This window comes from Polyangium mundeleinium (genome assembly GCF_028369105.1).
Lineage (GTDB): Bacteria > Myxococcota_A > Polyangia > Polyangiales > Polyangiaceae > Polyangium > Polyangium mundeleinium.
Genome location: NZ_JAQNDO010000001.1, coordinates 2592516 through 2650186, shown reverse-complemented (window position 1 = coordinate 2650186; position 57671 = coordinate 2592516). Strand labels below are relative to the sequence as shown.

50 protein-coding genes (2 of these 50 cut by a window edge) are annotated in these 57671 nt (G+C 69.7%); 32 read left to right on the top strand and 18 right to left on the bottom strand.

Annotated features, from left to right (window positions below):
- Positions 1-1088: the 5' portion of a transcription termination/antitermination protein NusG gene (locus tag POL67_RS10725; protein ID WP_271917154.1), read on the bottom strand. The gene continues 322 nt to the left of window position 1, outside the view; 1088 of the gene's 1410 nt are visible here — the first part of the coding sequence; it begins with the start codon at positions 1086-1088; the stop codon falls past the left edge of the window.
- Between the two features lie 366 nt (positions 1089-1454).
- On the opposite strand from POL67_RS10725, the gene POL67_RS10720 reads away from it, so the two are divergent.
- Positions 1455-2000, top strand: coding sequence for a CxxC-x17-CxxC domain-containing protein (locus tag POL67_RS10720; RefSeq protein ID WP_271917153.1), 546 nt, complete (start codon positions 1455-1457; stop codon positions 1998-2000).
- 367 nt (positions 2001-2367) lie between these two features.
- Here the strand turns inward: POL67_RS10720 and POL67_RS10715 are convergent, their stop codons facing one another.
- The 3 genes from POL67_RS10715 to POL67_RS10705 form a co-directional block, all read right to left on the bottom strand.
- A complete protein-coding gene (locus tag POL67_RS10715) occupies positions 2368-4266 on the bottom strand; it encodes a serine/threonine-protein kinase (protein ID WP_271917151.1) in 1899 nt (632 codons plus the stop codon).
- A 268-nt stretch (positions 4267-4534) separates the two neighbouring features.
- Positions 4535-5374 carry an HAD-IIB family hydrolase gene (locus POL67_RS10710; RefSeq protein ID WP_271917149.1) on the bottom strand — a complete coding sequence of 280 codons (840 nt, stop codon included), beginning with the start codon at positions 5372-5374 and terminating at the stop codon, positions 4535-4537.
- The gene (locus tag POL67_RS10705) at positions 5371-6648 is read right to left on the bottom strand and encodes a class I SAM-dependent rRNA methyltransferase (protein WP_271917148.1); all 1278 of its coding nucleotides are present in this window, start codon (positions 6646-6648) and stop codon (positions 5371-5373) included. Before POL67_RS10705 ends, POL67_RS10710 begins: the two co-directional genes overlap by 4 nt.
- Positions 6649-6907: 259 nt before the next feature.
- Between POL67_RS10705 and POL67_RS10700 the strand changes: the two genes are divergently transcribed.
- Together POL67_RS10700 and lnt are read left to right on the top strand one after the other, a co-directional pair.
- Positions 6908-7969, top strand: a complete 1062-nt coding sequence (locus POL67_RS10700; RefSeq protein WP_271917147.1) for an outer membrane beta-barrel protein — start codon at positions 6908-6910, stop codon at positions 7967-7969.
- 96 nt (positions 7970-8065) lie between these two features.
- A complete protein-coding gene (lnt, locus tag POL67_RS10695; RefSeq protein WP_271917146.1) occupies positions 8066-9718 on the top strand; it encodes an apolipoprotein N-acyltransferase in 1653 nt (550 codons plus the stop codon).
- A 13-nt stretch (positions 9719-9731) separates the two neighbouring features.
- Here the strand turns inward: lnt and POL67_RS10690 are convergent, their stop codons facing one another.
- From POL67_RS10690 to fsa, 3 genes are all read right to left on the bottom strand, one after another.
- Entirely contained in the window at positions 9732-10046 is a 315-nt protein-coding gene (locus tag POL67_RS10690; RefSeq protein WP_271917145.1) for an HU family DNA-binding protein, read from the bottom strand.
- Between the two features lie 136 nt (positions 10047-10182).
- Entirely contained in the window at positions 10183-10731 is a 549-nt protein-coding gene (gene ybeY, locus POL67_RS10685) for an rRNA maturation RNase YbeY (RefSeq protein WP_271917144.1), read from the bottom strand.
- A gap of 2 nt (positions 10732-10733) precedes the next feature.
- Positions 10734-11381, bottom strand: coding sequence for a fructose-6-phosphate aldolase (fsa, locus tag POL67_RS10680; protein ID WP_271917143.1), 648 nt, complete (start codon positions 11379-11381; stop codon positions 10734-10736).
- Positions 11382-11659: 278 nt separating this feature from the next.
- Here fsa and POL67_RS10675 point away from each other — a divergent pair, with 278 nt between their 5' ends.
- On the top strand, positions 11660-14218 hold the full coding sequence (locus POL67_RS10675; protein ID WP_271917142.1) for a thrombospondin type 3 repeat-containing protein: 2559 nt from the start codon (positions 11660-11662) through the stop codon (positions 14216-14218).
- Between the two features lie 66 nt (positions 14219-14284).
- On the opposite strand, the gene POL67_RS10670 is transcribed toward POL67_RS10675, so the two are convergent.
- From POL67_RS10670 to POL67_RS10660, 3 genes are read right to left on the bottom strand one after another with little or no spacing between them, the layout of a single operon-like run.
- Entirely contained in the window at positions 14285-15634 is a 1350-nt protein-coding gene (locus tag POL67_RS10670; protein ID WP_271917141.1) for a hypothetical protein, read from the bottom strand.
- Positions 15635-15636: 2 nt separating this feature from the next.
- Entirely contained in the window at positions 15637-16671 is a 1035-nt protein-coding gene (locus POL67_RS10665; protein ID WP_271917140.1) for a PEGA domain-containing protein, read from the bottom strand.
- Positions 16661-18292, bottom strand: a complete 1632-nt coding sequence (locus POL67_RS10660) for a serine/threonine protein kinase (protein WP_271917139.1) — start codon at positions 18290-18292, stop codon at positions 16661-16663. The genes POL67_RS10665 and POL67_RS10660 overlap by 11 nt, the downstream gene beginning before the upstream one ends.
- 216 nt (positions 18293-18508) lie before the next feature.
- On the opposite strand from POL67_RS10660, the gene POL67_RS10655 reads away from it, so the two are divergent.
- Positions 18509-19627 (top strand): alpha/beta hydrolase, encoded by a 1119-nt coding sequence (locus POL67_RS10655; RefSeq protein ID WP_271917138.1) that lies wholly within the window; start codon positions 18509-18511, stop codon positions 19625-19627.
- 9 nt (positions 19628-19636) lie between these two features.
- On the opposite strand, the gene POL67_RS10650 is transcribed toward POL67_RS10655, so the two are convergent.
- Positions 19637-21331, bottom strand: coding sequence for a flavin monoamine oxidase family protein (locus POL67_RS10650; RefSeq protein WP_271917137.1), 1695 nt, complete (start codon positions 21329-21331; stop codon positions 19637-19639).
- 137 nt (positions 21332-21468) lie between these two features.
- On the opposite strand from POL67_RS10650, the gene hemL reads away from it, so the two are divergent.
- Entirely contained in the window at positions 21469-22743 is a 1275-nt protein-coding gene (gene hemL, locus POL67_RS10645) for a glutamate-1-semialdehyde 2,1-aminomutase (protein ID WP_271917136.1), read from the top strand.
- A 14-nt stretch (positions 22744-22757) separates the two neighbouring features.
- On the opposite strand, the gene POL67_RS10640 is transcribed toward hemL, so the two are convergent.
- Complete coding sequence (locus tag POL67_RS10640) at positions 22758-23534, bottom strand: SCE4755 family polysaccharide monooxygenase-like protein (protein WP_271917135.1); 777 nt, start codon at positions 23532-23534, stop codon at positions 22758-22760.
- Positions 23535-23675: 141 nt separating this feature from the next.
- Positions 23676-24578: a DUF2726 domain-containing protein gene (locus tag POL67_RS10635; protein ID WP_271917134.1), complete on the bottom strand. Its 903-nt coding sequence runs from the start codon at positions 24576-24578 to the stop codon at positions 23676-23678.
- 174 nt (positions 24579-24752) lie between these two features.
- Here POL67_RS10635 and POL67_RS10630 point away from each other — a divergent pair, with 174 nt between their 5' ends.
- Positions 24753-25376 (top strand): hypothetical protein, encoded by a 624-nt coding sequence (locus POL67_RS10630; protein ID WP_271917133.1) that lies wholly within the window; start codon positions 24753-24755, stop codon positions 25374-25376.
- Here the strand turns inward: POL67_RS10630 and POL67_RS10625 are convergent.
- Positions 25328-25879 (bottom strand): hypothetical protein, encoded by a 552-nt coding sequence (locus tag POL67_RS10625; protein WP_271917132.1) that lies wholly within the window; start codon positions 25877-25879, stop codon positions 25328-25330. The two genes, POL67_RS10630 and POL67_RS10625, sit on opposite strands and share 49 nt — an antisense overlap.
- A 108-nt stretch (positions 25880-25987) precedes the next feature.
- Here POL67_RS10625 and POL67_RS10620 point away from each other — a divergent pair, with 108 nt between their 5' ends.
- The 14 genes from POL67_RS10620 (at position 25988) to POL67_RS10555 (ending at position 40762) form a co-directional block, all read left to right on the top strand.
- A complete protein-coding gene (locus POL67_RS10620) occupies positions 25988-27019 on the top strand; it encodes a tetraacyldisaccharide 4'-kinase (RefSeq protein WP_271917131.1) in 1032 nt (343 codons plus the stop codon).
- Positions 27016-27591: a hypothetical protein gene (locus POL67_RS10615; protein WP_271917129.1), complete on the top strand. Its 576-nt coding sequence runs from the start codon at positions 27016-27018 to the stop codon at positions 27589-27591. Before POL67_RS10620 ends, POL67_RS10615 begins: the two co-directional genes overlap by 4 nt.
- Positions 27592-27634: 43 nt before the next feature.
- On the top strand, positions 27635-29134 hold the full coding sequence (gcvPB, locus tag POL67_RS10610) for an aminomethyl-transferring glycine dehydrogenase subunit GcvPB (RefSeq protein ID WP_271917128.1): 1500 nt from the start codon (positions 27635-27637) through the stop codon (positions 29132-29134).
- Between the two features lie 130 nt (positions 29135-29264).
- Positions 29265-29582: a p24 family protein gene (locus POL67_RS10605; RefSeq protein WP_136929413.1), complete on the top strand. Its 318-nt coding sequence runs from the start codon at positions 29265-29267 to the stop codon at positions 29580-29582.
- Between the two features lie 167 nt (positions 29583-29749).
- Positions 29750-30736: an AAA family ATPase gene (locus tag POL67_RS10600; protein ID WP_271917127.1), complete on the top strand. Its 987-nt coding sequence runs from the start codon at positions 29750-29752 to the stop codon at positions 30734-30736.
- Positions 30733-31746, top strand: coding sequence for a DUF58 domain-containing protein (locus POL67_RS10595; protein WP_271917126.1), 1014 nt, complete (start codon positions 30733-30735; stop codon positions 31744-31746). The genes POL67_RS10600 and POL67_RS10595 overlap by 4 nt, the downstream gene beginning before the upstream one ends.
- Positions 31743-32852, top strand: a complete 1110-nt coding sequence (locus POL67_RS10590) for a hypothetical protein (protein WP_271917125.1) — start codon at positions 31743-31745, stop codon at positions 32850-32852. Before POL67_RS10595 ends, POL67_RS10590 begins: the two co-directional genes overlap by 4 nt.
- Positions 32849-33985 carry a vWA domain-containing protein gene (locus POL67_RS10585; protein WP_271917124.1) on the top strand — a complete coding sequence of 379 codons (1137 nt, stop codon included), beginning with the start codon at positions 32849-32851 and terminating at the stop codon, positions 33983-33985. Before POL67_RS10590 ends, POL67_RS10585 begins: the two co-directional genes overlap by 4 nt.
- Positions 33982-35082, top strand: a complete 1101-nt coding sequence (locus POL67_RS10580) for a vWA domain-containing protein (protein ID WP_271917123.1) — start codon at positions 33982-33984, stop codon at positions 35080-35082. The genes POL67_RS10585 and POL67_RS10580 overlap by 4 nt, the downstream gene beginning before the upstream one ends.
- Positions 35069-36181 (top strand): tetratricopeptide repeat protein, encoded by a 1113-nt coding sequence (locus POL67_RS10575; protein WP_271917122.1) that lies wholly within the window; start codon positions 35069-35071, stop codon positions 36179-36181. The genes POL67_RS10580 and POL67_RS10575 overlap by 14 nt, the downstream gene beginning before the upstream one ends.
- Positions 36178-38094, top strand: a complete 1917-nt coding sequence (locus tag POL67_RS10570) for a BatD family protein (protein ID WP_271917120.1) — start codon at positions 36178-36180, stop codon at positions 38092-38094. Before POL67_RS10575 ends, POL67_RS10570 begins: the two co-directional genes overlap by 4 nt.
- A complete protein-coding gene (locus tag POL67_RS10565; protein ID WP_271917119.1) occupies positions 38091-38888 on the top strand; it encodes an outer membrane protein assembly factor BamD in 798 nt (265 codons plus the stop codon). Before POL67_RS10570 ends, POL67_RS10565 begins: the two co-directional genes overlap by 4 nt.
- A gap of 65 nt (positions 38889-38953) precedes the next feature.
- Entirely contained in the window at positions 38954-39538 is a 585-nt protein-coding gene (locus tag POL67_RS10560) for a hypothetical protein (protein ID WP_136929406.1), read from the top strand.
- A gap of 63 nt (positions 39539-39601) precedes the next feature.
- On the top strand, positions 39602-40762 hold the full coding sequence (locus POL67_RS10555; RefSeq protein WP_271917117.1) for an alpha/beta fold hydrolase: 1161 nt from the start codon (positions 39602-39604) through the stop codon (positions 40760-40762).
- A 45-nt stretch (positions 40763-40807) separates the two neighbouring features.
- Here POL67_RS10555 and POL67_RS10550 read toward each other — a convergent pair whose 3' ends face one another.
- Positions 40808-41248, bottom strand: a complete 441-nt coding sequence (locus POL67_RS10550; protein ID WP_271917115.1) for a universal stress protein — start codon at positions 41246-41248, stop codon at positions 40808-40810.
- A 113-nt stretch (positions 41249-41361) separates the two neighbouring features.
- On the opposite strand from POL67_RS10550, the gene POL67_RS10545 reads away from it, so the two are divergent.
- The 8 genes from POL67_RS10545 to tssD all read left to right on the top strand — a co-directional run bounded on the left by POL67_RS10545 (position 41362) and on the right by tssD (position 49084).
- A complete protein-coding gene (locus POL67_RS10545; RefSeq protein WP_271917113.1) occupies positions 41362-42141 on the top strand; it encodes a GGDEF domain-containing protein in 780 nt (259 codons plus the stop codon).
- A gap of 35 nt (positions 42142-42176) precedes the next feature.
- Positions 42177-43397, top strand: coding sequence for a cardiolipin synthase ClsB (gene clsB / locus POL67_RS10540; RefSeq protein ID WP_271917112.1), 1221 nt, complete (start codon positions 42177-42179; stop codon positions 43395-43397).
- A 19-nt stretch (positions 43398-43416) separates the two neighbouring features.
- A complete protein-coding gene (locus POL67_RS10535; RefSeq protein WP_271917111.1) occupies positions 43417-43839 on the top strand; it encodes a hypothetical protein in 423 nt (140 codons plus the stop codon).
- A 2-nt stretch (positions 43840-43841) separates the two neighbouring features.
- Positions 43842-45500, top strand: coding sequence for a protoglobin domain-containing protein (locus POL67_RS10530; RefSeq protein ID WP_271917110.1), 1659 nt, complete (start codon positions 43842-43844; stop codon positions 45498-45500).
- A gap of 7 nt (positions 45501-45507) precedes the next feature.
- On the top strand, positions 45508-46911 hold the full coding sequence (locus tag POL67_RS10525) for a sigma-54-dependent transcriptional regulator (RefSeq protein WP_271917108.1): 1404 nt from the start codon (positions 45508-45510) through the stop codon (positions 46909-46911).
- A 29-nt stretch (positions 46912-46940) separates the two neighbouring features.
- The gene (locus POL67_RS10520) at positions 46941-47321 is read left to right on the top strand and encodes a response regulator (protein ID WP_271917107.1); all 381 of its coding nucleotides are present in this window, start codon (positions 46941-46943) and stop codon (positions 47319-47321) included.
- Between the two features lie 69 nt (positions 47322-47390).
- Positions 47391-48230 carry an AAA family ATPase gene (locus tag POL67_RS10515; RefSeq protein WP_271917106.1) on the top strand — a complete coding sequence of 280 codons (840 nt, stop codon included), beginning with the start codon at positions 47391-47393 and terminating at the stop codon, positions 48228-48230.
- A gap of 350 nt (positions 48231-48580) precedes the next feature.
- A complete protein-coding gene (gene tssD / locus POL67_RS10510; RefSeq protein ID WP_271917105.1) occupies positions 48581-49084 on the top strand; it encodes a type VI secretion system tube protein TssD in 504 nt (167 codons plus the stop codon).
- A gap of 123 nt (positions 49085-49207) precedes the next feature.
- Here tssD and POL67_RS10505 read toward each other — a convergent pair whose 3' ends face one another.
- Positions 49208-51310 carry an MXAN_6577-like cysteine-rich protein gene (locus POL67_RS10505; RefSeq protein WP_271917103.1) on the bottom strand — a complete coding sequence of 701 codons (2103 nt, stop codon included), beginning with the start codon at positions 51308-51310 and terminating at the stop codon, positions 49208-49210.
- Between the two features lie 133 nt (positions 51311-51443).
- Between POL67_RS10505 and POL67_RS10500 the strand changes: the two genes are divergently transcribed.
- The 3 genes from POL67_RS10500 to POL67_RS10490 are packed head-to-tail and all read left to right on the top strand — an operon-like array spanning position 51444 to position 55051.
- Complete coding sequence (locus POL67_RS10500) at positions 51444-52331, top strand: glycosyltransferase family 2 protein (protein WP_271917102.1); 888 nt, start codon at positions 51444-51446, stop codon at positions 52329-52331.
- A 32-nt stretch (positions 52332-52363) separates the two neighbouring features.
- Complete coding sequence (gene glmM, locus POL67_RS10495) at positions 52364-53791, top strand: phosphoglucosamine mutase (protein WP_308789520.1); 1428 nt, start codon at positions 52364-52366, stop codon at positions 53789-53791.
- A 9-nt stretch (positions 53792-53800) separates the two neighbouring features.
- Positions 53801-55051 carry a tetratricopeptide repeat protein gene (locus POL67_RS10490; protein WP_271917101.1) on the top strand — a complete coding sequence of 417 codons (1251 nt, stop codon included), beginning with the start codon at positions 53801-53803 and terminating at the stop codon, positions 55049-55051.
- Positions 55052-55073: 22 nt separating this feature from the next.
- Here the strand turns inward: POL67_RS10490 and POL67_RS10485 are convergent, their stop codons facing one another.
- Positions 55074-57206, bottom strand: coding sequence for a tetratricopeptide repeat protein (locus tag POL67_RS10485; RefSeq protein WP_271917100.1), 2133 nt, complete (start codon positions 57204-57206; stop codon positions 55074-55076).
- Positions 57203-57671: the 3' end of a tetratricopeptide repeat protein gene (locus tag POL67_RS10480; RefSeq protein ID WP_271917099.1), read on the bottom strand. It continues 707 nt past the right edge of the window; 469 of the gene's 1176 nt are visible here — the last part of the coding sequence; the start codon falls outside the window, past its right edge — the gene reads right to left on this strand; the stop codon is at positions 57203-57205. The genes POL67_RS10485 and POL67_RS10480 overlap by 4 nt, the downstream gene beginning before the upstream one ends.

Sequence of the window (57671 nt, the reverse complement as noted above, 5' to 3'; positions counted from 1 at the left end):
TCACGCTCCCGCGGCGCAGCCGGTGCTTGGGGTGCTCTCGCTTCTTGCGGCTTTCCGCCGCGCCGATCGCGCTCGCCTTCAGCCTTCTGGCTCGGCTTGAACAACGTATCGAGCGACGGCCTGCGCGGCGCGCCATGCCCCGCACGCGCGCCAAACCCAAACGGGAGCGCCGACACGCGTGGCCCCTCGGCCTCACCACGCGCCTTCGCCTCAGCGAGGGATCGCTCCCGCGCGGCCGCCTGCTCGGCTTGCCACTTCTCGGTCTGCGCTGAAGCCTCCGCATGCGTCCGGGCGCGCTCGCGCTCGATGCCTTCGAGGCGTCGATCGAGCGCGATGTGATCGTTCTGCCGCGACCAAGCGACGAGCGTGTAAATCGGCGCGAGCGCGAGCAGCGCGTCTTCGAGCTGCTCGTCGAGGATCTCCGCGTGCTCCAGCGCGACCTCGCGCGGCACGGCCCATCCAATCCAGAGCGGCACCTGCCCCTCGGCCGCGCGCTCCAGCATCGCCTCGATCGCCTCCGGCGTCGCAGCACTCGCAGCCACGCGATCCGCGCCGACGCCCACGGCAAACTGCTCGGGAAGGGCACGCAGCGCAGCCGTGAGCTCGGCGGCGAGCGCCGTCGGTCCGGTCCCTTCCGCCGCATCCTTCGCCGCGAGCCGCGCGCGCAGGTTGTCGATGTCGACCTTCGCCTCGGGGTGCACGGCGAAGCAAACCTCGACGCCATGCGAGGCGATCTGGAGCGCGAGGAACGCGTGCCGACCGTACGGGCTCGGATCATCGATCGCAGCCGAGATCGATCGTCCCGCGTCGAGCAGCCGCTCGAGCTCCTCACGCGCCGCCGCGTCGCGCCAGAAGAACACCCACTGGCACTCGACACGTTTCTTGTTGCGCAGGGTCGGGTGTTCGTCCGAGCCGTGCACGTCGACCGTGATCCCGAGCTCCGCGAGGCGCGTGATCACGCCGCGCGCCCAGGCAAGCGCGCGCTGCTTCACTTCGAGGCGCGGGCGCGAGTAGGCGTTCGACGTCGACTTCTCCGGGGCATAGGCGTCGAAGTCGCTGTCCGTCAGATGCAAGGGGGCGTGGGTCATCACTCTGCTCGAAGGGCGCTCTTCACAACGTCACGAGGTGCACGCAAACAAGCGGCGCGCGCCGTGCATAGCGAAGGCGGGATGGCGTCGTGGCTCCCCTTGTAGCACTGGCCAAAACGCGGTGATATCCCCTCGCGTCTTCGCAGGTCGCGCACAGCCGAGGCGGACCGCGGACAGCGCGTGAAGGCGAGGAACGAGCGCCTTGACCCCGAGGGGCTCCATGTCACCTTGCTCTCCACGATCTCCGAGCGCTCGTCCTGCAAAGGGCGGGCGTTTTTGCCGTGAAATCAGGGGCGTGCCGAGCACACCACGCGGGCACGCGGGTCCAAGCACCCGCGCCCTTTGCGAAGAGTTTCCGGAGTGTCCATGGAGCAGCATCGAGACGAGCAGATCAACTGCGCGAGCTGCGGCTCGTCGTTCCTCTTTTCCGCCGACGACGCGGCCGCACGCGCCGAGCGAGGGCTTTCGTCCCCGCCAACGCTCTGCAAACCCTGCTGGCGCGAGAAGCGTTCGAAGAGCACAAGCCGCAGCGAGGGCCCAAGCCGCGGCACTCCGCGCGGACGCGAAGGTCGAAGGCACGACTCTCCCGCGCGCCCCGGCCGATACACGGGCGACGTGAACGAATACCGGAGCCCGATGCCCGATCCACACTTCGCCATGTACCCGTCGTACGGCCGCCCCGCCGCGCCCGCCCCCCGCAGCAACTTCTCTCCGCGAGGCCAGGGCCCACGAGACAGCAGCCAGGATCACGCGCAGGGTCCGCGCACCTCGTCCGGCCCGCGTGGCCCGCGCGGCCGTGGTTTCCCGATCACATGCGCAGCCTGCGGCGTCGCTTCAACGGTCCCGTTCAAGCCGGCCGAAGGCCAGAAGGTCTACTGCCGAGCTTGTTTCCAGGCCGAAAAGCCGTCCTGACGCTCTCTTTGCGGAGGCGCGGAGCCGGGGCGCTGCCCCGGTCCCCGCGGGGGCTGTTCGCCCCTCGACCCGAACCAGGCACGGCCTGGACCGGGGATGGAAGAACTGCGCTCCGCGCAGTTCTTCCATCGGGCCGGTGGCAAGACCACAGAGGTGGGTTCCAAGCAGGCGACGTGCACGTTGCTGGTTGAACCTGCAGCGCTGTGGCCTTGGTTGGCAGGGTCGTTGGCGGTCTTGACTAGCGGCTGTTCGATGAACTGCGCGGAGCGCAGTTCATCGACCCCGAGTCCAGCGCTTGCGCTGGTCCGGGTCGAGGGGCGGACAGCCCCCGTGGGGCCTGGGGCAAAGCCCCAGCGCAACGCCTCCGTTAAGCGATCTCGCAGGTCAGCTCGGGCGTGAACCCGACCTCGCCTGCGGTGATGGCCACGCGCACGTCGAAGCTTGCGGCGCGGCGTGCCGTCTCTTCGACCATGCCTACGACCCAGAGGCGCAGCGCGAGCGAGGCTGGCTCGAACTCTGCGATCTGCAGGACCACCTTGCCGCTCTGGCTCGCGCCCACCTTCCAGGCGCCGAAGCTGAAGAGCCGCGACCAGATCGAGATGCCGCGACGGATCGCGATCTGAAGATCTGGCGCGGGTCGGAGCACGCTGCGCACCGTGTTGTGGAGCTCGCCTCCGATGGCGAGACGGCCGAGCGCGCGCCATCGGGAGGGCTCGTGCAGCGAGATCGCGGTCGCGATCTCCATGTATGCGTCGAGCGCTTCGAGGTCGTATGCGACGAGCGCGTTGATCGAGTCGTTGAGGAAATCTTCGGCGTAGCGCTGCGGGAGCTGTGCCACGACCTGCTCGCGCACGCGCGGACCTGCGTCTTCGGTGAGGGCCTTGTCCACGGCGCGCAGCACGGCGCCGCGCACCTGGTACATCCCGGGGAACCGCGACGCTGCGCGCGGCTGGACGTACCGCGACGGCGGACCTGCGTTCGAAGAGCTTGCCGACGTGCTCGACGAGCTCGCCGAGGAAGCCGTGCTCCGCGCCACGCCGAGCGGCTTCGGCATGGCCGGAGGCACGAGCGGCTCGACGTTGCGCGACGATGCGATGTAGTCGCCGCGGGGCGGGGGCCCGGGATCACTCGAGCGGCTCGGGCTCCCCATGCTCGGCACGACACGTGTTGGCGCGTAGGGCATCGACGAGGCGCCGGAATCGGTGAAGCTCGTCCGTACGCTGGGCCGGATCGGCGCTGGCACGGCAGGCGGCTCGCGGAGCGGCGTGTTCATGCGATCCGGCTCCGGCAGGATCGTGGCTGGCGGCGGGGGTGGAGGCCCGCCTTGCGCTTGCGCCACGCTCGCGTGCGCGACGCGTCGATGCAGGTTGATGATCCGGCCGAGCGCCGTCGAGCGCTTCATCGGATCCGACGAGAACCGATCGAGCTCGCGTGCCACCTCGCCTGCGGTGGCGTAGCGCTTCATCGGATCCTTCTGCAGGAGCTTCGCGACCACGGCTTCGAGCCGCGGATCCACGTGCACGCCTGCCGCGGCGAGTGTGGGCGCCTCGGCGTGCACCACGCGGAATGCCGTCGCCACGGCCGTCGGCGCGCGGAAGGGCCGCGTGCCCGTCAGCAGCTCGTAGAGCAGCACGCCCACGGCGAAGAGATCACTTCGGCCGTCGATCGGCGCGTCGCCTGTGGCCTGCTCGGGCGAGAGATAATCGGGCGTCCCGAAGACCACGCCGGTGCGCGTGCGTGGCGAGGGCCCGCTCGAATCGAGCACCTTTGCGATGCCGAAATCCAGAAGCCTTACGACGGCTTGACCTCGCGACACGTCGAACGCCACGAAGACGTTCTCGGGCTTCAGATCCCGATGGATGATGCCCACGCGGTGGGCGGCGTCGAGGGCTTCGAGGACGGGGATGCACGTCGCGACCGAGGCGTCGACGTCGAAGCGCCCGAGGCGCTGCAGCGCGGAGCCCACGCCCTCGCCTTCGAGGTGCTCCATCACGATGTAGGGGCCCATCTCGCCTACGCCCGCGTCGATCACGTCGACGATGTTCGGGTGGCGGATGCGGTTGACCGCCTGGGCCTCCTGGAAGAAGCGCTGCGCGAGCTCGGTGTTCTCCGACAGCTCGGGGTGGAGGAACTTGATCGCGACCGCGCGGCCGGCGAGCACGTTCTCCGCACGAAAGACGTGGCCCATCCCGCCACCGCCGATGCGTTCTGCAAGGCGGTACTTGTTGTCGACGATCGCGCCGGGGGCGGGAGTTCGAGAAGCCATTCAGCCGGTGGACATGCTCGGATCCAGGGGGACTCGCCTCGGGGTTCGGCCCAAGGCCCCGCCACGAGGGAGAGCCGCTACGATACCCGTCTCCCAGGGCGAAGAGCCACTTCGGATGGTGCCAAGATAGCGAATCTCGGAGAGAGTGGGGGTCTCTTCGTTCCGCCACCTCGTCCTTGTGCGCCGTTGCTGATCCATCCCACGTTCCATCGTTCCATCCAGCAGGATCGCGTGACAAACTTCACATTGAAGCGTTGCCGTCCCGCCTTCAACCGGGAGGAACGCGGAGATCCACGAGGGTTGTCGCGAGCTCTGCGAAACCTCGGCCCATGGCAGCCTGGGTCACATACTTCGGCGGAACGGGCAGCATGGGCAAGTAGGCGCGCACGTTGGCCACGCCGATCGTGGTCGTGAACGCCGCGAAGGCCGCCGCGTCGTTGCCGCTGTCACCCATGAATGCGTGGGTCAGCCGCGCGCGGGTCGGGTCCTCCCCGAACGCCGCTTCGAGGAGGCGGAGCGTTCCCGTGGCCTTGTCGGCCGGATCCAACGAGAGGTGCAGGTGCACGCTCGACGCGAGCGTGTGAACGCCGCGCCGCGAGGCCTCCGCCCGCATGGCCGCGACGTCCTCGGCCGGGGCGCGGCAGTGCTCGCCGATGTCGAGGGTCACGTCCGTGAAGCGGGCGTTGTTGTCGTCCGCGAGCGACACGGTCGGAAAACGCCGACAGAGCTCCTCGGCGAGGGCCCGAAGCTCCGCGCGCCTCGCCCCCGCCGCCGCGAGATCCGCCGGGAACACGAGGCGCAAGCGGGGCGCGCCGAACGGGCGCCGCTCCTTGATGAAGGCCACGGCGCCGTTCTCGGCGATCGCCGCGTCGAGCGGCCACTGCCGCACGAGCACCTCGGCCCACCCGGCGGGCCGCCCCGTGCACGCGACGAGCCGGAGCCCCGCCTCCCGCAGCCTGAAGAGCGACGCATACGCGGCCTCCGTGAGCTCGCCGTGATCGAGCAGCGTGTCGTCCAGATCGAACACGAGCCCGGAGAGGCCGCGCGCCTCCTCCGGGCGCATCGCGGCGAGCGCGCGCGGCGCGGCCGAGGGCGACACGCCCGTCATAACACCTCGAGCCGCGCGATCACGCTCTTCAGGTAGAGCCCCTCTGGGAACGCCGCGCTCACCGGGTGATCCGCTCCCTGGAAGTGCCGATCGAAGATGACCGCGTGCATCCGCGCCTCCCGCGCGCCGAGGGCGAGCGCGCGCGTGAGGTCGTCGATCGAGATCGCGCTCGAGCACGAGCTGAGCACGAGGATCCCGCCCGCCTTCGTGGCCCGGCAGCCCGCCGACGCGAGCGCCTTGTACACGCCGAGCGCGCCTTCCTTCGCGCCACGCGTGGGCGAGAGCTTCGGCGGATCGCAGAGCACGATGTCGAAGCCGCCCTCGGCCGAGGCCCGCGACAGCGCCTGACGCGCGTCGTCACGCTGGAAGTGGATCCGCCCGAGCAGCCCGTTCTTGCGCGCGCACTCCGCGCCGACCTCGATCGCGAGCGCGCTCTCGTCGACCGCGACGACCTCCTTCGCGCCTCCACGCGCCGCGGCCATCGCGAACGTCCCCACGAAGGAGAACGCGTCGAGCACGCGGCGCCCGTGCGCGAGTTGCTCGACCCGCGCCCGGAGCGTGCGCTGATCCAGATAGAACCCCGTCTTCTGCCCGAGCGCGAGCGGGATCTCGTAGGCGAGCCCGCGCTCCACGAACGAGAACCGGTCGACGCTCGTATCTCCGCGGACCACCCCCGCAGATGCCTCGAAGCCCTCCTTTTTCGCGAGCTCGACCGAGGTGCGGTCGACGATCGCGCGCGGCGAGAGCAGCTCGGACAGCGCGTCGAACACGATCCCCTCGCGCCGCTTCACGCCAATCGTGCCAATCTGCACCACGGCCACATCCCCGAGGACGTCGACGACGAGCCCGGGCAGCCCGTCGCCCTCGGCGTGGATCAGCCGATAGGCCGTGGTCTCGTGGCCTGCGGCGTGGTTCGGCAGGCCGAGATCACGCCGGTGCTGGATCGCTCGTTCGATGCGGCGGCGGAAAAGCGCGCCGTCGACGGGCGCGTCGTCGCGGGTGTAAATGCGGACGGGGATGGCCGACCGGGGGGTGTAGAGGCCGTGACCCAGGGTCGCGCCGTGGGGGTCGACGACCTTGACCTCGTCGCCGGGGAGGGCGCCGCCTTCGATGCGGGCGATGGCCTGCGCGAAGACCCAGGGGTGTCCGGTCCAGACGGGCCTCACGTGGCCCGGCTTGAGGGTGACGACGGGGATGGGGGACCCTGGCCTACGCCCCTCGGGGCGCGCAGGACTCGGGTCGGGGGCATGGGCGGATCTCGCGCGCGCGTTCATGGGCGTCCCGCTCCCGGGGCGTGTCCGGTCGGAAGAACGAATGCTGAAGCCCCCCTCGGAAGGCATACCGATGGGCGGCCGGCTGGGGTATTGTTTTCTCTAGGCAGGCGCTTGGCCACCGTGTGAACCTTTCATCACAGCCCGCCGTGGCGGACCATGCACGCGAGTGCACCGAGATCTCGCGTGAACCGTCTACCGCAGCGTGCTGGCCGATGGCACTCCGGTTGCTAGGCTGCAAGCACAAACGAGGAGTCGTCCCATGCGCCGCTTGACCCCTGCTTTGATCGTGGCTGCCGCTGCTCTGAGCCAACCCGCCGTCGCGTTGGCGGACTGCCCGCCGGGCTCGTGGTTCTGCGAAACGGAAGCGGGCCCGGACAACGTGCAAGTCGCTCCCTCCCAGGCCGAAGCGCTCCCGCCTCCCCCGCCCGCCGTCGAGGTGGTCGAAGAAGAAGAGGCGCTTCCGCCGCCGCCGCCCGCGCGGTCCGCGCCCCACGTTCGTCGTTCCCAACCGCCGGTCGTGATTTATCAACCCGCGCCGCAGCAGCCGCACGTGCAGCAGCAGCCGGCGCAAACGCAGATCATCATCGTCGCGCCGGGTGCCCGGACGCACGTGGTTCGTCGGCACCATCCGGCGGTTCGCGTCACGCCGCCGCCGGCGCCTCCGCCGCCGGCCCGCGTGATGGCCGCGCCCGCGCGTCTGCGCACGCCGCTCGTCGCGCCTGCGCAGCGCCGCTGGCAGCCCGAGTGGGGCCTCAACCTGCGCCTGCAGGGCCTCTCGATCGGCAGCACGGATCGTCGTCGCGACAACGGCGAGCCGAGCGCGCATCCCGACGCCGGGATGGGTGGCTTCGGGCTCGGCCTGCGCTACCGGCCCGTGCCCGCGTTTGCCATCGAGGGCTCGTTCGACATCCTCGGCGGGACTGACTACAACGGCTTCGATCGCGTCGAGACCCCGTTCTCGTTGAACGGCATTCTCTACGTGAACCCGCGCAGCCGCGCGCAGTTTTACCTGACCGGCGGCGTGCACTGGTCGAGCGCGACGGTGCAATCGGAGGACGCGGATCCGCGTTTGTCGCCGACCCGCGACGGCAACAACTTCTCCGCCGAGTACAGCTACTTCGGCGGGCAGGGCGGCATCGGCCTCGAGTTCCGCGTCTCGCGCAGGCTCGCGCTCAACCTCGACGCGCTCGCGTTCGTCCGCCACCGGACGGACGACAACGCCGAGACGGGCCCGGCCGAGTTCATCGATACGAACTCGGGGCGAACGACGAACACCTCCGGCGGCGGCCTCTTCCGCGGCGGCCTGACGTTCTGGTGGTGATACCCGCGCCGGGCCTCCCAGCGCGCGGCCCCCACCGCTGCTAGATCCTGCTCTCGCGGCCCGGCTCTCTCTCTCCCGCCGGGCCGCTTCCCCACCATGCAACGACTGCGGCGCCACAAGGCCCTCCTCCTGGCCATCGCCGGGGGGATCCTCTTCGCCCTCACCTCGCCCCCGACCGACCTCTATCCCGCGGTGTTCCTCGGCCTCGCGCTGCTCGCGTGGTCCCTCGAGGACGCGCCGACGACGTGGCGCGCATTCGGGCGCGGCGCGGCGTGGGCGACGGCCGCGGGCATCGTGGGCCTCCGCTTCGTGCCGAGCGTGGTCCAGCGCTTCACGCCGCTCGGCTCGGCGGCTGCGTACCTCGCGCTCGTCCTCCTCGCCGCCGGGCAATCGCTCATCTGGGCGATCGGCGCGGCCGCGACGCACCTCGTCCATCGCCGCGCGCGCGCGCCGTTCGTCCTCGCGTTTGCCATCGGCGTGTTCGTCGCGGTCTCGCTCCCCTCGGTCTTCGCGTGGACGCCGGCCGGCCTCGTGAGCCCATGGCCGGCGCTCGTGCAGCTCGCGGATCTCGTCGGTGAGCGGGGCGTGTCCGTGATCTTCGCCGTCTCCGCCGCGTTCCTCGCGCGCGCGCTCCAGGCGATGTTCGCAAAGGATGCGACCTCCACGAAGGCGCGCTTCGGCGCGAAGACCACGATCCCGCTCGTGATCGCCGCGGCCATCCCCGCGCTGCTCGTGATCCACGGCGCGCTCCGCATTCGCTTTCTCGCCACGCAGCCCTCGGTGGTGCGCACGATCCGCGTCGCGCTCCTCAACCAGGCCGTTGGTCCGACGGAGCGCTGGGACGCGAAAAACCACGCGGGGATCCTGCGCGATCTGCGGCGGCTCACGAAGGACGCCGAGGCGGGTGGCGTGGACCTGACGGTCTGGCCCGAGGCAGCCTACCCCTACCCGCTCATGCACGGCACGACGCAAGCGCCGCGTGGGCCACGCGCCGTGCACGGGGACGGCGCGCGCGGGCCGATCCTGTTCGGGCTCATCATGCTGGAGAAGCCGACCGCCACGAGCCCCGGCGTCGTGGAGACGAACAGCCGCAACTCCGCGACCCTCGTCCTGCCCGATGGCTCGCTCCAGCCCTCGTACGACAAGCTCGAGTTGCTCTGGTTCGGCGAGACCGTCCCGCTCGGCGGCTACATCCCTTGGCTACGTCGCATCTTCCAGGCGAGCGGCGGCCTCGTGCCGGGCACCGAGCCGACGGCGCTCGTGCTTCCCCACGCGGACGGCCCCGTGCGCATGGGTGTGCTCAATTGCTACGAGGACACGCTCGCCGGTGTCGGCCTGCGGATCACGCGCGCGCTCCAGCCGAACTTGCTCGTCAACGTCACGAACGACGCGTGGTTCGTGGGGACCGCGGAGCCCGAACTCCACGCGCGGCTCGCGGCGATGCGCGCGATCGAGCATCGCCTGGATCTCGTGCGCGCCGTGAACCTCGGCGTGCTCTCGTGGATCGACGCGCGTGGCGTCGTCGTCGCGCGGGATGCCTCCACGTCACCCTCCACGCTCGTCGCGACGCCCACGCTGCGCGACGGCTCGCTCACGGTCTACGGCCGTTTCGGGGACAAGCCGCTCCGCTTCATCTTCGTGGCCGCGATCGCCGCGTTCGCCTGGCGATCCCGTCGTGAGGCGCGTTCGAAAAACGAAACCGGCACGAGCGATGAGGCCCGCGCCGGTTCCGGCGAAACGGAAACGTAAACCGAAGATTCGGTTACGCGCCCACCTGATCCTTGAGGCCCTTGACCGGCGTCGCGCGGACCTTGCGGCTCGCGGGCTTGCCCTTGATGGTCATGGGCTCCTTCGTGAACGGATTGACACCCTGCCGATCGGCCGTGGCAGGCGTCGCCTTCGCCTTGAGCTTGACGAGCCCCGGGATCGTGATTTCGCCCGGACCATCCGATCCGAGTTGCTTGGCCACGAGCGCCGAGAGCGCGTCGAGGACGCCACCCACGGCCTTCTTGTCGAGGCCGGTGCTCTCGGCGAGAGCGGTCGTGATCTGGGCTTTCGTCAGCTTGCTAAGAGGCATCCTGCCCTCCTCTTGGATCGCCGCCCGATATCGGTGACGACCCCATGAAATGGCTCTGTCCGAGCACGTCCTGGACGCGAGCGGGCGACCGTTTAACAGGCGAAGAGTGGCCTCGCAAGGCAAAATCTCGGGAAAGTCACCGGGGGGCGCCTGCCGTCCGCGCGCTCGCCGCTGCCTCGAGCTCCCGTGTCCGCGCCGTCATCTCGCGATCCTCCGCCGCCGTCCGGTGATCGTACCCGACGAGGTGCAAGAGGCCGTGCGCGAGGAGCATCGTGAGCTCCGCGAGCAGCGGACGGCCTTGCTCCGCGGCCTGTCGCCGCGCCGTGTCGATCGAGAGGATCACATCCCCGAGTGGCCCTGCATGCGGCCATCCCGCACCGATCTCCGCGCCCTTCGCCCCCTTCGGCTTCCACCCGGGCGGGCGCTCGTGCAGCGGAAAAGAAAGGACGTCCGTGGGTTTGTCCTTGTGCCGGTACGAACGGTTCAGCTCGTGGATCGTCGTGTCGTCGACGAGCGCGATGCTGAGCTCGACCGCCGCGAGGCCGAGGTGTTCGAGCATCTTGCCGGCGCGACGACGGATCACCACGGGCGAGGCGCCTTCGAACGGCCCGCCCCGCGTCGCGACCTCCACCACGTTCGGCGCAGGCGCGGGCGGGGCGGGTTTGCCCTTCTTCGTCGTCGCCACGGCTACGACTGCGGGATCTTCTTCGCGTCCGCGAGGAACTGCGCGAGCCCGAGGTCGGTGAGCGGGTGCTTGAGGAGCTGCTTGATCACCTTGAGCGGCAGCGTCGCCACGTGCGCGCCGATCATCGCCGCCTGCACGAAATGCACGGGGTGGCGCACGCTCGCGGTGAGGACCTCGGTCTTGAACTCGTAGTTCCGGTAGATCTGCACGATCTGCTGGATGAGGTCCATGCCATCGCCCGAGATGTCGTCGACGCGACCGACGAACGGCGAGATGTACGTCGCGCCCGCCTTCGCCGCGAGCAGCGCCTGCGAGGCGGAGAAGCAGAGCGTCACGTTCGTCTTGATCCCCTCGGCCGCGAAGACGCGGACCGCCTTCAGGCCCTCGTCGATGAGCGGAACCTTGACGACGACGTTCTTGTGAATCCGCGCGAGCTCCCGGCCTTCGCGCAGGATCTCCTGGGCCTCGACGCCGACAACCTCAGCCGAAATGGGGCCGTCGACCACCTCGCAGATCTCCGCGATGGCCACCTTCGTGGGCTTGCCCCCCTTCGCGAGGAGCGAGGGGTTGGTCGTCACCCCGTCGATGACGCCCATCGCCTGCGCCTCTTTGATCTCCGCGATGTCACCCGAGTCGATGAAGATCTTCATGCACGCTCTCCGGCGAGGTGCTTAGCGCGCGCGGCGCGGCGCGTCGATAGTGGAGCGAGGGTCCCGAGCCGCCCACGACGGCTGCGTCGATCGGGCGTGACGAACGCGTGACGCTGTTCGTCAGGACGCGCGGACGAGCAGCCGGGCCGCCCGTCTTCGCGTAAGATGCGAGCATGAGACCGCCCCGCTTCACCCGTCCCTCGCTCTTCCTTTGCACGATGGCCCTGACGCTCCCACTCGCCGCAATCGCGGCGGGGTGTGCGGAAGGGGGCACCAGTATGACCACGACGAGCAGCAGCAGCGCGGGCCCGGGCGGGGCCGGCGGGCAGGGCGGCGTCGGCGGACAAGGGGGACAGGGCGGCGTCGCGGGCGAGGGCGGACAGGGCGGCGCAGGGGGGCAAGGCGGTCAGGGCGGCGCAGGAGGCAGCGGAGGCGCGCCGAGCGGCGTCGTGATCGAGTGTCCGGGCGCTCCGCTCACGCCGCCGGCCTCGGGCACGTGCGCGGTCGTGAAGCAGGGAACCTCGGGCACGATCTTCCGCGGCACCGTGCTCGCGCCCGATCAGACGTTCCACCGCGGCGAGCTCGCGCTCGACACGACGGGCAGCATCGCCTGCGTCGACTGCGATTGCAGCGCCTCGCCCGCCGCGGCCGATCCCACGATCATCGAGTGCGCGGACGGCGTCATCTCGCCGGGGCTCATCAACGCGCACGATCACATCGGCTTCGCGAACAACCCGCCGAAGACGCACGACGGCGTCCGCTACACGCACCGCCATCAGTGGCGAAAGGGCGCGCCGGGGCTGCCGAAGATCTCGGTGAACGGCGGCGCGAGCGGCGACGTGGTGCGGTTCGCGGAGCTGCGCTTCGTGATGAGCGGCGCGACGTCGACGCTCGGCGCGGGCGGCCAGGCCGGCCTGCTCCGCAACCTCGACGTGCAGGGCCGGATGGAAGGCCTCCCGATCAAGCCCGCCGACTCCGACACGTTCCCGCTCGGCGACAGCGGCGGCCTCATGCTCGAATCGGGCTGCAACTACCCCTCGCCCACGGCCGCCACGGCCATCGCCGACATCGAAGCGTACGTGCCGCACGTCAGCGAGGGCATCGACAAGGCCGCGCACAACGAGATCACCTGCCAGATCTCGGGCGCGAACGACATCGTCCAGCCGCAGACGGCCATCGTGCACGCAATCGGCTTCCTCGCCGACGACTTCGCCGAGATGCGCAAGGACTTCAGCACCGTCGTCTGGTCGCCGCGCTCGAACGTCGATCTCTACGGCAACACCGCGAGCGTCACGCTGCTCGACACGCTCGGCGTGCCGATCGCGCTCGGCACCGACTGGGTGGCCTCGGGCTCGATGAACCTGCTGCGCGAGCTGCGCTGCGCGGACGAGCTCAACACGCTCCACTACAACGGCCATTTCTCCGACCTGGAGCTCTGGCGCATGGTCACCACGAACGCCGCGCTCGCCGCGGGCGCGGGAGACATCGTCGGCATGCTGAAGCCCGGCTACGCCGCGGATGTCACGATCTTCGACGGCAAGGAGCGCAAGGATCACCGCGCCGTGATCGGCGCCGGGGTCGAGGACGTCGTGCTCGTCCTGCGCGGCGGCAAGGTGCTCTACGGCGACGACAAGCTCGTGATCGAGCCGGCCTTCGGGGGCTCGAACTGCGAGTCCTTGCCCGTCTGCGGGAGGGACAAGCGCGCGTGCGTCGCGAAGGACCTGAACGGCGTCACGCTGAACCAGATCCGCACGGCCGGCGAGGCGTTCTACCCGCTCTTCTTCTGCAATGACCAGACGCCCAACATCGAACCGAGCTGCGTCCCCTGGCGCACCGAGTACGCGAACGGCATCACGGCCGAGGACGACGACGGCGACGGCATCGCGAACGACGTCGACAACTGCCCCAAGGTCTTCAACCCGATCCGGCCGCTCGATCAGGGCGCGCAGGCCGACATCGACGGCGACAAGATCGGCGACGTCTGCGACGCGTGCCCCTTCGACGCGAACGACGCCTGCACGCCGCTCGACGCGAACGACATCGACGCCGACGGCGTGCCGAACGGCAGCGACAACTGCCCCGAGGCGGCGAACGCCGACCAGGCCGACGCGGACGCGGACGGGCACGGCGACACGTGCGATCCGTGCGCCGAGCCGAACTTCGGCACGCCGATCTGCCCGCCCAAGCCCATGCTCATCGAGGTGATCCGCAACCCGGCGCACCCCGAGCACCCGGCCGCGGGCTCGTCCGTCTCGATCAAGGACGTCTACGTCACGGCCATCCGCCCGAACACGGGCAACAGCCGCGGCTTCTACGTGCAGGATGCGTCGCTGAAGCCCTTCAGCGGCATCTTCGTCTTCACGGGCAGCACGGCGCCGCAGGTCCAGGTCGGCAACCGCGTCAGCGTCACGGGCGAGTACGAGGAGTACTTCGGCCTCGCCGAGATCACGACCCCGATCGTGACCGTCGACGAACCGAGCACGACGCTGCCCTTTGGCCCGATCGACGTCGCGGACCCCGCCACCATCGCGACGAACGGCATGTTCGCCGAGGGCTACGAGTCGATGCTCGTGCGCGTGGTGAACGTGGCAATCACGGTCGTGAACTCGGACGGCCCGGCCGGCGACTACGACGAGTTCACGGTCACCGGCAACCTGCGCATCGACGACCAGATCACCGACGCAGCGCTGAACATGGGCCTGAACAACACGTGCGCGGTGGGATCGAAGTTCACCTCGATCACCGGGGTCCACGGCTACTCGTTCAACCACTTCAAGCTCATGCCGCGCAGCAAGAGCGACATCGTGTTCGTCGACTGTGATCCGTTCGTCCCCTGAACGGACCGCTGCCGCGAGGGGGATGCGCGCTGCATCCCCCTCCCCTTCCCCCCTCGGTTCAGCAGCTCAAAGGTTCGTCGCGATCGCCACGCCGACGAGGTTCGTCCCGCCGACGACCACGGGCGTCGTGAACGCGCCGTTCTGCAGGCGCGCATGTTGCGCCTTGCCGGTCGTGTCCACGTAGACGAGCTCGGCCTCGGCGTCCCCCGCGCCGAGCGCGAGCGCGGGCCGGCCCATCGCCTTGAGCGCGAGATTCTCCACGGCCGAGAAGGCCACGCCGTCGAAGCGCGCCCAGTGCAGGTTGCCCGTGGCGACCTCGCGGTAGGTGAGCAACGCCCCGCCCGAAGGCAACGCAAGCAGCGCGAGATCCGTGGACTTCGCGCCGGAGATCTCGACCGGCGTCGTGCTCCACGTCCCGCCCTTGCGCGTGAGGAACACGAGCTGCTTGTCGTTCGCGCGCGTGAAGACGAGGACGAGCTCGGGGCCTTGTGCATCCGTGAGCGCCGCGAACGCGGGCGTGGTGTCGCCGACGTCGAACCCCGCGATGTGCTGGGTCGCCGCTTCCCACACGCCTGCCGCACGGCGCTGCGTGTACAGGTTCGGATCGCTCCACCCGTCGTTCGTGATCACGGGATCCATGCCGAGCACGGTGATCGCCGCGGCCGCATCTCCCACGCTGTACGTGCCGGCTCCGACCTTCACCTCTTCGTTCGTCGTGGTGAACCCGCTGGCCAGCGTGTACGCCGCGTACCAGTAGCGATTGTTGCTCACGTCCTGGTAGACGATGTGCGCCGCGGCGCTCGACGCCGCGATCCCGGGCGTGGCCCGTGTGGTCACGTTCGCCCCCACGTTCGTCACGAGCCCGAAGCCGCCCGCCTCGGTCCACTTCGACGCGCGGATCCGATCCTTCGTCACGCCTTCGCTGCTGCGCAGAAGCGCGACGCCGGCCTTCTGGCCGGGGAGGATCACGAACGCCGGCGGATCGTCGCTCTTCTCGCGTACGGGCGTCTCCATCGTCCAGCCGTCCTTCGACTGGAACTGCTTCGTGAGGCCGCCCTGGGTCCCGGTCGCGAACATCACGAGCGCCGGGCACGCGGGGCAACCGGCCACGTCGCAGCTCCCGGGCAAGCCGGGTTCCACGGGACAACCGCCGCCCATGCCGCCGCTTCCGCCTGCGCCGCCGATCCCGCCCGCGCCACCACTTCCGCCGCCGGCGCCGCCGACCCCGCCTGTGCCGCCTCCGCCGACACCTCCGACCCCGCCTGCGCCGCCGCTTCCCGAGCTCGACGACGTCGTCATGCCGCCGCTGCTGCTCGACGATCCCGCCTCGCCGACCTGCGCGTCGTCGATCGGACAGCCGGAGAGCACGACGCCCAGCAGCGCGAGCGTGAGCCCTTGAGAGTGCCCTTTCGCCATCGTCAGAACGCTCCCTGGAGCACGAGCCCGCCGTCGCCGCGCCCGATGTAGGGCACGACGTGCAGGCTCTGCGCCTGTGGCTTCTTCTGCGAGAGCCCGCGCGCGATGCCGACCACCGCCGCCCCGATCCCCACCGCGCCGACCGCCGTCAGGCCCACGAAGAGGTAGAAGCTTCGGTCCTTGCGCGTGTTGTCGTCGTCGGGTCGGTACTCTTTCGTGGGATCACAAACGGGCGGCGTACCCGGGCAGTTCGCCTGGATCCTCTCCTCGGCCGCCATCTGATCGAAGCGGAAGTACACGCCGGCGCCGACCGCCACGAGCCCGAACCCGCCCGCGACGAACGCCCAGGCCGGCACGCCGCCCGAGGTCGGGGGCGGGTTGGGTTTGCCCGGGGGCGGCGGGGCCGGCTTCTTCACGGCCGCCGCGGCGGGCACGAGCGCGAGCTCCACCGTCGCCTTCTGGCCTTCCGCCAGCTCGATGTTTTTTTCGATCGTCTCGAAGCCCGGGGCGCTCGCCTCGAACATGTGTTTGCCCGGGTCGAGCGGGATCGTCTCGCCGAGCGCCGCGAGCGGCAGGCGGATCCCGTCGCGCGCGACCTCGAGCCCCTCGGGCCGCGCGTTCACCACGAGCTCCACGCGCGCGAGGCGCGGCTCGATCTCCGCGATCCCGTCCTTCGCCACCTGTTCGAGCTGCTTCTTGCGCTCCTCGCCGAGCGTGTCCTGGTTGAGCTGCACCGCGCGGCGGTAGTCGACGAGCGCCTGCGTCAGCTTGCCCTCGTGCTCGCGGCATTTCGCGATGTTGATCAGCGTGCTCGCCGCGGGGTTCAGCTCCATGCTCGCCTCGAACTTCGCGCAGCCCTCGGCCCAGTTGCCGTCGGTCACGAGCTTGCGCCCGCTCAGGTAGAGCGCCTCGGCCGCCGCAGGATCCCGAGGCTGTTCCTCACCGAGCGCGCGCCTGGGGCACACCGAGACGATCACCAGCGCGGAGACGGCGAACACTCGCGTGAGCGACGCCGGGAGCGGACATTCAATATTCATCGAGCGGGTTTTTCCCCTTGGGTGGGGTCTTCGACGTGCCGGTGCCCGCGGGCTTGCCGCGGTTCCACCCGCTGGTCGAGGGGAGCGGAGAGACGGGTTTGTCCGAGGACGCGGCCGACGCGACGGGCGTGGCCGACGACGACGAGGGCAGAGGCTCCCCGGCGGGCGCGGCCGACGCGGAGGCCGGAGGCTCCGGGCTCGTGGTCGGCTCGGCGCTGGCGTGCGCGGCGGGGACGACGGCCGCGGGCGCCGGGGACGAGGCCGTCGGCCCGGACCTCGGCGTCGGCGCCATGGTGGGCGAGGACAAGGGCAAGGTCCCGAGCGGCCCGCCCTTGGGCCAGAACGCGAACGCGGCGCCGACCGCGCCCACGCCCGCGAAGAGCAGCACGAGCGCGAAGAGGGGCGTGACCGACGAGCGCCGCCTGGACCGCGGCTCCGCCGGAGAGCTCAGCGGCTCGCCGCTCGAACGGGTCAGCGCCGGCGCCGAAGGGTCCGCGCCGGGCGATGTCGACTCGGGGGGCGGCTCCAGCGACGAAGGCAGGGGGGAGGGCCCGCTCGCCTCAATGGCCGCGACGTGCGCGGGGATGGGCGGCGCGGTCGCGGTGATGACGCCGTCGGCCGGCGGCGGCAGGGAGAGCGGTAGTTCACGCGCCGGTTCGAGCACGATCGAAGGCAGCACCGCGCGCGTGCCGGGCGGCGGGGCCGAGGCCGCGGGGGGTTTGACCTCGAAGGCGTCCGCGAGCGCAGCGACCATGGTCACCGAGCCGTCGAAACGCGTGCTCGTGTCGAGCGCGGTGGCCCGGGAGAACCAGCCGTCGAACGCGGGGGGTAAGCTCACGCCGAGCTCCTTCGCGCGCTCGCTCGCCGGCACCTGCGCGCCACGCGCCACCAGCATCAGGTAGGGATAAAGCCCCTGGGCGGACTTGCGTTCACGCGCCCAGTACGGTTTTCCGACGAGCATCGTGAACGCGATGTGGGCGAGCGAATACCGATCGACGTGGGGCCCGATGGCCTCCCCGGCAATTTGCTCGGGGGCCATGTAGAGCGGCGAACCGACGCTCTTCGTCGTGTTCGAGCTTCCTGTTCCGTCGGCCACGATTTTCGCCACGCCGAAATCCAGGATCTTGAGGCGCGGCGATCCATCGTCCCGGCGCGTCAGGAACAGGTTTTCCGGCTTGAGATCGCGGTGGATGATGCCGGCGGCGTGCGTGCGATCAAGCGCGAGCGCGGCCTGGTGCAGGAGCGTGACGACCTCCTCGGGCGGCAGGCGCTTGCGCACCTTGAGCAGGGCGCCGATCTCCTCGCCCTTGAGGAGTTCCATCACGATGAACGGCATGCCGGTCGCTTCGTCCACGCCGGCGTCGAGCGTCTCGACGATGTGCTCGCTCTCGATCCCGGCCGCGATCTTGGCTTCGAGCTCGAAGCGGGCGCGCATCTCGGGGTCGCTCACGAGGCTCGGCAGCATCACCTTCAACGCGCGGCGTCGCTCGGTGTTCTTCTGCAAAACCTCGTACACCGCGCCCATGCCGCCGGCCTTGATGCAGCGCACGACCTCGTAGGCGCCGTGAAAGAGGGCGCCCGTCGCGAGGACGGCGATGTCCGCATCTCGATCCCCGGCCATGGCCCCCCGAGGGTAGCAAACCGTCCCTCCTTTGGGCTCCTTTCCGACGACAAGAGCAAGATCCAACCCGATTGCTGCGTCGCAACAAATTTCGAGCGAAGCCTATGATCGTGATGCCAAACACTTATAGAACGAAGTGGCACGCGCGTTTTCCAGGAGCCGTGACCAAGGCTATCGTCGTGGGCGTCGCGGGTGCTGGCTCGCGAAAGGAGAAATATGTCGCGCGTGCGGCCGCTCGTGGATCTGCGGACGATGATCGAGCTCGGGCGCTGGCTCGGTCCCTGGACGGACGGGCAGGCAGCGCCCCATGACGTCACGCGCGAAGAGCTCTCTCTCGAAGGTCGCCGCGCCGTGGATCGCGCGTTTTCAGCCTTCGTGTATCGATCCCGGCGTCACGCGCCGGTGGGCTCGCTGCTGCTCGTGCCGGGCCTCCATTACCTCGGCCCGCTCGATCCGCGGATGGACCGCTTCGCGCGGATCCTCGCGAACGCAGGCCTCACGGTGCTCGCGCCGCGTTTGCCCGATTTCACGTCGCTCGTGCTCGGCGAAGGTGTCTTCGACGACCTTTCGCGGGCATTTTCAGCGCTGCTCGCGCTCCCGGGCCGCCCGCCGGGTCGGCCGGGCGTCTTCAGCATTTCGTTCGGCTCACTCCCCTCGCTCTGGCTCGCGGCGCGCTCGGGCCTCGCCTCCGAGGTGGGAACCTTGATCGTCTTCGGCGGATATGCCGATTTCGGGGACACGCTTCGATTCTGCATCCACGGCCGCCCCGGCGCCGCGCACGACCCGCTGAACCGCCCCGTCGTGTTCATGAACCTCCTGCCCTGGCTCGACGACAAACCCGACGATCCCGCGCCGCTCGTCGCCGCGCTGCGGAAATACGTGGAGGCGACGTGGGGGCGGCCCGAAATGAAGGTCGACGGGAAATGGCAAGCCATTGCGCGAGCGGTCGCAGACGAACTCGCGCCGGCGCATCGGCCCTTGTTTTTCGCCGCGACGGGCGTCTCGGGTGACACGAAGGCGCTCGTCGACGCGGCGCTCGGCCGATCGGGCGACGCATTCACGTGGCTCGATCCCGGCCCGCTGCTCGGGGACATCCGCTGCCCCGTTCATTTCATCCACGGCGCGGACGACGACGTGATCCCGTACGAGCAAGCGTTCGCCCTGGCCAAACGCCTGCCCGCGGGCGGTTGTCAGGGCATTTACGTGACGGGGCTGTACGGGCATACGCACAAGGCGGACGCGGGGACGACGCTGCGCGACGTGCCCGCGCTCGTGCGGGAAGGGGCGACGCTTTTGAAGATGCTGTCGGCGGTGGCGCGTTGTGGGGGTGGGTGACGAATCGAATCAGCGCGCCCGACGCCGGGCCGTCTTCCACCGTCGATGCGTGCGCGCCGCCCGCGCCCGCGAGAGAATGCGGTCACCCGGCAGCCACAACGATCGCGGCCGCTCCTCCTGCCCGCGCAAGAGCTTTTGCGTCGAGATCCCGAGATCCCCAGCGATCTCGTCCGCGACGATGGCCCCCGAGAGCGCGCCTCCCTCCATGTAGCCTTGCGCGTCGAGGCTCGTGTGTTCGCCGGCGAAATGGATGTTCCGGACCCGCAGCGACTCGGCCCCGGTGATCGTCGTGTATTGCCCGACCTTGTAGGCCGAATAGCTCCCCAGCGTGAACGGCTGCGTCGGCCAGTGGAACCGCGCGACCTTGTCGTTGTGGGCCGCTTTGGTTCCAGGAAAAACCTGGTCGATTTCATTCAGGAACTCGGCCGCGCGCTCCTCGGGGGTGCCCATGCCGATCTGAACGCCTCGATCGCCGCCGACGAAATTCGTCAGGATGCCGCTCGCGCCCGGCTGCAGGCGGCTCGTCTCCCACGACGACTGGTACGGCAGATCCGAGAACGTCTCGCCATTCGACCCGGCGTCGCGCCACGGGCGCGAGGAAAAACCCACCATCAACTTCGCGTTCGTGCCGTAGCCGAGCTCGTCGATGGCGCGCTTCTTCACCTCGGGCAACTCGACGTCGAGCGTCACCTCGCGCAGCTTCGTGAACGGGAGCGCGAGCACCACGTGATCGGCCGTGACCTCGAACGTGCCGCTCCCGCGCGAGAACGTGAGCACGTACCGCCCGTCCGCCTCCTCGCGGAGCGAGACGAGCGCCGCTTCGAGCTCGATCTGCTCGGGGTTCAGGTCCTCGGCGAGGCGCGTGGGGAACGCGTCGTTGCCGTCCTTCGCGTGGAAGAGTTCGTCGCTGTCGCCGAAGACCTCGAAGGACGAGGTGTCCGTCGAGATCAGGAACATCATGTTGAGCACGTTCGTCACGTCGGGCTCGAGGCCGTACTCGATGTTGTACGCGACCTCGAGCAACGTCCGCACCGGCCCGCTCGCCCCGATCTGATCGAGCCACGCCGAGAGCGAGAGCGCGTCGAGCGCTTCGCCGCCGTTCGGTTTGTCGTAATAAACGAAGAGGTCTTCCTGATCGGTGAGCGTCGCGAGGGCCTCGTCGATCTTCGCTGCGATGGGCTCGAATCCCGACAGGATCTCGGCCTCCGTGAGCTTCGTGCCCCCGATGTGGGCGACGAGGTGTTCGAGGCCCGGATCGTCTTCCTTGTAATCGAGCAGGTCGATCCCGAGCTCGGCCGCGAGGTCGTGCATCGTCTCGTGGCCCGTGTCGATGAGCTCGCCGCCGAGCTCGCAGTGCTGGCCGTCAGGGAACGTCGCGCGGTCGCTGTACATGCGGCCGCCGATGCGCTTCGAAGCCTCGTACACGGTCGCCGTGACGCCGAGCTTCTTCAGCCGATACGCGCAGTGCAGGCCCGCGATGCCGCCGCCCACGATGGCGATCGTCGGCTCGCCGGCGGGCGGCGGCTTCGGAGGATCTTCGCCTCCACACGCGCTCGCCGCGATCGGCAAGGTGAGCGCCGCGGCGCTCATCTCCAGGAAACGACGGCGCGGCAAGGCTGCGCGCTCGCGCTGCATCGCGAGGATCTCGGATGCGGGGATGCCGGTCTGGCGCGCGGCCCGGCTGATCTGGAGGAGGCGGGACAAGGATCGAAACAGCGGTGTTCTCGCCATGGATTCCCCTGGGAAAAACGCAGCCGCGAAAGACCGCGGCGCGAAGAAAGCCCGCCGCAGGATACCTCGGACTTGCCCCCGAACCCAAGGCGCGCATAGTCACCGGCCTCATGTCCGACACGATCTCTCAGGCCCTCTTCGAGCGCGCTCGCGCCGTCATCCCCGGCGGCGTCAACAGCCCCGTCCGCGCCTTCCGCGCTGTCGGCGGGAACCCCGTGTTCATCGCGCGCGCCAAGGGTGCGCGTGTCTTCGGCGAAGATGGCAGCGAGTACGTCGATTACGTCGGCTCGTGGGGCCCGGCGCTGCTCGGCCACGCGCACCCCGACGTGATCCGCGCCGTGCAGGAGGCCGCGGAAGGCGGGCTCTCGTTTGGTGCGCCAACGTCCCGCGAGGTGCGCTTCGCCGAGGCCGTGCGCGCGCTTTACCCGGGCATCGAGAAGCTCCGCTGCGTGTCCTCCGGCACCGAAGCGACGATGAGCGCAATCCGCGTGGCGCGTGGTTTCACGCGTCGCGACGTCATCGTGAAGTTCGAGGGCTGCTACCACGGTCACGCCGATCACTTGCTGGTCAAAGCAGGGAGCGGCCTCGCAACGTTCGGCGTCCCCGATTCGGGTGGTGTGCCCGAGGGCACCGCGAAGACGACGTTGACGCTCGCGTTCAACGACATCCCGGCGCTCGAAGCGCTCTTCGCGGCCCGCGGCGGCGAGATCGCGGCCGTCATCGTGGAGCCCGTCGTCGGCAACATGGGCTGCGTGCCGCCCGAGCCCGGCTTCCTCGAAGCGATCATCGCCCTCTGCCGCAAGCACGGCGCGCTCTCGATCTTCGACGAGGTGATGACGGGCTGCCGCCTCGCGCGCGGCGGCGCGCAGGAGCGCTACGGCCTGCGCGCGGATCTCACGACGCTCGGCAAGATCATCGGCGGCGGCATGCCGCTCGCCGCCTACGGCGGCCGGGAAGACGTGATGAACGTGGTCGCGCCGCTCGGGCCCGTGTACCAGGCCGGTACGCTGAGCGGAAACCCCGTCGCGGTCGCGGCCGGGCTCGCGACGATCGAGCGGCTCGTGCCCGAGGTGTACGAGAAGGTCGAGCGGCTCGGCGCCGCGCTCGAAGCGGGCTTCAAGGACGCGGCCGCGAAGGCGGGCGTGCCGGCCACGGTGCAGCGCGTGGGCTCGATGATCACGCTGTTCTTCAACGACAAACCCGTGCGCTCGTGGGCCGAAGCCTCGCAGAGCGACACGAAGCGCTTCGCGACCTGGCACGCGGGCATGCTCTCGCGGGGCATTTACTGGCCTCCGTCGCAATACGAGGCGGCGTTCCTCTCGGCGGCGCACACCGACGAAGACATCACGCGCACGGTCGAAGCCGCGCGCGCGTCGCTCAGCTGATCGCGCCTATCCCCTCACCGCCGCGTCTTCTTGCGCGCCACGCGGGCCACGAGGCCGGCGAGGACGAGCGCGAGCGCGGCGGGAGATCCGGGCGCCGAAGGCGAAGCGCTGCAAATCCCGGACGGCTGGTTCTCCTGGAAAGGCGCGGGGCCGGGGCCGACGTCGTCCGGGATCGAGCCGCCCATGCCGCCGCCGCCCGCGCCGCCCGCGCCACCTGCGCCGGTCGAGCTCGAGGACGAAGCCGCCGTCGAGCTCGACGAGCTGCTGCCGCTCGCGTTCGGGTCGACGATGTTGATGGCGGCGCAGGAGTAGTAATAAGGCTTCGAGGCGCCTTCCATGTACTGGCGGAGCTGGAGCACGCAGTTCTCGCAAGGCGTGTCGGGCACCGTGATCGTCGTGCTCACGAGCCCGCCCGACTGTGAATTCGCGTCGGCGCCCTCGTAAAACACCGAAGCGTCGAGATCGGCGCGCTTGACCGTGTCGATCGACTTCGTCGAGATCGCCACGCGGAACTTGCCGTTGTGGTTGACCGTCTCCTTCCACGTGACCTGGACGGTCTGTCCCACGACGAGGTCGCTGACCTTGTAGCCCGAGGCCGGGCACGCCGAGGCGGAGCTATCTTCGGCGGGGTCCTCGGGCCCGGCGCCGAAGTAGCAGCCACACGGGCCGCTCTTCGCGTTGTCGTCGTTCGTGAGGGGTTGCGGGTTCATCAGCACGGCGTGGGCAAACGCGCTCGAACCGGCGAAAAGAACCGCGGCGAAGGCGAGAAGGGCAGAAGCTCGGGAATTCATGGCCACCTCGGACACGCCGAGGGTACCCGACTCACGTGGGCGAAGGGAGAGGCACCCCGGACGGGGCGCTCGTGCCGCGCGAAAACGTCGCGAAAAGCCGTTGCGAAAGGAAAAACCCAGCCGGGCGAGAACGCGGCAGGCTCAGAAAGAGCCAGGCGGCATGCTCGGCGGGATGGCCTTGACCTTGTAACGCATGCGGAAGGCCGCGATCGTGGCGCCGAGCTCGGCGCGCGAGACGAGGCGGCCGCGGCCGCGGATGCATTCGAGCAGCTCTTGATAGAGCTCGTAGAGGAGCATCTCGTCGACGAGCGTGTTCGTCGTCGCGGGGAAGAGCTGGTTGCGCATGGCGATCTTCGAGCTCGCCACGGCCTCGTCGGTGACGCGGACGAACCCGACGGCGTGGAAGTTGCCGGCCGCGTCGACGCCGATCACAGAGGACGCGACGGGGCTCTTGCATTTGCCCGACTCGTAGATGCGGCGGATGTTCTTGCGCACGTCGCCGAGCGCGCCCGAGGTCGGATCAAAATCAGCCGCGGAGGTGGCCGAGAGCGACGCCGTCGAGCCGGGCCCCGCGGTGCCGAAGAGATCGATCTCGCCGCTGCGGAATGAGCGCGACTTCTCCCCGCCGCTCGGCATGCCCTTCGAGGCGAACCAGCTCTCGAGCATCAACGTCATGATCTCGACGCTGTGGTGCTTCTTCGAGAGGTGGAAGGCGTGCACACGCACGAGCGGCAGGAGTAGCTTGCGGCAGATCTCGTTCTCCTGCTGCTGCTTGACGCTCGCGACGTCCGTCGGGTGCGAGGTGCCGTCGTACTGGACGACGAAGAGCGGCATGCGCTCGGCATCCACCGCGACGAAGTCAAACGTGGCGCGGGAGACGAACTGGAGGAGCTCCTCCGAAAGCCCGTTGCCCTCCGTTCGAAAGACGTCCTGCGCCTTGACGCGCATGAGCACGCCGGCGCCGAGCCTCTTGCAAACGGTCGAAAGTCCGAAGCTTACTGCCTCTTCGGTGTGGTGAACGAGCTTCTTCAGGTTTCCGTTCATCGCGCGACCGCTTGCCTACGGTAGGCTGATAGCGCGGCTGACCGCAACCGGAGACGACAGCGATCCAAGGTGATTCTCTTTACAGGATCTCCAGAAGGCCCACCTTGTCCGGTGGTTCGCCCGAGAAAGCGCGACGTCGTCACGCCGCGCGCACACAGCCTTCGCGTTGCACTCGTGCTCTTCGTTCTCTTCGTTCTTGCTCCATGCTTCGCGCTCGGATGCCGCTCGGAGACGCCACGCGCGAGCACGTGCCCCGCAGGGTTTCGCGCGGACGACGCGCGGGCCGAGGGGATCCTCGCGAAGCTCGGGGACGTCCCCGCGGGGGCGCGCGCGAGGGACCAAGCGCTCGCGAAGGGCGGAATCTCGTTTTGCTTCGGCCGCATCGGCGTGTCGTCGGTGACAACGTCGGGCGCCGTGCTGATCGACGAGGCGCTCGGAACGGAAGAGGCCGCCGCGCGGGTCGGGCACTTGCTCACGCACGTGGCCGAGGGGCTGCGGGTGGAGCCGCGCGGCGGTGAGGACGAGAGCTGTGAGGTGATCACGGAGCGCGCGCTCGCCGCGGAGGCCGCAGCGCTGTCGCTGGAGCTCGGCCTGCGCCGCGCGCTCGGCGTCGGCTCTTCGGCGCGCGTGCGCTACGAGTTCGAAGGGGGCTACTGGGCGGCGCCGGAGAAGGCGCGCGAGGGGCTCGTGCTCGACTATCTGCGCGCACACCCCGACGGCGCGCCGGGCATCGACGCGCTCGCCTCGGGTTACGCGCGCCGCTGCCGCGAAGCTCGCGGCGCCGCCTCCGCGCGTTGACGGCGGCGCGCGAAGGTCGCAGCCCCGAGCGCCCCGAGCGCGAGCGCCCCGAACGAGGCTTCGCGCGGCGCGCTCGGCGCGAGCCGACACCCGCACGCGCCCTCGCTGTCGGACGACGACGCCGAGCCCGACGAGGACGCCGCGGGGACACACACCTTCTGCGTCTTGCAGGTCGCGCCCTGGGTGCACTCGTTGCCGTTCGGACACGGGCTCTCGATCTTCGCGCGCTCGTAGTCCATGGGGTTCGCGTCGGGCGGCAAGAGGCCGGCGCAGGAGATCGTGGAGACACAAAGCGGTTTGTCCTTGCACGTCTCGCCGTTGCCACACTCCGCATCGGAGGTGCACTCGACGGGGCTGCAATAAGGCCCGCCGTGGCAGGTCGCGCCTTCGGTGCCCTCAGGGCAATCGTCCGGCGGCGGCCCGACGACGTCCGCTCGCGCAGGCGTGACGAACGCAAAAGCCGAGAGCCCGAAGACCGCGATCCAGAAGGACGAACGTTTCATCGACGAACCTCCACGCCTCTTGCCCTACGCGATCCCGCGCGCGCCGTCGACAGCGAACGAGCCGCGTCGCCGCCTTGCGCGCCGCGCGCTACGTTCGGGGCGAGCACCATGGACGCCCTCCGCGCCCGCATCGCGCGACGCCTCGAGCGTGGGATCGAGCCTTCCCTGCCCGGTCGCGCGCTCGCGAGCGCATGGGCCGCGATCGCCGCCGCGCGCGTCGCCCGCCCCGTGGCGCTCCCCGAAGGCGCGCGGATCATCGGCGTCGGCGGCGCTGTCCTCGGTGGTGCGGGCAAGACGCCCGTCGCGATCGAACTCACGCGCGCGCTCGCGCTCGAAGGTCACGACGTCGCGCTGATCGGACACGGCTACCGTGCGCGCGTAGCTGCGCCGCGCCACGTCCTCCCGACGGACGCCGTCGACCTCGTCGGCGACGACGCTCTCTGCGCAGCACGCGCGCTCGCCGCCACGAACACGCCCGTCTTCGTGGCGAAGCGACGCGCCGAGGCCCTCGCGCTCGCGGTACGGTCCGGAAAAACCTTGCTCGTCGTGGACGGCCTCCTCCAGACCTCCCCGCGTCGCCTCGACGACGCCGTGCTCGTGCTCGACGGCGCATCTCCGTTCGGCGCCGGCGTTTGCCCGCCGCTCGGGGATCTCCGCGCCCCTGCCGCTGCACTGCTCGAAGCGGCCGATCACGTCGTCGCGCTCGGCGGCACGTGCTCGCCTGCCCTGCCCGCGTCCGCCGTGCCGCTCGCCTCCTCGATCGACGGCGCCCTCGACGCGACCGGCCACCGTCACGACCTCGCTTCCCTCGCTTCACGACGCGTTGGCCTCCTCGTGGCCATCGCGCGCCCCGATCGCTTGCTCACCGCGCTCGACCGTCTGGGCATCCACCCGCGCGCCGTCCTCTGCCTGGCCGACCACGCCCGCTTCGACACGGCGACCCTCGATCGTGCCCGGGACCTTGGCCTCGATGCCTGGCTCACCACGGCTCGGTGCGCTACCAAGCTCCCGCCTCGGCTCGGCGGTGCCCCGGTCCTCGCCCTCGATCATCGGGCGTCTGTGGGCCCGCTCCTTGCTCGACTCTCGTTTCGAGGCTCGCGCGAGGGCGCACCTGCCTGTGCTAGGCTCCCGGCCCCATGAAATGGAAGCGTTCGCTCTGGTTGGTCGTGACGGCGATGGCGCTCGTGAGCGCTCCTCTTTCCACGGTGGGCTGCGCAGGTGGCTCGGGAGGCGCAAAAGCCCCGGATCTGCAGCCTGCTGACATGCCGTCCGGCGCGAGCTGGACCGGCGTCTACTTCAGCGAGCTCTACGGCTACCTGCACCTCGTCCAGGACGGCAACGCCGTCGAGGGCAAGTGGATCCGCCCGCACAAGGACAAGTGGGGCAAGCTGAAGGGCGAAGCCACGGGCGACGTCATCAAGTTCGAGTGGACCGAGTACACCACGGGCCTCGTCGGCCCCAACGCGGCGAAAAACGGCCGCGGCTACTTCAAGTACAAGCGCCCCGCGGGTGACAACGTCGACGACACGTTCGCCGGCGAGATCGGCTTCGACAAGGACGAGGTCGGCGAGCCCTGGGATGCGGTCAAGCAGCGCAACGTGAACCCGGACCTCGCGTCGATCGGCGGCACGGGAGCCTCCGACCTCGGCGGCGGCGACTGGGATTCGGAGAACAAGGAACAGGGCGCGCCCGAGGAGCCGGCGAACCCCTGACAGGAGGCTCGGGGACGTTTCCTCGCCCGAGCGAGATTGCGAAATGGCACGACCTCAACCGCAAGGAATCAAGTTCCGCGAGCCCCCCATTTTCGAGCGGGGTACGAAGGGGCGCTCGGGCGCCTCGCTCTCCCCGCTCGACGTGCCGGACGTCGATCCGGCCGCGCACTTCGGCGCGCTCGCGCGCAAGGAGGCCGCGGGTCTGCCCGAGGTGAGCGAGCCCGAGGCGTTCCGACACTTCGTGCGCCTCTCGCAGTGGAACTTCTGCATCGACTCGCAGCTGTATCCGCTCGGGTCGTGCACGATGAAGTACAACCCCAAGATCAACGAGTGGGCCGCGCGCATCCCGGCCTTCTTGAAGATGCACCCCGAAACGCCGGACGAGCTCGCGCAGGGCTCGCTCGAGGTCATGTGGCACGTGCAGCAGATGCTCTCCGCGGTGAGCGGCATGGACGCCTGCTCGCTGCAGCCTTCGGCGGGCGCGCAGGGCGAGCTCACGGGGCTCATGATGATGCGCGCCTACCACGCGTCGAAGGGTCGCAGCCCGAAGAAGGTCTTCATCCCGGAGAGCGCGCACGGCACGAACCCGGCCTCCTGCGCGCTGAACGGCCTCGTCGCGGTGAAGATCGAGAAGAACCCCGGCGGCGTCGTCACGCCCCAGGAGGTCCTCGCCGCGATCGAACGTGAAGGCGGCGACGACGTCTGCGGCCTCATGATCACGAACCCGAACACGCTCGGCGTCTACGAGAAGCACCTGCCCGAGATCATCGAGATCGTGCACGGCAAGGGCGGCCTCGTGTACGGCGACGGCGCGAACACGAACGCGATCATGGGCCACGCGCGCCCCGGCGACATCGGCGTGGACGTGATCCACATCAACCTGCACAAGACCTTCACCACGCCCCACGGCGGCGGCGGCCCCGGCTCGGGCCCGGTCTGCTTCAAGAAGCACCTCGAGCCCTTCCAGCCCGGCCCCGTGCTCGTGCGCAAGGACGACGGCACGTTCGCCTTCGATCGCGATCGCCCGCAGTCGATCGGCCGCCTGCGCGCGTTCTACGGCAACTTCGGCATGTTCATCCGCGCCTACACGTACCTGCGCGAGATGGGCGGCGAGGGCCTCAAGATGGCGAGCGCGCTCGCGGTCCTGAACGCTCGCTACCTGTGGGCGATGCTGAAGGACACGTACGCGGCGCCGGTGCCGGAGGCGTGCATGCACGAGGTCGTGCTGAGCGACGTCGACCTGGAGAAGGCGACGGGCGTCAAGACGCTCGACGTGGCCAAGCGCCTGCTCGACTACGGCTTCCACGCGCCGACGATCTACTTCCCGCTCGTCGTCCCGGGCGCGCTCATGATCGAGCCGACCGAGACCGAGACGAAGGAGACCCTCGACGAGTTCATCGACGCGATGAAGGCCATCGCCCGCGAGGCCCAGGAAGACCCGGCCCTCGTGAAAGGTGCGCCGCACAACACCGTTGTCGGAAGGCTCGACGAAGCACGCGCGGCGCGGCAGCCGCGGCTGCGCTGGCGGCCCCAGGCTGGCTGACCATGGACTCCGGTTCGCCCCAAATTCGCGAACCGGCGTTGTCCGTGCGTACAATGTCGTCCGTCGGTCGCCCGCTCCCGCCGGGGAGGGGGCGACGTATCAGAGCGTGAAGGCCTGAACGAGCAACGACGTGTCCCGGACCATCACCGACAACGTCGGAGAAATCGAGACGATCTGCAAGACCGACCCCGCGCGCGTGGGGGACCTGGTCAAGCTCGTCTTCCGCTCGGACGATGACGCGGATCCACCGTTCAACGTCCGGATCAAGTCGCCCTCGGGCAAGGTGATCATCGAGCGGGTCCTGCGCGATCTCCCCACGGGGAAGCCGCAGAGCGCGCCGCCGATCGAGTTCACCGCCTCGGCCCCGGGCGCCTACAAGATCGAGATCTGGCAGCTCTACGGCAAGATTCGCGGAAACGCGGTGCTCAACGTGATCTCGGCGATGTAGCGAGCGCCGCGCGCCGCTTTCAGGAATAAAGGCGCCGCCGCGCCTGTCCACGCGCCGCGAGCCTTGCTATGTGCACGCCGCACGACGATCACGCGCGCGAGGCGCGGGATCGCGCCACGACGGCCTTGCGGTAACGCCCGCCCAGACACGCTTCCCCGGTTCATGCCATGCACGACGTCCGCGCCCTGAACGAACTCGTCGCGAAAGAAAGTGCCTTCGTCGACAACCTGATCGCCGAGGTCGGCAAGGTGATCGTCGGGCAAACCTACATGCTCGAGCGGATCCTGATCGGCCTGCTCACGGGCGGGCACGTCCTGCTCGAAGGCGTGCCGGGGCTCGCGAAGACGCTCACGGTCCGCACGCTTTGCGATGCGATCCACGCGAAGTTCTCGCGCATCCAGTTCACGCCCGATCTCCTGCCGGCCGACGTGATCGGCACGGTCATCTACAACCACCAGAAGGGCGAGTTCTCCTCGAAGCTCGGTCCGATCTTCGCGAACCTCGTGCTCGCCGACGAGATCAACCGCGCGCCGGCGAAGGTGCAAAGCGCGCTGCTCGAAGCGATGCAGGAGAAGCAGGTCACGATCGGCGACTCGACCTACAAGCTCCCCGATCCCTTCGTGGTCATGGCGACGCAGAACCCGATCGAGCAGGAGGGCACGTACCGTTTGCCCGAAGCGCAGGTCGATCGCTTCATGCTCATGGTGAAGGTCGGGTACCCGACGCGCGCGGAGGAGCGGCAGATCATCGACCGCACGACGGGGCTCATCGAGGCGAGCGCGAACAAGATCATCGAGCCCGAGACGCTGGTCACCGCGCGCAAGGTCGTGCGCGACGTCTACATGGATGACCGCGTGAAGGACTACATCGTCGACGTGGTCTTCGCGACGCGCGAGCCGAGCCAGAAGGGCATGAAGGAGCTCGCGAGCATGATCGAGTACGGCGCGAGCCCGCGCGCCTCGATCGCGCTGGCGCTGGCGGCGCGGGCGCACGCGTTCTTACGGCACCGCGGGTACGTGACGCCCGAGGACGTGAAGGCCGTGGGCCCGGACGTCTTGCGGCACCGCATGGTGCTCACGTACGAGGCCGAGGCCGAAGAGGTGACGACCGAGCAGGTCGTGCGGCGCGTGTTCGAGGTGGTCGAGGTGCCGTGAAGGCCCGCGGCCGTACGAAGAAAGGGGCGACGAAGGGCCCGAGCTTCGGGGAGCGCCTCCGTGCGTTCTTCGGGCTCGGCGACGAGCCCCCGCCGACCGAAGCGGCGAGCAAGAAGGACGGCGCGAAGGCCGGTGCCGCGGATCTCCTGAAGCGGCTGCGCGTGATCGAGATCAAGACGAGCCACCTCGCGAACGAGCAGCTCTCGGGGTCGTACTCGTCGGTGTTCCGCGGCCAGGGGCTCTCGTTCCGCGAAGTGCGCGCGTACAACCCCGGCGACGACGTGCGCTGGATCGACTGGAACGTGTCGGCGCGCATGAACGAGGCCTTCGTGAAGGTCTTCGTCGAAGAGCGCGAGATGACCGTGATGCTCGTGGTCGACGCGTCGGAGAGCGAGCTCTTCGGGACGCGGCGAGCCTCGAAGGCCGCGGTCGCGGCGGAGATCTGCGCGCTCTGCGCGTTCAGCGCGATCCGCAACAACGACCGCGTGGGCCTCGTGCTGGCCACGGACCGCGTGGAGAAGATCGTCCCGCCGAAGAAGGGCGACAAACACGTGATGCGCGTCGTCCGCGAGATCCTGGGGCACGAGCCGGAAAGCGCGGGGACGAACCTGCGGGTCGCGCTGGAGACGCTCTCGAAGGTGCAGAAGCGCAGGAGCGTCGCGTTCGTCGTGAGCGACTTCTTCGACCACGGCTACGAGCGGGCCCTCGCGCTCGCGGCGAGCAAGCACGACGTGATCCCGGTCGTGATCGAGGATCCGCGCGACGCGGAGCTGCCGGACGTGGGCTTGGCGACGTTCGAGGATCTGGAGACGGGCGAGCAGGTGCTCGTCGACACCTCGGATCGCAAGGTGCGGGAGCGATACGCGGCCGAGATGCGGAAGATGCGGCGCGACCGGGACAAGCTCTTCAAGAAGCTCGCAGTCGACACGGTCACGATCCGCACGGACCAGAGCTACGTGGAGCCGCTGCGCCAGCTCTTCGCGAAGCGCGCGAGGAGGGCCCGGCGATGACGAGGACGAGGCGTCTCTCGGCATTCGCCTTCGCGGCGGCGGTGATGGCCTTCGCGGCTTCGCGCGCGGCGCTGGCCGAGGAGACGGACGCGGACGCGGGCGCGCGGGTGTGGGCATCGTGCGTGGAGCGTGTCCCCGAGGGCGCGAGCCGGCCGAAGATCACGGAGACCTTCCCCGAGCGCGGGACGAGCGGCTGGGCCGCGCCGCTGGAAATCACGGTCGTGCACGGCAAGGGCGAGACCGTGATGCCCGGCGGTGTTCGGGTCGAGCGCAGCAGCGATCAGTACAAGGCGCTCGAAGAGGCAGGGTTCGTCCTGCCCGACCCGGATGGCGGCGCAGGCCCGATCGCGGTCACGGAGGCGAGCGAGACGTCCTCCACGACGAAGCTTTCGATCCCGTTCGTGGCCCTGCCGAAGAACCCGGGGCGCAACGTGATGATGCTGCCGCCCGTGCCGATCACGCTGGCGCGCGCGAGCGGGGATCTCGTCACCATCTGCACGGCGCCGCACCCGATCTTGATCGAGGATCCGATCGCGAACGAGCTCGATCCGAAGGTCCGACCGAACCCCGAGGGAAGATCGCAACGCGAAGAGTGGGTGCTCGCCAAGCAGCTCGCGGTGGGCGCGCTCGTGGGGGCGATCCTCACGGCGATCGGCGCGTGGCTCTTCGTGCGCTGGTCGCGCCGCCCGAAGCCCGTGCCGTACGTGGCGCCGAAGCTGCCGTGGATCGCGGCGATCGAGGAGCTCGAAGCGATCCGCGCTTCGACGCTGATCGCCGAGGGACGCAACGACGAATACTTCGACCGCGTGAGCGACTGCGTGCGCAAGTACCTCGGCGCGCGGTACGGCTTCGACGGTCTCGAAAGCACGACCGACGAGATGCAGCGGATGCTCGCGCGCGTGCGACCGCCGGTGCGCGGGCTCGACACGATCACGCGCTTCCTCGAAGAGGCCGACCTCGTGAAATTCGCGCGTGTCGTGCCGAGCGAAAATGACTGCCTCGCGGCGCTCGAGCGCGGCATCACGATCGTGCGCAACACGACCCCGCCTCAGGCGGGATCCGGGGAGGCCACGAGCCGCAAAGAAGCCGCGGGAGGGTCGACATGAAGCGGTTCGCCCTCGTCCTCCTGCAAACCCTCGTGGTGCTCGCGCTCGCGCTCGCGTGGCCCTTCCTCTCGCGACGTGACGTCTGGGAGAGCGCGAGCTTCGAGCTACCGTGGTTGCTCCTCGGCCTGGCGATCGTTCCCTTCCTGCTCTGGTGGGGCACGGCGGGGCAGGACCAGCGCACGCCGCGGCTGCGCGTCGGCACGGTCCTGCCGTTCGTCACGGGCCCGCGCGGCGTGCGCGCAAAACTCCGGGATCTGCCGGGCGTGCTGCGCGCGGTCTCGATCGCGCTGCTCGTCACCGCGATCGCGCGCCCGATCTCGATCCTGCGCGACGAGCGCAGCGACGACAAAGGCATCGACATCGTGGTCGCGCTCGACCTCTCGGGCTCGATGCGCGCGATCCTCGACGCCAAGCCGGGCGACCTGCCAGGCCGGATCACGCTGCCGCGCGGCAAGCGCCTCACGCGGCTCGATACGGCGAAGATCGTCCTCCAGGACTTCATCTCGCGCCGGAAGACCGACCGCATCGGCGTCGTCGTCTTCGGCAAGAGCGCGTATGTCCTCTCGCCGCCCACGCTCGACTACCACCTCCTGAGCGAGCTCGTCGGCAAGATGACGCTCGACGTGATCGACGGATCGAGCACGGCGATCGGCGACGGGCTCGCCACGGCCGTTGCGCGCCTCCGCCGGAGCGACGCGCACTCGAAGGTGATCGTGCTGCTCACGGACGGCGACAACAAGGAAGGCCTGGTCTCGCCGCAGTACGCGACGCACCTCGCGACCAGCGTGGGCGCGCAGATCAGCACGATCCAGATCGGCAACGACGACGAGGTCGACGTCGAGGACGGCTTCGATCCTCTGGGCCAGCCGCGGTACGTGCGCCGCCGCTACCCCGTGAACCCCGAGCTGCTCAAGTGGATCGCCAAGACCACGAACGGTGAGGCGTACATCGCGACCGACGCGCAGGCGCTCGCCCAGAGCATGCACGCGGTGCTCGACAAGCTGGAGAAGACCCGCTTCGAGGCGAGCCGTGGTTCGTTCGAGGATCTCTTTCCGTTCCTGCTCGTCCCCGGCGTCGTGCTCGTGGGCCTCGACGCGCTGCTTCGGGCGTGGCTGCTCCGGAGGTTCCCGTGATCTTCGGCGCGCCCGTCTTCCTCTTCTGCACGGCCCTCGCGGCCCTCGTCGCGGTCCTGCTCGCGCTCGGCGCGATCTACCGGCGGCGCGCGGCGCAGGCCTTCGGCGACCTCGAACGCGTCGAGGCGCTGCGTACGAGTGATCCTTCCGTGCGCCGCGCGTGGAAAGCTGTCCTCCTCGTGATGGCCACGGCGCTCGCGTTCTTCGCGGCGGCGCGCCCGCAGTACGGCAAGGGGACGCGCCTCGTGCCGGCGACGAACGTCGACGTGGTCCTCGTGCTCGACTACTCGAAGAGCATGTACGCGCGGGACGTCGAGCCCTCGCGCATCTTCCGCGCGAAGGTCGAGGTCGCGCGGCTCGTGAAGGAGCTCGAAGGCGCGCGGTTCGCCGCCGTCGCCTTCGCCGGCGAGCCGATGGGTTTTCCCCTCACCGCCGACGGCGCCGCGGTCGCGCAGTTCCTCCGCCAGCTCGACCCGAACGACATGCCCATCGGCGGCACCGCGATCGCCCGCGCCCTCACCCTCGCGCGGGACCTCTTGAAGCGAGATCCGAAATCGTCGGAGCACAAACGGATCATCCTGCTCGTGACGGACGGCGAGGATCTGGAGGGCGATCCGGCGGGCGTCGCGCGCCAGCTCGGCGCCGAGGGCACGACGGTGCACGTCGTGCAGATCGGCGGCCGCACACCCGAGCGGATCCCCGAGGTCGGCGAGGACGGCCGTGTCGTCGGCTTCCGGACGGACCGAAACGGAAAACCCCTCACGACGGCGCTCACCGTGAACGGCGAGAAGCAGCTCGCGGCGATCGCCACGTCGACGCCCGGCGGCGAGATCATCGTGGCGGACAAGGGCACGACCGGGATCGATCGGATCGCCGCGGATCTGCGCAAGCAGATGAAGAGCGAGCTCGCCGAGAAGATCGAGACGGTCTACGCCGACGTCTACTACTACCCGCTCGGGCTCGCGATCCTCTTGCTCGTGGCCGAGGCGCTGATCACGGACGCGCCGCTCCGGATCCTCCGTCGAAGGGCCGCGCCGAAGCCGATCCCGCGCACCGGCGAGCGCAAACGAAAGGAGGCGCGTCGTGTCCCGGCCTGATCGCAAAGAGCGCGTCGCCCGCGCCACGCGTGCCTCGAATGCGCTCCGCGACCGCGCCAAGACCGCAGCGATCGCTCTCTTCGCGCTCGCCTGTGTCGTCGGCGGCGCGACCTGGCTCGCGTCCGGATGCAGCGGATGGGATCCTCGCTCGCCGTTCGAACGCAACGCACCTGCGGTTGATCAGGCCCTCGCCGATCTCGACGCGGGCCGCTTCGAATCGGCCGAGCAGGCGCTCGAAAGTTACCTCGGAACGGGGCCGTGCACGGACGCGGGCATCGGGCTGCCGGACGCCGTTCGCCAGAAGTACAACGGCTCGTTTGATCTCGGCCTCGTGCTCTTCTCGGTCGCGGAAAAGTACGGCCGGCGCTTCGGCGAGGAGGAGCAGAGCGACGGCGGCCCCGAGGAGGAGCAGCTCGCCGCGATGCGCTCGCTCGAGGTCGACTGTGCGCTCATCGTCGTGCGGGCGATCGCCGAGGATCCGAAGGTCCCGATCGATCTGCGTGCCCGCGCGCATTACCTCGCGGGCAACCTCGAATTCTTGCGGAAGAAGTACGAGGAAGCCGTACGCCACTACAACGACGCGCTCGCGTTGATCCCGGGTTTGCCCGAGGACGCGGCCGCCGACGGGATCGGGCGCGACGCCGCGTGGAACCGCGCCATCGCGCTCCGCCGCATCGAGGATCAGAAGGACGCGGGCCAGGACGCCGATCAGGACGCGAACCAGGACGCGGGCCAGGACGGCGGCGACGACGCGAGTGATGGCTCCGACGGCGACGACGGATCCGATGGCTCGGACGGGTCCGACGGCGGCGACGACGGCGGCAACGACGCGGGCGACGGCGGCAACGACGCGGGCGACGACGGCGGCAACGACGCGGGCGACGACGGCGGCGGCGACGGCGGGGAGGACGCGGGCCAGGATGCAGGCCAGGACGGCGGACAGTCGCCGCCTCCGCCGCCGCAACCGGCGTCGCCGGAGCCCCAGCCAGGCCAGGAAGATCGCATCCTCGATCGCTTCGAGGAGGCGCCGACCTACCAGGAGCAGGAGGCCAAGATGAAGGCCGGCACGCGGCGCGGGCGCGTGATGGAGGACAAGTGAGGGCCGGGGCGCTCGCGTGGGTTCTGGCCGCGCAGGCCGCGATCGTTTCTGTCGCAACGATCGCGCATGCCGAGCCGCAGGTCACGACCCGCGTCAGCGCGCGCAAGGTCGAGGTCGGCGAGCCCTTCTCGATCCAGCTCTCCGCGCTCGTCCCGCCTGGCGAGCCCATGCCGAGTGATCCGCGCCTCGCGCCGCCCGCGGGCGCCACGATCCAGGGCGGCCCGGCCGTCGGCACCTCGATGGTCTCGATCAACGGCAACACGCGCCTCGGCATCGACGCGAGCTGGCAGCTCGTCTCGAACGCGCCGGGCCGCGTAAAAATCCCCGCGCCGAGCGTGCTCTGGTCGGGCAAACGTTTCTCCGGACAGACGGTCGAGGTCGAGGTCGTCCCCTCGACGGGCCGCTCGCGCAGACCGCAGAGCCCGTTCCTCTTGCCGGGCGGCCCTGGGATCTTCGGGCAGTTCGGGTTCGGCGGCGGCCACGATCCTTTCGCGGATGACGACGACGACGACGAGCCGCAGCCCGCGCTCGACGAGAAGCTCGAGCTCAAGACCGCGCCCGATCCGTACGTGTTCGTGCATGCGCGCGCCGACAAGAAAGAGGCCGTCGTCGGCGAGCAGGTGACTGTGTCGTTTTACGTCTACCAGCGCGTGAACGTGGAGATGGCGCCCGCGCACGACGCGTCGATGACCGACTTCATCCGCATGTCGATGATATCGACACCCGGCTTCGAGCCACCTTTCCGCACGCGCGCGGGCGGCAAGACGTACATGGCGCGCCTCATCGATCGCGTCGCGCTCTTCCCGGTCCGCACGGGCGATCTGCACGTCGGCCCCATGACCATCAAGTTCTCGGGGCAACGCGTCGGCCGCCTGGTCGATCGGTCGAGCGAGGATCTCGTCGTGCGCGTGACCGAGCCGCCGCGCGCGGGCCGCCCGCCGGGCTACGTCCTCGGCGACGTCGGTCGGTTCTCGCTCTCGGCCACCGTCGAGCCGCGCCGCCTCACGCAAGGCGGATCGATCGCGGTCAGCGTGCAGGTGAAGGGCAACGGCAACTTCCCGCAGACGCTCGCGGTGCCAGCGCGCACGGGCGTCGAATGGCTCGATCCCGAGAAGCGCGAGTCGATCGGCCCGCAAGGCGCGATCATCGCGGGGTATCGCTCGTTCGGCTACGTCGTCCGCATCCAGGAGGCGGGCCAAGTCGATCTCGGGAAGATCAATCTCCCGTACTGGGATCCGTCGTCAAAGCAGTACGAGGTCGCGAGCGTCGAGCTCGGCAAGGTCGACGTCGCGCCCTCCGCCACGCCCGATCCTCGATCGTCCGCGAGCGCTTCCCCGAGCGCCGCGCCCGGCGCCGATCCCGCGGCCCCGAAAGGCGATGCCGATCCTTTCGCGACCCTCCCTGCCCCGCGCGCCACGCTCGGCGCCTTCGTCGCGCCCTCCGCGCCTCTCTTCGACGGCGCGAGCCTCTACGTCGTGATCGCCGCGCCGCCTCTCGCATACGGCATGCTCGCCGCTGCGGCCGCGGGCGCGCGGCGCCTCCGATCCCGCAGAGCCGCGGGCGCGTCCTCGCCCGAGCGCCTCGCGAACGTCGCGCTCGACGAGGCCGATCAAGCCCGCGAGCAAGGCGACACGAAGGCCCTCTCGGCGGCCATCGAGCGCGCGATCCACCATGCGATCAAGGCCGCGACCGCGCTCGAATCACGCGGCATCCTGCTCGACGATCTCACGACCGAGCTCGAAGACGCAGGCGTCTCCGAAGACCTCGCGGCGCGCACGCGGAGCCTGCTCGACGAGGCCTCGGCGCTTCGCTTCGATCCCGGGGCGAGCGCGTCGAGCCTGGAAGAGCTTTCGAAGCGCGGGCGCGCGGTCGTGCGTGATCTCCTCGCCGTCTCCGGGAGGTCGCGGGGATGAGGCGCGGGCAGGCCGCGGCGATCGCCTTCGTGCTCGGGTTCGCGTCCGCGAGCGTCGCACGCGCGGCGACACCCGAAGAGCTCCATCGCGAGGGCACCGAGGCCCTCGGTCGCGGCGCGTACGGCACGGCGATCGAGCGCTTCGAGGCCCTCGCCGACATGGGCTTCGTGCACCCCGACGCGAGCTTCGGCCGCGGCCTCGCCTACGTCGCGCGCGTGCGCGCTGGCGCGGATCGACCTGGGGATCTCGGTCGCGCCGCGGCGGCCTTCGAGGAGACGCTCCGCCTTCGTCCTTCCGACATCGAGGCCGATCACGCCCTCGATCTCGTGCGCGCGGAGGTCGTGCGCAGGCGCGCGCGGCACGGCAAGGACGCGACGACGGTGCGGCCCACGCTCGATCGTGCCGTCATCGGCCTCGCGTCCGAGCGCGCGTGGAGCTTGCTCGCGCTCGCGGCCTCGATCCTCCTCTCGATCGGCCTCTTCCTCCGACGGAGCCGCGCCTCTGCGTTCTCCGTCGCGGGCCGCATCATGGCGCCGACGGCGCTCGTGCTCCTCCTCGTGTTCTTGCCGCTCACGATCGCCGCGCGCAGGCTTCGGCTCACGACGCGCGCGGGTGTCGTCGTCGTGCCCGAGGTCCACCTCGTCGACGATCACGGCACAGCACTCGGCGGCGAGCCGATCCCCGAGGCGCATGCCGTCGAGGTCGGCGACGCGCGCGGCGGGCTCGTTCACGTGCGGTGGGGCGCGACGGAGGGATGGATCCCGAGCGGCAGTGTCCGCTTGCTGTCGCCGTAACGTCCGCCTGGCGACCGTGGACGATGTCGCGAGAACGCCAGGTCGCCGTGTGCTAGGTTTCCGCCGTGTGGGTCCGCCGCGCTGCCATCCGTCCGGTACCGTCCTTCGCGCAGGTCCCTTTGCGGGCCCTCTCGGAGGTCGAGGAGCAGCTCGCGGAGGATGACGAAGAGGCGCGGCAGAAGCTCGACGAAGCGTTCGCCCGCTTCGAGCAGACGCAGCCTGCGATGGCGGATCGGATCGCGCAGGTCCTCGGCGGACCTCTCGATGAAACCGCGCTCGCGCTCGGATACTTTCTGACGCTCGCCGTCTGGCTCGCCTTCGACAACGTGTTTGGCGAAGAGCTCGCGGAGGTCACGCCCCTCGCGCTCGCCGGCGTGGAAGAGTCGCTCAAGCTCGACGAACAGCTCCGCATGGCTGATCCGGCCGAGGCGGTCGACTCCGACGACGTCATCGCGATGGAGCAGCCCGATGTGCTCTCGTTCGTCCACGAGCACGTCGACGCGGCGCTCGAAGCGAATGCGAGCGAGGTGGACGTCGACGACGTTCACGAGATTTATCGCATCGTGCTGATCGAGGTCCTCGCGCTGAGTTATGCGGTCCGCCCCCCGACGAACTGGGGGATCCAGATGACGACCGAATTCACGGCCTGATCGCGCCCTGCATCCTCGGGTGACCGCGTTGACGCTCCGTCCGCGTCGGCTTACGCACGTCGTATGCAGAAACTCGGCATTGTCTTGGGGTTTGCAGGCCTCGTGTTCACGTCGGCTTGCACGGGCGGGGGTGACACCGGTCTCACGGGAGGGATCATCACGGGGCCGGCGGGGAGCGGCTCGGGCACGTCGGGCCCGGGCGGCGGCGGCGGCGACGGGGGAGCCGGCGGCGACGGGGGAGACGGCGGCATGGGCCAGGGCGGCGCGGGTGGATCGGGGCAAGGCGGCGCGGGCGCGGGCGGCGGCATGCCGATGGAGGTGTTCGATCCGAACAAGGACGGGCCGTTCACGATCGCCGAAGTGGACGACAAACAGTGGAAGTCGTCGACCGGCGACACGGTGCCGATGCACGCGGCGTATCCCACGGCAGGCCCCTTCGGCGGGCCGTATCCGGTCGTCGTCGTGGCGCACGGCTTCCAGATCGCGGCGAGCCAGTACTACAGCTACCTCCGGCGCCTCGCGAGCTTCGGGTATGTCGCGGTCACGCCCGACTATCCGACGTCGTTCTTGGGCAACGACAACACGAAGGCCACGCAGAACATCATCAGCGCCCTCGATTGGGTCGAGTCGAAGCCCGAGCTCAAGGCCGATACGAAGCTCGCAGGCGCCACGGGGCACTCGCTCGGCGGCAAGCTCGCCATCTACGCCGCGAAGCTCGATGATCGCTTCCAGGCTTCGATCGTCCTCGATCCGGTCGACGGCGCTCCCGGCAATCCGATCGACCCGAACCCGACGTGCACGGCCCCCGCGTGCATCAACGTGAGCGAGCAGCTTCCGATCGACAAACCCACGGGGTTCCTCGGCGAAACGCTCGACGGCATGAGCGGCGGCTTCCAGCCCGCGTGTGCGCCCGCCGCGGAGAACTTCATCACGTTCTACGCGGAGACCACCTCGCCGAGCATCGCCGTCACGATCAACGGCGCGAACCACGTCGGCTTCGTCGACAACACGCAGACCTGCGGCGTCGCCTGCAGCGCGTGCAAGATGCCCACGCTCGACAACGCCACGGTGAACGCCCTCTCCCGCGCCTACGTCACCGCCTTCTACGAGCGCTACCTCCGCGGCAACAAGGGCTACGACACCTACCTCACCGGCGCAGAGGCGCAGGCCCGCTACGTCGACACGGGCATCGCCTCGATCCAGTCGAAGACGTTCGCGCCGTAACGAGCCTGTGCGGCGCAGCCTTTGCGCGGCTCCGCACGCCTTGCATCACGACGTGAGCTTCTCGGCCTGCCGGACCACGAGCACCGATCGGTCCGCGTGGTTCACGACCTTCGCCGCGGTCGTCCCGATCAGCCGATCGAGCCCCTGATAGCCGTGCGACCCGATCATGATGAGGTCCACGTTCTCGTCCTTGGCCGCCTGGCAGATCGCCTGCCACGGCGTGCCCACGGCGACGCGCACCGGCCCGCGCAGCTCCTCGGGCACGCGCTCGAGCTCCTTCTCGACGTAGCGCAGCGCCTCTTGTTCGAGCAGCCCTTCGAGCGACGACGGCGGCAAGGCGTAGGCCTCCGGCGGCAGCTCGACCGGGATCCCGATCGCCCGCATCAGGATGAGCCGGCTGCTCGTTCGCCGCGCCAGGTCGATCGCCGCTTCGAGCACGTCCTTCGCCCGCGGGGAAGCATCGAGGCCAACCAGAATCCGGTGCATATCCGTCGCTCTCCTTGTTCTACGCGGCACGGGCGTAACACGACCCGTGCCATGCGCCCAGCACCCTCGTCACGCCACGCCGGCACGGATCTTCCAGGCAACCAGGGTCCACGATGCGATGGCTGCGCGTCCCCGAAAGCTGGCCCCGCCGGCGGGTCTTCCCCGTCCTCGGCGTCCTCTTCGCCCTCGGCGCGCCCCTCGGCCTGCTCGTCCTCCGCGCCCTCCTCGCCGGCGCGCCGCCCACGCCTGCCTTCTTCGTCGCGGAGATCAAAGCCGATCCCATCACCCTCGGGTACCTCGTCGTCACCTCGCTGCTCGTGTTCGTCCTGCTCGGTCGCACCCTCGGCGCACGCGAGGACGCGCTCGCCGCGGCCAGCAGGAAGGACCCGCTGACCGGCCTCGCGAACCGTCGGCACCTCGATGTGCGGCTCGCCGAGGAGATCACGCGCCTCGCGCGGTACGAGGGATCCGTCGCCCTCCTCCTGCTCGACGTCGACCACCTGAAGGAGATCAACGACCGCGGCGGCCACGAGGCCGGCGACGTCGCGCTGCACGCTGTCGCCGAGGCCTTGCGTCGATCTTGCCGCGCGATCGACCTGCCCTCGCGGTACGGCGGCGACGAGTTCGCCGTCCTCTTGCCGGAGACGACGGCCGTGCAGGGCGTCGCGCTCGCCGAACGGATCCGCGCGTCCTTGCGCGCCATGCCCGGCGCGCCGACCGTGTCGATCGGCCTCGCCGACCTCGACGCTGCGGCCGCGCCCCTGCCCCTCGCGCTCTTCGAGGCTGCCGACGCGGCGCTTTATGCGGCCAAAAAGGCGGGACGAGATCGCGCGGTCGTCGCGTCGTCCTCTCCTCCGCGGACGTCTGCCCTCGGCGAGGGGGCCGCGGGCTGATTCTGCGCTACGCTGGGCTTCGAAAGGATCCGCGATTGAGCCGAGGCGACAGTCTGCCGCTCTCTCCGAGCGTCGACGCCATCCTGTCCATCGACGCCGTGCCGCCGCCCACGACGCTCCTTCGCACGCCGGCCTTCTGCGACATGGTCGTGGGCTACCACCGGCTGCGCCTCCTCCACGACGGCGCGCAGACCTTCCCCGCGATGCTCGAAGCCATCGCGCACGCGCGCTCCACCATTTGCCTGGAGACGTACATCCTGCGCGACGACCACGTCGGACAGACCTTCGCGTGCGCCCTCGCCGAGCGCGCGCGCGCGGGCGTCGAGGTCAATCTCCTGTACGACGCCTGGGGCTCCTCCGTCTCGGGGGACTACGTCGCGTCGCTCAAGGAGGCGGGCGTGCGGGTCGTCGAGTTTCGCCCCGTGCGCATGGCGCTCCAGAATCGGAAGCTCTTGCGCCACGTCGTCAAGCGTAACCACCGCAAATCGCTCATCGTCGACTCGCACATCGCGTTCACCGGCGGGATCAACATCTGCGGCGATTACGCGCCGAAGGACATGAATAGCGCCCCGCCCTGGCGCGACACGCACCTCGCGCTCGAGGGTCCTGCGGCGGTCGAACTGCAATATTTCTTTTTGCGCACCTGGATGAAAGCCAAGGGCCCGGCGCTCGACGAGCCGCGCTACAGCCTCGCGGGTCGCCGCCCGGATCCGCGCGTCCGCGTGATCACGAGCGACATGCACCGCGGCCGCGCGGGCATCCGCGACGCCTACCGCGCGGCCATCAAAAACGCCAAGCGGCGCATCTGGATCACGAACGCCTATTTCCTCCCCTCGCTCGGCCTCCTCCACGCACTCAACGAAGCGGCCAAGCGCGGCGTCGACGTCCGGCTCATGGTCGCCGGCACGACGGACGTCCCGGCGGTCCTGCACGCTTCGCGCTCGATCTACGGGCGCCTCCTCGACTCCGGCGCGCGCCTCTACGAATGGATGGGCCGCGTGCTCCACGCGAAGACGGCGATCGTCGACGGGCATTGGTCGACCGTCGGGTCGAGCAACCTCGACATGCAATCGCTGCGGCAGAACCTGGAGGCGAACGCGATCATCGAGGACGAGCGGTTCGCGCTGGCGATGGAGGCCATGTTCCTCTCGGACCTCCCCCATTGCGACGAGGTCACCCGGACGAGCTGGGGAAAACGTCCGCCGTGGGAGCGGGCAGCCTCCTGGGCCGCCTATCTCTTTCGGGATTGGCTGTAACGACGAAACGCGCCCGCACATGCAAAGGCCCGCCCGTTGCATGGCGCCCGCGTTCATCATGTCGAGCAGCAAGCCCCCGCCTCGGAACACGCTCCCCGAGGTCCATCGTCTCCCGATTCGTGTCCTCGGCACCGGCGGCAAAGGATTGCTCGTCGAGTGCCCCCGCCGCTCCAAGGAAGTCCACGTCGATCGCTGCGCCCTCTGCGCGGCGTGCACCGGCCTCTCCATCCGCGATCGATACCTCGTCTGCACCGGCGCTCCCGACGCGCGCGAGACCGAGGAGAACGAACCTCCACGGGCCGGGGATGCACCCCTTGCATCCGAGGCGCAAGCTTTGCGCCATCGCGGCGTCCGGATCGGCTGGTTCGGCGCGGACCTCCCCTTGCTCGAAGGCAGGATCGAGGGCAACGTGGACGACGGTTCGTCGCCCGAGCTCCCGTGATCATGGATCGCCAGGCCTCTCCCCGCGCGGAAACGGACGAAAGCCTGGTGCAGGAGCTCCTGCGGTACGTGCGCTTCAGCGAGGAGGACGCGCGCCTCCTCCGCGCGCTCCGGCCTCTCGCGGCCCCGCATTTCGAGCGCATCGCCACGGCCTTCTATGACCGCATCCGCGAGCACGGCGACGCGCACGACGTCTTCACCGGCGAGGCGCAGATCAAGCGGCTCCAGGGCTCCATGGTCCGCTGGATGGATCGACTCTGCGCCGGCCCGCACGACGAGGCGTACTTCAAGAAGACCCTCGAAATCGGCCGGATCCACGTCCAGATCGGCCTCCCGCAGCGCTACATGTTCACCGCGATGGCGCTCATCCGCGTCGCGCTCCTCCGCGTCGTCGACGACGCCATGGGCGACGACGCGCGGGCCTGCCGCGAGGCGCTCGACCGCGCTCTCGACCTCGAGCTCGCGGTCATGCTCGAAAGCTACCGGGATCATTTCCTCGCGCGCACGCAGCAGCGCGAGCGCCTCGAACGCGCCGAGGTCGACCTCGCCTTGCGCCGCACCGAACACCGCTACGTCAGCGCCGTCGAGCTCGCCCGCGTCCTCGTCGTGGGCCTCGATCGCGAGGCCAGGATCCGCCTCTTCAACCGCGAGGCCGAGCGCGTCACCGGGCTCGGACGCGAGGAGGTCTTCGGCGCGCGTTTCCACGAGGCGCTCCTGCCCGAGGCCCTCCACGACGAGCAAGCGGGGCTCTTGCAAACGCTCCTCGACGGCCGCGACGGCCGCGCCTCGCTCGCCGACGTCGAGAGCGCGGTTCGCACCCGCGCCGGCAAGATCCGCGACGTCCGCTGGCAATTCGCGTATGCGCCCGGCGACGACGACGACATCGTCCTCTTCGCCGTCGGCCGCGACACGACCGACGAGAACGCGCTCGCCGTGCGGCTCCGGCAAAACGAGAAGCTCGCGGCCGTGGGCACGCTCGCCGCGGGCCTCGCGCACGAGATCCGCAACCCGCTGAACGGCGCCCAGCTCCACGTCACCTTCCTCGAACGAGGCCTGCGCAAGAGCGGCGCCGACGGCGAGCAGCTCGAAGCCGTCCACATCGTGGGCGAGGAGATCAAGCGGCTCGGCAAGCTCGTCAGCGAGTTCCTGGATTTCGCCCGCCCCAAACCCCTCGAACTCCGCCCCACGTCCGTGCGCGCCGTGTGCGAGCGCGCCGGAAAGCTCGCCGAGGCCCGCGCGCTCCAGACCGGCGTCACGCTCACCTTGGAGCTGCCCGCGAGCGAGCTCGTGCTCGACCTCGACACGCCCAAGATCCAGCAAGTCCTCCTGAACCTCCTGCAAAACGCGGTCGAGGCGCTCGACCCCACGGGCGGCGGCACCGTCACGCTCCGGGCGCGGCGAAGGCCGCGGGACGTCGTGATCGAGGTCGAGGACGACGGGCCTGGCCTCGCGAGCCCCGACGCCCCGATCTTCGACCCGTTTTTCTCGACGAAACCCGAGGGCACGGGCCTCGGCTTGGCCATCGTTCACCGCATCGTTACCGACCACGGCGGCACGATCGACGTCGACAGCCACCCTGGCAGGACGATATTCCGTGTCTCGCTCCCCGTCCGCCTCGGCGCGCACGATGCCGAGGGGAATGCGGGGAAGGTCCTCCCTTGAGGCTCCCATGACGGATACGAAAATCGCGGGCAAACCCAGGGCGCGCGTGCTCGTCGTCGACGACGAGGCGAGCGCCCGCTCCGGCCTCGAAAAGCTTTTGCGCCAGGAGGGCTACGCGGTCGACGCCGCGGCCGATGGCCCGAGCGCGCTGCAGATCGCCGCCGAGCGCCCGCCGGACGTGGTCGTGACCGACCTCAAGATGCCGCGCATGGACGGCCTCGAGCTTTTGCAGAAGCTCCGCGCCACGTACCCCGGCGTCCCCGTGATCATGGTGACCGCGTTCGGCGAGGTCTCGACCGCCGTCCAGGCCATGCGCGGCGGCGCGGACGATTTCATCACGAAGCCCGTCGATTTCGACGCGCTGGCGTTCTCGATCGAGCGCGTGATCGAACGGACGAACCTCAAGGCCGAGGCCGAGGAGCTACGCCGCCAGCTCCGCGAGCGCGAGGGCGAGGGGTTCGAGGGCCTCATCGGATCGAGCCCTGCGCTGCAGAAGGTCTACCGCGTCGCCAAGCAGGTCGCCCCGGCCCGCGCCACGGTCCTCATCACGGGCGAGAGCGGCACGGGCAAGGGCGAGCTCGCGCGGGCCATCCACAAGAAAAGCCCACGCGCGAACGGCCCCTTCATCACGCTGCATTGCGCGGCCCTCGCCGAGAGCCTCCTCGAAAGCGAGCTCTTCGGCCACGAGCGTGGCGCCTTCACCGGCGCGGACAAACGCCGCGTGGGCCGGTTCGAGCAGGCGAACGGCGGCACCTTGTTCCTCGACGAGGTCGGCGAGATCCCGCCGGCGACCCAGGTCAAACTCCTTCGTGTCTTGCAGGAGCGCACGTTCGAGCGGGTCGGCGGCAACGACCCTGTCGAGGTCGATGTCCGCCTCATCGCCGCGACGAACCGCGACCTCGCGAAGGACGTGCACGACGGCCGTTTCCGCGAGGATCTCTACTACCGCCTGCACGTCGTGCACGTCGAGATGCCGCCGCTCCGCCTGCGCGGCGGCGACGTCCTCCTGCTCGCCATGCATTTCCTCCGGCGCTTCGCGGTCGAGAACAAAAAGCGGATCGACGGCGTGACCGACCGCGCCCGCGCCAAGCTCCTCGCGCACCGCTGGCCGGGCAACGTGCGCGAGCTGGAGAACGCGATCGAGCGCGCCGTCGTGCTCTGCGAGGGCCCGCAGATCGACGAGGACGACCTGCCGATCGACGTGGCCCCGTTGCCCAAGGGCGGCGTGCGCATTCCCGGCGCCACGATGGCCGAGATCGAACGATTCGCGATCCTCTCCACGCTCGACGCGACGAACGGCTCCACGGCGAAGGCTGCCGAGATGCTCGACATCAGCGTCCGCACCATCCAGTACCGCCTGCACGAGTACGGCGTCGCCGCGAAGGAAAAAGAGAAAAAGGGCGCCGGCTGAGTGGCACGGGGTTTGTAGGACCCCCGCGCGTGGACACGCAAGAACGGCCGCGGCGACTGGTCCTTCTGGTGGACGACGACATCCGCTCGGCGCGTATCTTCGTGCGGATGCTCCGCGAAGACGGCTTCGACGTCGAGGTCGCGCACGACGGCGCCCACGCCATCGGCAGGCTCTCGCGCGCCCCCATGCCCGACGTCCTCGTGACCGACCTGCAAATGCCGCACGCCGACGGCATCGCCGTCGCGAAGTACGCGCGCTCCGAAAACCCCGCGCTGCCGATCTTCATGGTGACGGGGTATCCGGAGATCGTCGCGGCGCGCGCCAAGGCATTTGATCCCGAGCCGCGAATCTTCACGAAGCCGCTCGATTATCCGACCTTCGCGAGGGAGCTCGATCGGTCGGGCACGTGAGCGCACGCCTTGCGCTCCGGCGCAAACCGCGCGCCCCGCGGGGGGTTTCTCCGTGCTAGGTTCCCGCCCATGACGGAGTTTCGTCGTTTCCGCGGCACGATTGGTTACCTCACGAACGAATCCCTCGAGGCCGCGGTGAACTGCGCCCTCGCGCTCGAACGCCCCCTGCTCGTGAAGGGCGAGCCTGGCACGGGCAAGACCCTGCTGGCCGAGGCGATCACGCAAACGCTCGAAACGGAGCTCATCCCCTGGCACGTGAAGAGCACCACCCGCGCGCAGGACGGCCTCTACGTCTACGACACGGTCCAGCGCCTCTACGACTCGCGCTTTGGCGACGGCGACGTCCGCGACATCCGCCGTTACATCAAGCTCGGCCCCCTCGGCCGCGCGCTCGCCGCGGAGAAACGCGTGGTCCTCCTCATCGACGAGATCGATAAGGCGGACCTCGAGTTCCCGAACGACCTCTTGCACGAGCTCGATCGCATGCGGTTCCGCGTGGTCGAGACGGGCGACGAGTACGTGGCGAAAGAGCGGCCCGTCGTCGTCATCACGAGCAACAACGAAAAAGAGCTTCCGGACGCGTTCCTGCGCCGCTGCGTCTTTCACTTCATCGATTTCCCCGACCGCGACTTCATGCGGCAGATCGTCAACGTCCACCACCCGGAGCTCGCGCGGGCGCTCGTGGATCAGGTCCTTTCGGTCTTCTATGAGATCCGCAACATGTCGCGGCTCCGCAAGCGCCCGTCCACGAGTGAGCTCATCGACTGGATCGCCGCGCTCCGCAAAGCCGGCATCGATGAGGTGAAGCTCGAACAGGCGCTCCCCTTCCTCGGCGCACTGCTCAAGAAAGAGCAGGATCTCGTCGCGTTCGCCGATCAGCTCGCGGGCGGCCGCAAATACCGCTCCTGACGCGCCGCATCCTGGATCCTGTTTTCCCCACGGTGGGGCCTCGAAGATCCAGGATCTTTGCCCCACCCCCCCTCCAGATTCACGCAATGACACGGTAGTCGTACGTCGTGGCTGCGTCTTTTTGGGGTCCAACGGATGGCATGACGAATGCAATGATGCCGGGTCGACTTCCCTCGAACGGCCGGCACGAAGTTGCTTGACGCCGGAGCGGAAACGAGGGAAAGCCGAAAGCCCGTACACGGAGGTCTTCGGATCTTCGGGTTCGGCTGGGAGACCGTCATCTGCCAGCGCGCAATAAGGCGTAGACTGAGTCCAGGGGACGGCGCGACCAAACGGAAGAGGTTTGCACCATGGCTCTCAATGCGTATCTCCGTCTGAAGGGGCAGAAGCAGGGCGAGATCAAGGGCTCCGTGACCCAGAAGGGTCGCGAGAACAGCATCATGATCATCGCGGTCTCGCACGAGATCATGAGCCCCCGCGATCCGGCGAGCGGCCTGCCGACCGGCAAGCGCATGCACAAGCCCTTCATCGTGACGAAGGAGCTCGATAAGGCGTCGCCGCTGCTCTACAGCTCGCTCGTCAACAACGAGAACATCTCGGAGTGGGAGCTCAAGCACTACACGCCGCAGGTGAAGGCGCAGCAGGGCGTCGGCACCGAGGTGAACCACTACTCGGTGCGCCTGATCAACGCGAACATCGCGTCGATCAACTTCCGTATGCCGAACAACCGGAACCCCGATCTCATGAAGTACGCCGAGTACGAGGAGATCGCGTTCACGTACCAGAAGATCATCTGGACGTGGAACGAGGGCGGCATCACGGCCGAGGACGACTGGGAGACGCCGGTCACCTGATGTTGGGCTGACGCCCAGCAAACCCAACCGGGCGGCCCAATGGCCGCCCGGTTTCATTTTGTGGTCCCGGGACAACCCCGGGGAATGCGATGGGGGGCGCCGCCCCCCATCCCTACGTCCTGCTCAGCCGCCCGTGCCCGGCAGCGTGGCCGCCGAGAGCCACTGGAAGCCGTCCAGGATGGCGAGCGAGTCGTACGACGCGTCGCCCACGTCCCACAGCGCGATCCGGATCTCCACGATTTGCCCGGGGATCACGTTGCCCGCGGTCGTCAGCCAGAACGTGCCGCCGCCGATCAGGCAATCACCGTCCGATTCGAAGCCCGTGCCCATGAGCTGCGACGAGCCGAGCGAGCACGAGGTCGCGCTGACGCTCGTGTCCCAGCAGAACGGCGACGCGGCCTGCGAGTCGCACACGGCGAAGAGATTCGTGCCCTGCGCGATGTTGATCCCGATCGGCCATTTCTGGTTGCCCGACGTGAACGTCATCAGGTTCTTGTCGACCGGGTTCGGCGTCGGCGACGGCACGCCGGTCGGCGTGTCGACGAGCGCGATGAACTGGTCGTTGAAGCTCGTGCAGACGAACTCCGGGTATTCCGCCGACATGAAGTACGAGTTGAACGAGAAGGCCCGCGCGTTCGTGGGCGCCCGCAGCCGGAGGACGAGCATGACCGAGTCCTCGGCTTCCGGCGTGTTGCTCGCATTGCAGCCCGGGGAGTCGGGCAGGCCGTTCGCGGGCTTGAGCGGCAGGTTTGGCGTAGCGAACCAATCCTTGACCGAATGCTCCCCGCCGCCCGAGATCAGCACGTTGCTCACCGGCGTGTGCTCCGACGATACGTTGAAGCCCCCCGGCGCGCCGCCGTTCGGCCCCGGGTTCGTCTGCGTCGCGTCCGCGGCGATGCCGCTCGAGAGCACGACCGCGCTCTTGCCCTCCAGCACGGCCGGCGTGATGCCGCCGAAGCTCTGGCGGATCGACGTCGCCTGCATGTCTGTGAGCGGCGAGCCGTCGGCGCGCAGGAGCTTGGCGTTGATGAGGCCCCACGTCTTCTCCGCCTTCGGCGCGTTCTCCGTCGTCGTGCGGCAAATGCCGAGCGCCTTCGCGTAATCAGTCGGGGACGATGAATTCGAGACCAGCCCGTCGTCGCAGGAGACCGTGTCTTCCAGATCGAAGAGATCGGTCTTCGCATTGCAGTTGTCGTCGATGCCGTTGCCCACGACCTCGATCGCGCCCGGGTTCACCTTCTCGGGCTCGGCGCCGCAGAGGCCGGGTTTGTCGCAGCAATCGCCCTCGCTCGCGAGCCATCCGTCGTTGTCGCAGTCCGTCGTCGTGCTGTCGCAGACCTGGCAGGTCCCGTCCACGCACGTCGCGGAGGCGGCGCACTTGTTGCCGCACGCCCCGCAGTTCGACGCGTCCGACGCTGGCAAAACGCAGAGCGAACCGCATAGCAGGAACGGCGCATTGCATTCGCCGATGCTCACGCACATGCCCGCCGCGCAGAGCTGCCCCGAGGGGCACGCGTTGCCGCACGTCCCGCAATGCGTCGGGCTCGTGTCGAGATCCACGCAGCTCGACCCGCACAGGGCCGAGCCGCCGAGGCACGTGACGGCGCATTGCCCCATCGAGCAGACCTGGCCCGCAGGGCACGCCGTTCCACACGCGCCGCAATTCGCCGGATCCGTATCGAGGTCCACGCAGGCGCCGTTGCAAGCCGTCGCGCCCACGCACGACGTCCCGCATTGCCCCGCCGAACAGACCTGACCCTGCGTGCACGCCGTGCCGCACGCCCCGCAGTTGTTCGGGTCGTTCACGAGGTCCACGCAGAGGTCGCTGCATTGGGTCGTGCCGCCGAGGCAGGTAATCCCGCACTGGCCCTGCGAGCAAACCTCGCCGGCTGCGCAGGTCTTGCCGCAGGCGCCGCAGTTCGTCGGGTCGAACGCGAGGACCGTGCAGGCCTCCCCGCAAAGCGTCGTGCCGGGCCCGCAGACCGAGCCGCCGCCCTGCCCTGCGCCGCCCATCCCCGCGCCGCCTTGCCCTGGGGCGCCGCCCTGGCCCGCGGTGCCGCCCTGCCCGCCGGGCCCGTCGTCGCCGCCCCTCCCGTCGCCGCCCGAGGAGTTGTCCGATGTGCTGGTCGCACACCCGGCCCACGCGGCTGCCGATCCCACGGCGAGCAGCGCCACGAGCGTCGCGTTCTTGAAACCAAGATTGGATACGCTGGAAAATTTTGTCATGACGAACGTCCCCCGTTTGGAAGGAACGGCCTTCCTTACCAGAGTTTCCTCCAGGCGAGCGTCCTTTGTCCGCGCAGCGCACGTTTTCGCCTGGGGTTGAAATCGTCGCGCGATTTCGCTAAGGCGTCGCCTCGTGTACTCGGGTGTGCGTGTCGCCGTGGTGATCCCGGCTTTCCGGGAAGAGGATCGGATTGCGGAGACGGTGCGGTCCGTGCCTTCGTTCGTGGACCACGTCGTGGTGGTCGACGACGCGAGCGACGACGCCACCTCGGCCGCCGCGCGCGCCGCGGGGGACACGCGCCTCGTGCTCGTGCGGCACGCGGAAAACCGCGGCGTCGGGGCGGCCATCTTGACCGGGTATCGCGAGGCGCGGGCGCTCTCCGCCGACGTCGCGGCCGTGATGGCGGGCGACGGGCAGATGGATCCGCTCGACCTTCCCGCCGTCGTCGGGCCCGTGGCGCGCGGCGAAGCCGATTATGTCAAAGGCGATCGCCTGCGCCACCCCTCCGTATGGAAGGACATGCCGCTCCACCGGCTCCTCGGCACCTCGGCGCTCGCGTGGATGACGCGCCATGCGGCGGGATTGCCTTCGTTATCGGATAGCCAGTGCGGTTACACGGCGATCGGCGCGGCGGCGATGGATTGCCTGCTCCACGAGGGAATGTGGGCGCGGTATGGATACCCGAACGACTTGCTCGGCACGCTCGCCCGTCACGGACATCGCATTCACGAAGTCGAGGTGAAACCCGTCTACCGCGGCGAAGCGAGCGGGCTCCGGCCCTGGCATGTTTTCACGATTGGCTATGTGGTTGGGCGTGTCGCTGCCCGTCGCGCAGCTTCCTCGCTCGAGGCGCGCTGGCCACGTGTCTCCAACGGATTTTCCCGCGACCGTCGCGCCGGGTCGTCCTCTCGAATTTCTTCCCCTCCCAAAGAACCCGTTTCTCCGGACCGTCATCGAACCGCCGCCGCCTCCTGCCGGCCCGAGGACCTCACCGACGGACGCCTCTCATCTGGGGGCTGACGCTCGGCCACGTCCGCGGCTAGCGTGGCGGCGTGGCCAGGACGGAGTCGACCAGGAAGAAGGAGCAAGAGCCTTTGACCAAGAGCAGCGGACGCAAGCTCTTCGGGACGGATGGAGTTCGTGGAACCGCAAACGAACCGCCCATGACGCCCGAGATGGCGTTGCGACTCGGGCGCGCCATCGCGTTCGTCGCGCGGCGCGGGAAGGGCCGCAAGGTGCGTGTCGTCATCGGCAAGGACACGCGGCTCAGCGGCTACATGTTCGAGACCGCGCTCGCCTCGGGCATCTGCGCGATGGGCGGTCACGTCATGCTGAGCGGCCCGATCCCCACCCCGGCCGTCGCGCAGCTCACGCGGAGCATGCGCGCCGACGCCGGCGTCGTGATCAGCGCCAGCCACAACCCGTACGGTGACAACGGCATCAAGATCTTCGGCCCCGACGGCTTCAAGCTGCCGGACGCCGAGGAGGCCGCAATCGAACGGCTCATGGAGGGCGGCGAGCTCGACGCGCTCCGCGTGACCGGCGCCGCCATCGGCGACGCCATGCGGCTCGAAGACGCGCGCGGCCGGTACGTCGTGTTCTGCAAGAACACCTTCCCCGCGCAGCTCTCGCTCGACGGCGTCAAGCTCGTCTGCGACGCCGCGCACGGCGCCGCCTACAAGGTCGCGCCGCTCGTCTTCAGCGAGCTCGGCGCGGACGTCGTCCCGCTCGGCGTGAAGCCGAACGGCCGCAACATCAACCGCGACTGCGGCGCCTTGCACCCCGACCACGTCGCCTCCGAGGTCGTGCGCAAGGGCGCCGCGCTCGGCATCGCGCTCGACGGCGACGCCGACCGCGTGATCATGGTCGACGAGAAGGGCCAGATCGTCGACGGCGACGTGATCATGGCGCTCGTCGCGCTCCGGCTCCTCCGCCAGGGCAAGCTGCCGCACGGCACCGTGGTCAGCACGGTCATGTCGAACCTCGGCCTCGAACGCGCCCTCGCGGCCGAGGGGGGCCGCGTCGAGCGCACCGCCGTCGGCGACCGGTACGTCGTCGAGGCCATGCGCGCCGGCGGTTACAGCTTCGGCGGCGAACAATCCGGCCACCTCATCTTCCTCGACCACGCGACCACGGGCGACGGCATCGTGGCGGCGCTGCAGGTCCTCGCGATCATGCTGGAGTCGGGCAAGCCCCTCTCGGAGCTCGCGTCGCGGGCGATGCAGCGCGTCCCGCAAGTGCTGGAGAACGCCACGTTCGTCCGGCGCTTGCCGCTCGAATCGATGCAGACGATGCGGCTCGTCGTCGACCGCGTGGAGAAGACGCTCGGCGGCAAGGGCCGCGTGCTCGTGCGCTGGAGCGGCACGGAGCCGAAGCTCCGCGTGATGGTCGAGGGCGAGGACGAGGCGCTGATCGCCCGGTACGCGCAGGAGATCGTCGAGGCCGCAAAGAGTGACGTCTCGAGCGTCGCGGCAGGGTAAATTCCGCGCGTGCTCCTCCTGCTCGACGTGGTGACGCGCGCCGCGCGCCTTCTCTTGCTCGCGCTCGCGCCGCCGCTGCTCTCGCCCGAGCCCTCGCCCCCCGGAAACCCGATCGTCGCGGCGATCCTGGCCGTGCTCCTGCTCGGCGCCGTGCTCTACGGCGCCGTACGGCTTCGCGCGTGGGGGTTGCCTCAGCGGGGATTTGCGTGGAGCGCAGCGTTCGCGTGGGTCGCGGTCGCGGCCGCGCTCGGCGCCGCGCTCTACTTCCGTGACGGCCGCGCGCCGCTCGGCCAGGGCGTGGTGTTCGTCGCGGTCCCGGCCTGGGCCTCCCTCCTGCTCGCGGCCTCGACGCTCGCAGGCAAGAAGCTCCCGCGCGCTCGTCATGCAGGGCGCTTCGCGGCGCTCTCCGTGCTCACGCTCGGCGCGCTCGTCTTCGCGTCCGCGTCGTCCTGGCTCGCCTCTCCCATGCAGATGTGGTGGGAAGCGATGCGACGCGACGGCGAGCACCCGCGCGCGATCGGCGAGCTCACGCGGAAGCCGCTCGGCGCGCGGGATTTTCTGGCGGCGCGCGCCGTCGCGGACGAGTGCTTGCGGCTGCACCCCGGGAGCTGCCGCTGCCAGGGCGAACACGCCGAGATCGCCATCCGCGCCCGCGACTTCGTGCAAGCCGAAGGCCTCGCGCGCGCCGCCCACGAGCATTGCCCTGGCGACGCAAATCTGCGCGCCCTCCATGCGGAAACGCTCGGCCTGAGCGGGCAGGCGATGCGAGCCGAGGAGGAGGCCCGGCGCGCCCTCGCCCTCGGCGGCGCGGAGGCACGCCTGCGGTACGCGCTCGCCCTCGCGCTCGCCGGTCAAGGCAAGGACGCCGAGGCGATGCGGGAAGCGAGGCGCGCCGTCGAGCTCGGGGCCGGCCGAAGCGCCGTGCTCTTCGTCGGCTCCACGGCCCTCGTAAAGGGTGATCTCGACGAGGCCGCTCGTGCGCTTGGCCCGCTCGTCGCGGCCGATCCGGGCGACGCCGAGGCGCAGTACGACCTCGGGCTCGTGGCCGATCGCCGCGGCGACTACAACGCCGCGCGCTCCGCGTACCTCGCGGCCCTGCGGGCGGACCCGACGTTCGCGGACGCGCGCTACAACCTCGCGCTCCTCACGTTCCGGCGCGGCGTCGTCGAGGAAGCAAAGCACCACGCGCAGAAGCTCCGCGAGGCACACCCCCGCGACCCGCGCAGCGCCGAACTCGCCCGGTCGTTGGGCCTCCAATAGTAGGAACTCAAGCCGTAGGAGCTCAAGGCTTCTGGGCCAGGCGTGCGCGCGCGGCCTCTGCGGTCTTCGTGTCGCCGATGCCCTCGGCCATGCCGAGCATCTTCGTCCAGAGCGGGCGCGCCTCGGCCGGCCGGCCGAGCTGATCGAGCGCCGTCGCGAGCTGGAACGTTGCGCCGTAGTGCTCCGGGTGGTGCGCGAGCACGGCGCGGAAATGCGCCGCCGCGGCCTCGGGCTCCTTCTTCTGGTAGAGCGCTTCGAGCCCGAGCCGCATCGAGACTTCCGGATCGTTCATCGTCGCCGCGCGGACGCGCTCGTCGATCGCGGCCACCCGCGCGCGGGCGTGCTCGGCCGTCTTCATGTCGCCGATCCCGTCGGCCATCGTCGCCATCTTCACCCAGAGCGGCCGTGCGCTGCGGGGATCTCCGGCCTGCTCGAGCGCCGTCGCGAGCTGGTACGTCGCGCCGTAATGATCGGGGTTTTGCGCGAGGACCTCGCGAAACCGCGCCGCCGCGAGGACGGGATCGTTCTGCGTGTAGAGCGCCGCGAGCCCGAGCGTCATCGGATCCGGCTGCGCGCCGAGGCTCCGCGTGGGGGCCGCGCGCGGGTTCGGCGGCACGGCCAAGGGGCCCGCGCCACCCGGTTTTCCCGCTGGAATCGGGCTCGACGCCTTCCAGGCGATGACGATCGCCAGCGCGGCGACCACGACGGCGCCGAGCCAGAAGGCCACGAAGTTCGGCCCGCCGGCCTCTTTCGGCGCGCGCGCGGCGGCCTTCGCGGCGGGCATCTCCGCGGCCTCTTCGTCCCTGCTCTCTGCGTTGGTTTCGGGTTCCGACACGGCGACTTTCCTCCGAACGACGAGCCCCACGAGCAGGGCCCCGAGCGCCGCGAAAAAGACGAACGGGAAGGCGCTCGCGCCCGCACGCGCGGCGGGACCCGGCAGGGCGCCGAGCGCGCGGAGGACGTCGTACGTGGTGGGATCATAGGTGCGAAAGGTGATGAACGTCTCGTGGAACAGGGCGAGCTCGAGCACGGCCGAGGGGATCACCCAGGCCGCGGCGAAGGCGGCCCCGCGCGCACGCCCGGCCCAGGGAAACGTGACGAGCGCCCACGCGGCGAGCAGACGGAGGATCGGGTCGAGGACCACGAGGAAACGCAGGTTCTTGGGCAGGCCCGCGAACGCGGCGAGCGAGACGAGCAGGAAGGACACGAGCCAGAGCGCGCCGCGGTGTTCGCGGGGACGCTCGGCCAGACGCGCGAGCGCAAAGGCCACGAGGACGCAGACGATCGGCGCGAGCACGAAGAGGTCGAACAGGGGCCGATGCGGCGGGCCGCTCTGGTACTGGATGCCGTAGTCGTCGAGGAACGAGGCCCGCGTGAGGCGGAGGAGCTCGACGAAGGCCGAAGCGTCGCGGCCGAGGAGGACGAAACCCGCGAAGAAGAGGACCGGCGGGGCCAGAAAGAGCAGCGCCTCCGCGGGGCGGACGCGCGAGCGCGAGGCGAGGACGGTCGCGGCCGCGAGGCCCGCGTACGGAAAGACGAACGCCTCTTTCACGGCGAACGCGAGCGTCGCGAGGAGAACAAACAGCGCCATGGCGCGACCCCGCGCGCGGAGCGCCTCCCGCTCGTCCTGGACGAGCCGCACGAGGGCCCACGCCGCGGCCAGGAAGACCGCGCAGTACACCTCGTCCTGGAGCGCGCGGCGGGAGAGCGCGAGCTGGAGCGGCGACGTCACCGTGAGCGCGGCGGCGACGAGCCCGGCGCGCGGCCCCACGAGGCGCGCGCCGAGCAGGTACGTGAAGACAATCGACACGATCCCCGCGAGCGTCGAGAGCCAAGCGAGCGCGCGACCGTCACACGGCGCGTCCGCGGCGCACGCGAGCGAGGTCATCACGAAGTAGCCCCACCGGAGCGGCGTGGGGGACGCCGCGAGATCCGCTCGTTCGAGGTGGGCGGCGACGAGCCGCGGGTAGGCGGACAACCCCTCGCGCAGGAGAAACTGCGTCGAGGAGACGTAATACGCCTCGTCCGCGGGCGCATACGACGCGACGTCGTTCCACAGGATCCGGAGCGCCGCCCCGAGCCCCACGATCCCGAGGAGCACGGCGTACGTCCGGACGAAGCTCACGAGCGCCGCGCCGAACGAGCGCGTGGTCATCGTTTCGCCTGCGGAGGTTTTTCCGGGGCGGCCTCGGCGGCCTTCGCCTGCGAAAGCTCGAGCGCCTCGACGTGCACCTTCGCCTCGCGCTGAAGGTCGGCGACGAGCTGCCTCTGCGGACCTTCGAGCGGCAACACGAGCAGACGGCGATACGCGGCGAGCGCCTGCTCGGCGCGCCCGAGGTCCTCGTTCGCCATCCCCACGCCGAGCAGCGCCGGCGCAGCCAACGGATCGGCCGCGAGCACGCCCCCGAGCACGTCGAGCGCTTCGCTCGACTTCTTCCGCCGCACCAGCGTGAAGCCAAGCGCGATCGACGTCGCCGCGTCCGGCCGCAGCTCCACGGACGCCCGCAGCGCCCGCTCCGCCTCGTCGAGCCTCGCCGCGCCGAGCAGCGCCTGCCCGAGCAGGCTCAGCGCCTCCGGGCTCCGCGGAGACATCTGCACCGCGCGCTCGAGATCCGCCGCG

Coding starts and splice junctions, on each gene's coding strand:
- POL67_RS10720 (WP_271917153.1), top strand. CDS start 1,455: ATGGAGCAGCATCGAGACGAGCAGATCAACTGCGCGAGCTGCGGCTCG.
- POL67_RS10715 (WP_271917151.1), bottom strand. CDS start 4,266: ATGGCTTCTCGAACTCCCGCCCCCGGCGCGATCGTCGACAACAAGTAC.
- POL67_RS10710 (WP_271917149.1), bottom strand. CDS start 5,374: ATGACGGGCGTGTCGCCCTCGGCCGCGCCGCGCGCGCTCGCCGCGATG.
- POL67_RS10705 (WP_271917148.1), bottom strand. CDS start 6,648: ATGAACGCGCGCGCGAGATCCGCCCATGCCCCCGACCCGAGTCCTGCG.
- POL67_RS10700 (WP_271917147.1), top strand. CDS start 6,908: ATGCGCCGCTTGACCCCTGCTTTGATCGTGGCTGCCGCTGCTCTGAGC.
- lnt (WP_271917146.1), top strand. CDS start 8,066: ATGCAACGACTGCGGCGCCACAAGGCCCTCCTCCTGGCCATCGCCGGG.
- POL67_RS10690 (WP_271917145.1), bottom strand. CDS start 10,046: ATGCCTCTTAGCAAGCTGACGAAAGCCCAGATCACGACCGCTCTCGCC.
- fsa (WP_271917143.1), bottom strand. CDS start 11,381: ATGAAGATCTTCATCGACTCGGGTGACATCGCGGAGATCAAAGAGGCG.
- POL67_RS10675 (WP_271917142.1), top strand. CDS start 11,660: ATGACCACGACGAGCAGCAGCAGCGCGGGCCCGGGCGGGGCCGGCGGG.
- POL67_RS10670 (WP_271917141.1), bottom strand. CDS start 15,634: ATGGCGAAAGGGCACTCTCAAGGGCTCACGCTCGCGCTGCTGGGCGTC.
- POL67_RS10665 (WP_271917140.1), bottom strand. CDS start 16,671: ATGAATATTGAATGTCCGCTCCCGGCGTCGCTCACGCGAGTGTTCGCC.
- POL67_RS10660 (WP_271917139.1), bottom strand. CDS start 18,292: ATGGCCGGGGATCGAGATGCGGACATCGCCGTCCTCGCGACGGGCGCC.
- POL67_RS10655 (WP_271917138.1), top strand. CDS start 18,509: ATGTCGCGCGTGCGGCCGCTCGTGGATCTGCGGACGATGATCGAGCTC.
- hemL (WP_271917136.1), top strand. CDS start 21,469: ATGTCCGACACGATCTCTCAGGCCCTCTTCGAGCGCGCTCGCGCCGTC.
- POL67_RS10640 (WP_271917135.1), bottom strand. CDS start 23,534: ATGAATTCCCGAGCTTCTGCCCTTCTCGCCTTCGCCGCGGTTCTTTTC.
- POL67_RS10635 (WP_271917134.1), bottom strand. CDS start 24,578: ATGAACGGAAACCTGAAGAAGCTCGTTCACCACACCGAAGAGGCAGTA.
- POL67_RS10625 (WP_271917132.1), bottom strand. CDS start 25,879: ATGAAACGTTCGTCCTTCTGGATCGCGGTCTTCGGGCTCTCGGCTTTT.
- POL67_RS10620 (WP_271917131.1), top strand. CDS start 25,988: ATGGACGCCCTCCGCGCCCGCATCGCGCGACGCCTCGAGCGTGGGATC.
- POL67_RS10615 (WP_271917129.1), top strand. CDS start 27,016: ATGAAATGGAAGCGTTCGCTCTGGTTGGTCGTGACGGCGATGGCGCTC.
- gcvPB (WP_271917128.1), top strand. CDS start 27,635: ATGGCACGACCTCAACCGCAAGGAATCAAGTTCCGCGAGCCCCCCATT.
- POL67_RS10600 (WP_271917127.1), top strand. CDS start 29,750: ATGCACGACGTCCGCGCCCTGAACGAACTCGTCGCGAAAGAAAGTGCC.
- POL67_RS10590 (WP_271917125.1), top strand. CDS start 31,743: ATGACGAGGACGAGGCGTCTCTCGGCATTCGCCTTCGCGGCGGCGGTG.
- POL67_RS10585 (WP_271917124.1), top strand. CDS start 32,849: ATGAAGCGGTTCGCCCTCGTCCTCCTGCAAACCCTCGTGGTGCTCGCG.
- POL67_RS10565 (WP_271917119.1), top strand. CDS start 38,091: ATGAGGCGCGGGCAGGCCGCGGCGATCGCCTTCGTGCTCGGGTTCGCG.
- POL67_RS10555 (WP_271917117.1), top strand. CDS start 39,602: ATGCAGAAACTCGGCATTGTCTTGGGGTTTGCAGGCCTCGTGTTCACG.
- POL67_RS10550 (WP_271917115.1), bottom strand. CDS start 41,248: ATGCACCGGATTCTGGTTGGCCTCGATGCTTCCCCGCGGGCGAAGGAC.
- POL67_RS10545 (WP_271917113.1), top strand. CDS start 41,362: ATGCGATGGCTGCGCGTCCCCGAAAGCTGGCCCCGCCGGCGGGTCTTC.
- POL67_RS10535 (WP_271917111.1), top strand. CDS start 43,417: ATGCAAAGGCCCGCCCGTTGCATGGCGCCCGCGTTCATCATGTCGAGC.
- POL67_RS10530 (WP_271917110.1), top strand. CDS start 43,842: ATGGATCGCCAGGCCTCTCCCCGCGCGGAAACGGACGAAAGCCTGGTG.
- POL67_RS10525 (WP_271917108.1), top strand. CDS start 45,508: ATGACGGATACGAAAATCGCGGGCAAACCCAGGGCGCGCGTGCTCGTC.
- POL67_RS10515 (WP_271917106.1), top strand. CDS start 47,391: ATGACGGAGTTTCGTCGTTTCCGCGGCACGATTGGTTACCTCACGAAC.
- tssD (WP_271917105.1), top strand. CDS start 48,581: ATGGCTCTCAATGCGTATCTCCGTCTGAAGGGGCAGAAGCAGGGCGAG.
- POL67_RS10505 (WP_271917103.1), bottom strand. CDS start 51,310: ATGACAAAATTTTCCAGCGTATCCAATCTTGGTTTCAAGAACGCGACG.
- POL67_RS10485 (WP_271917100.1), bottom strand. CDS start 57,206: ATGACCACGCGCTCGTTCGGCGCGGCGCTCGTGAGCTTCGTCCGGACG.